Source organism: Streptomyces sp. NPDC057307 (genome assembly GCF_042667665.1).
In the GTDB taxonomy this organism is placed as follows: Bacteria; Actinomycetota; Actinomycetes; order Streptomycetales; family Streptomycetaceae; genus Streptomyces.
Genome location: NZ_JBHUZM010000040.1, coordinates 1 through 56,672 on the forward strand (window position 1 = coordinate 1; position 56,672 = coordinate 56,672).

A 56,672-nucleotide genomic window follows, 5' to 3' on the forward strand; every position below is an offset into this window, starting at 1 on the left:
CTCGGAGATGTGTATAAGAGACAGGGGGCGGGCCTTCCGCCGTAACTTCGCCGACCACGTCAGCCGCATCAGCCGCGCCGCGGCACGACCACCGTGCGGCGGTCAGCCGACCGCGGGAACAGGCACGTACACGGCGAGCGCCGCGGCCAGTTCCTCGTGGACCTGCGCCTTCAGTAGCGTGCCCTCCGGGGTGTGCTCCTCGGACAGCACCTCGCCCTCGGCGTGGACCCGCGAGACCAGACCGCCGTCGGTGTACGGCACCAGGGCCTCGACCGTGATCTCGGGCCTGGGCAGCTCCGTGTCGATGAGCGCCAGTAGCTCGGTCATACCGGCGCCGGTACGCGCCGACACGGCGATCGCGTGCCGCTCCATGTGCAACAGCCGCTGGAGGACCACCGGGTCCGCCGCGTCCGCCTTGTTGATCACCACGATCTCGCGGACGTCCACCGCGCCCACGTCGCGGATCACCTCACGCACGGCGGCCAGCTGCTCCTCCGGCGCGGGGTGCGAGCCGTCGACCACATGCAGGATCAGATCGGAGTCTCCGACCTCCTCCATGGTCGAGCGGAACGCCTCCACGAGGTGGTGCGGCAGATGCCGTACGAACCCGACGGTGTCGGCCAGCGTGTAGATCCGGCCGCTCGGTGTCTCGGCCCGGCGCACGGTCGGGTCCAGGGTGGCGAACAGGGAGTTCTCCACCAGGACGCCCGCGCCGGTGAGGCGGTTGAGCAGCGAGGACTTGCCCGCGTTCGTATACCCGGCGATCGCGACCGACGGAACCTTGTGGCGCCTGCGCTCCTGCCGCTTGATCTCACGGCCGGTCTTCATCTCCGCGATCTCCCGGCGCATCTTCGCCATCTTCTCGCGGATCCGGCGCCGGTCCGTCTCGATCTTGGTCTCACCGGGACCACGGGTGGCCATACCGCCACCGCCGCCGCCACCCATCTGCCGGGACAGCGACTGGCCCCAGCCGCGCAGCCTCGGCAGCATGTACTGCATCTGGGCCAGCGCGACCTGGGCCTTGCCCTCTCGGGACTTGGCGTGCTGGGCGAAGATGTCGAGAATCAGGGCCGTACGGTCCACGACCTTGACCTTGACGACGTCTTCGAGATGGATCAGCTGACCGGGGCTGAGTTCACCGTCGCAGACGACCGTGTCCGCTCCGGTCTCCAGCACCATGTCGTACAGCTCGCGTGCCTTGCCCGAGCCGATGTAGGTGGCCGGGTCTGGCTTGTCACGGCGCTGGATGACGCCGTCGAGCACCAGCGCGCCGGCCGTCTCGGCCAGCGCCGCCAGCTCCGCGAGCGAATTCTCGGCTTCCTGCACGGTCCCCGAGACCCAGACGCCGACGAGCACCACACGCTCCAGGCGCAGCTGCCGGTACTCGACCTCGGTGACGTCTTCGAGCTCGGTGGAGAGGCCGACCACGCGCCGTAGCGCCGCGCGGTCGGAGCGGTCGAACTGGTCGCCGTCCCGCTGTCCGTCGATCGCTTGGCTCCAGGCGACGTCCTCTTCCATCAGGGCATCGGCCCGAAGGCTGTCCGTGCGGGTGTCCGCGGAGATCTGCTCGTCCTGGGAAGGGGAAGAAGAGGAGGTCATTGGATCCTTACGTCGAAGAGAATGTTCGGGTGGTGGACAGAGACTGCCCACCCACATCGGTCACAACGCGTAACGATCCGGATTGATTCCCGGCGTCACGGGCCCGGCGCCCCCGTCCCGGAATCCCGGTCCCGGCGGCGCCGCCGACCCCTTGATGGTGGCACGTCACCGCCGGGACCGTCATATGGGTTTCCCGCTGGGTTTTCCCGCCCCGTCTCGCCGCCGCCTACTTCGCCGCCGCGCTCTTCCAGTCCGGGTGCCCCGGCATGGGCGGTGTCTTCTTCCCGTACAGCCAGCCCCGGAAGAAGTCCGACAGGTCGCGCCCGGCGATGTCCGACGCCAGCCGCGTGAAGTCGGCCGTACCGGCCGTACCGTCCCGGTGGTCGCGGACCCAGTCCCGCTCCAGCCGCCGGAACTCCCCCACGCCGATCTCCTGACGCAGCGCGTAGAGCACCAGCGCGCTGCCGTCGTAGACCACCGGCCGGAAGAGGCTGATCTGCTCGCCGGCCGCGGGCGGCTTCGGCGCGGCCGGCGGGCCGCCCGCCGCGCGCCAGCCGTCGGACAGCCGGTACGCCTCGCGCATCCGCTTCTCCATCGGCTTGTCCGCGTGCTCCTGCGCGTACAGGGCCTCGTACCAGCTGGCATGCCCCTCGTTGATCCACAGGTCGGACCACACGCGCGGCGAGACGCTGTCACCGAACCACTGGTGCGCCAGCTCGTGGACCATGACCGAGTCGACGTACCACTCGGGGTACTCGGGCCGGGTGAACAGCGAGCGCTCGAAGAGCGACAGCGTCTGTGTCTCCAGCTCGAAGCCGGTCTCGGCGCCGGCGATCAGGATGCCGTACGTCTCGAAGGGGTACCGCCCGACCTGCCGCTCCATCCACTCCAGCTGCGCCGGCGTCTTGGCCAGCCACGGCTCCAGCTTCGCGCGGTCGGCCGCCGGGACCACGTCGCGCAGGGGCAGTCCGCGCGGCCCCTCCCGGTGCAGCACGGCCGAGTCGCCGATGGACACCTGCGCCAGCTCGGTGGCCATGGGGTGACGGGTGCGGTAGGTCCAGGTGGTGGTGGCGCCGTGGCGGGTCTTCGCCACCGGCAGTCCGTTGGCCACCGCGGTCAGCTTGCTGGGGGCGGTGACCCGGAAGGTGAACACGGCCTTGTCGGCGGGGTGGTCGTTGCCGGGGAAGACACGGTGCGCGGCGTCGGCCTGGTTGGCCATCGCGAGACCGTCCGTGGTCCGCACCCAGCCGCCCTTGCCGCCCGTCGGGTCGCTGGTGTGGGTGACGGTGACGCGTACCGGCGAGCCCGCCTCGACGGCGTCGCGCGGCGTGACCACGAGGTCTTCGCCGGCGGTCGCGAAGTCGGCACGCGCCCCGTCGACCTCGACGGAGCGGACCACGCCGTGGGTGAAGTCGAGGTTGATCCGGTCCAGACGCCGGGTCGCGCGGGCCTCGATCTTGGTGACGGCGTCGAGCGGCTTGGTGTTGTCGCCGCGATAGGTGAAGCCGATGTCGTAGGCGAGGACGTCGTATCCGGGGTTGCCCAGGTGTGGGAAGAGCGGATCGCCGATACCGAGCGGTCCTGGGGCGGCGGCGGGGAGCGTCGCGGCGACGAGGGTGGCCGACGCGGTGGCCAGCAGGGCGGCGCGCAGCCGGCGGGAGGTGAGCAGCATGAACCACCGTTACCAGCGCCCGGCATAGGTATGAGGGCGGCGCGCTTCACACCCACCCGAAAGAGGAGGCGGGCAGCCGGGCGCGGATGCCGGTGCCGGCGGGGGTGACGAGTCCGTTCAGGAGGCGGGCTCGTGCTGCGCGCGCCGTACGTCGAAGACTCCCGGCACGTCCCGCATCGCGCGCATCAGTCCGGGAAGTCCTGCCGCGTCGGGCAGTTGAAGCGTGTACGTGTGCCGTACCCGCTGCTCGCTCGGCGGCTCCACGTTGGCCGACACGATCGCCGCGCCCGCCGTGGCGATGGCCTCGGTGAGGTCGGCGAGCAGCCGTGGCCGGCCGAAGGACTCCGCGTACAGCGTGACCCGGCACTCCGGCTCGTCGCCCCAGCTCACCGTGACCGGCGAGCGGCCGAGCGCGGTCATCCTGGCGACGGCGGGACACTCCTCGCGGTGCACCGTGACGGCGCCGCCGCGGACCGTGAAGCCGGTGACGGCGTCGGGCGGTACGGGCGTACAGCAGCCGGCGAGCCGTACGGTCGCCTCGGGCACGTCCACGACCACGTTGGCCACGCCACGCCGTCCGGCGGTGACGGCGCCGGGGGCACGGGGCGCCGCCGCGGGCACCTTCAGGCTCTCCGGATTCGCGGCGAGCCAGCCGGCGATCGCGATCCGCGCGGCAGGCGTACGTGCGTGGTCCAGCCACTCGGGAGAGGGCCCGGGGGCGGCGTCCTGCGTCTGAGTGCCGCGCCCTCCGCCCCGGGCGCCGTCGCGGCTGTCCCCGCTGCCACCGGTGGTGTCGCCGCCCCGGTCGTTCGCGGTCTCCGGGACGGGGCCGTGGGCCAGCAGCAGTTGCACCGTGTCGCCGTCCACCAGGACCGTACTCAGCGTCGCCAGACGGCCGTTGACGCGCGCCCCGATGCAACCGTGCGCGCCGTCGCCGTGCTGCGCGTACGCCGCGTCCACACACGTCGCGCCCGCGGGCAGCCCCAACATGCCCCCGTCGGCGAGGAAGACGCTGATCTCCCGGTCCTGGGCGAGATCGGCGCGCAGCGTCGTCCAGAAGGTGTCCGGGTCCGTGGCCGCCTCCTGCCACTCCAGGAGGCGGGACAGCCAGCCGGGCCTGGTGGGGTCGGCGCGTTCACCGTCCGCCGGTTCGGCCCCGTCGACGGGCGCGTAGGGATTGCCGAGCGCGACCACACCGGCCTCGGCGACCTTGTGCATCTGGTGCGTACGGATGAGGACTTCGACGACCGCCCCGTCGGGGCCGGCGACCGCCGTGTGCAGCGACTGGTACAGGTTGTACTTGGGGGCGGCGATGAAGTCCTTGAACTCGGAGATCACCGGGGTGAAGCAGGTGTGCAACTCGCCCAGCACGGCGTAGCAGTCGGCGTCCTCCCCGACCAGGACGAGCAGCCGGCCGAAGTCCGTGCCGCGCATCTCGCCGCGTTTCAGGCGGGCGCGGTGCACGGAGACGAAGTGCCGCGGCCTGATGACGACTTCGGCCGTGATGTCGGCCTCGCGGAGCGTCCGCCGCACCTCGACGGCGATGGTGTCCAGGCTCGGCCCCGTGGTGGCCCTGTCGGCGATGACGGTGCGGGTGCGCTCGTACTCCTCCGGCTGGAGGATCGCGAAGACCAGGTCCTCCAGCTCGGTCTTGAGGGCCTGGACGCCGAGGCGCTCGGCGAGCGGGATGAGGACGTCGTGGGTGACTTTGGCGATACGGGCCTGCTTCTCCGGCCGCATCACACCGAGGGTGCGCATGTTGTGCAGGCGGTCGGCGAGTTTGATCGACATCACCCGGACATCGTTGCCGGTGGCGACCAGCATCTTGCGGAAGGTCTCGGGCTCGGCGGCGGCGCCGTAGTCCACCTTCTCCAGCTTCGTCACGCCGTCGACCAGATAGCAGACCTCGTCACCGAACTCCGCGCGGACCTGATCGAGCGTCACGTCCGTGTCCTCGACGGTGTCGTGGAGGAGAGACGCCGTCAATGTCGTGGTCTCGGCGCCGAGTTCGGCGAGGATCAGGGTCACGGCGAGCGGATGTGTGATGTACGGCTCGCCGCTCTTGCGGAACTGTCCGCGGTGCGACATCTCCGCCAGCACATACGCCTTGCCCAGCACGAGCAGGTCGGCGTCGGGGTGGTGCGCGCGGTGGGCGTCGGCGACATGGCCGATCGCGTCCGGCAGCCGGTCCCTGGAAGCGGGCCCCAGCAGCGCGGCCCTGCCTAGTCTGCGGAGGTCGATACTGGTACGGCCGCGCCTGCGGCTCCGGGCACCAGGGCTGGTCGCCTCTGCGCTCATGGGGCACCTCCGGCAGCGTCGACCGGCGGTGGGAGGGACAGGAGCGCCCTCCCGGCCGGTGCTTGATGCTACCGACCCCACCACGTGCCTCGGTCCACCTCTCCCCCAGCGTGAAACGGATCACCCATTCGAGGGAACCTGCGGCCGGGTGCTGAGGACTTCGGAGCGTGTCGGGCCGTTCAGGGGCGTACGGGCCTCAGCGCGGGTCGAGCCGCTGCGCCCACTCCGTGTCGAGCAGTCCCTCGGCGACGATGACGGCCGGGCCGGTCATCTCGATCTCGCCGTCGGGGCGTTCGGTGATGACGAGTCGTCCGCCGGGCACGTCCACGGTGTACGTGACGGACTCGCCGGTCACCGCGGGGTCGATGCCGTCCCTGCGGGCCGCCGCGACGGCGACGGCGCACGCGCCCGTACCGCAGGACCGTGTCTCGCCGGAGCCACGTTCGTGGACGCGCATGGCGACGTGGCGCGGGCCGCGATCGACGACGAACTCGACGTTCACACCGTCCGGATAGACCGAGGGCGGGCTGACGGAGGGAGCGGTGAACAGATTTCCCGCGTGGTCGAGATCCGCCACGAAGGCGACGGCGTGGGGATTGCCCATGTTGACGTTGCGCGCGGACCAACCGCGGTCCCCCACAACGACGGTGACGTCGTCCTCGGTAAGGACGGCGCGTCCCATGTGGGTCGTGACCGGCCCCGGATCGGCCTCCCGGCTGTCGGCGCCGCCCTTGGTCTCGGCCTCGGAGTCCTTGGCGATGTGCACCCTCTTCACGCCGCCACGGGTGGCGACGGCGAGGTCGCCCGCCTCGACGAGACCGGCGCGCCGCAGATACCGCGCGAAGACCCGCACCCCGTTGCCGCACATCTCGGCGATGGATCCGTCGCCGTTGCGGTAGTCCATGAACCACTCGGCCCGGTCGGCCATGGACCGCGCCTCGGGGTGGGCGGCGGACCGCACGACGTGCAGCAGTCCGTCGCCACCGATACCGGCCCGGCGGTCGCAGAGCTTCGCGACGGCGGAGGCGGACAGGGCGAGGGCGTTGTCCGGGTCGGGAATGATCACGAAGTCGTTCTCTGTCCCGTGGCCCTTGAGGAAAGGGATCGGTGACGACTGCGCGGCGGGCCGGTAGGTACTCACGTGTCAATCGTACGAGGTGGGACCGACAAGCGAACACGGAAGGCGGCCGGCCGATCCGCCGGAACGACGCGCGGCCCGCCGGTCAGCGGAGGCGGGCGACCCGCCACACGGCGAGGGCGACGAGGGCGGCGCCCCCGGCCACGTACAGCCCGAGAACACGCCAGTCCGGGCGCTCGCCCGAGCCACGGGCCGGCAGACCCGGCCAGGCGTGGCCGACGCGGCGGGCGGCCATCATGCCCCAGCCCGCGGCGCAGCAGCTGATCAGCAGGCCGAGCATGGCGACGACGGCGCCGCCGTCGCCCGTGCCGAAGGCGAGGGGGAAGGCGAACATCAGCGAGCCGATGGCGGCGAGCATCACGATCGGGGCGAGCTGCCAGATCCGCAGGCGTCGCTGCGGACGCAGCTCGACCTCCACCTCGGGAGTCACCGCGTCTTCGTCGGGTCCGTCAGGACTCAGCCGTGGGGCTTCGTCCTGTGGATCCTGCGTTCCCTGATCCGTGTTGCGAGGGCCAGCTTCCATCGCCACGCGCCCTCCCAACTCGGACTCCACTGGTCGATCGATGCTCGATGATGGCACGGCCCCGGGCACCGGATTGACGGCCTGAGCGTCCCGATGCCATCACGTGATCAGGCTGTGACCGCTCGTTCGACCAACGTCAGCGCGAGGTGCGGGAGTTCCTCCCGGTCGACGGCCGCGCCGCTCAGCCAGTGCACCCGCGGGTCGCGGCGGAACCACGAGTCCTGGCGGCGCGCGAAGCGCTTCGTGGCGCGTACGGTCTCGGCGCGCGCCTGCTCCTCGGTGCAGTCCCCGGCGAGGGCCGAGAGCACCTGCTGATAGCCGAGAGCGCGCGAGGCCGTACGACCCTCGCGCAGCCCGCGCGCCTCCAACTCGCGCACCTCGTCGACGAGCCCGGCCTCCCACATGCGGTCCACGCGCAGCGCGATGCGCTCGTCGAGTTCGGGGCGTTCCACGTCGACGCCGATCTGCACGGTCTCGTACACGGCGTCGTGGCCGGGCAGATTGGCGGTGAACGGCTTCCCGGTGATCTCGAACACCTCGAGGGCCCGGACGATACGGCGCCCGTTGCTGGGGAGGATCGCGCGGCCCGCCGGCGGATCGGCGGCGGCCAGCCGGGCGTGCAGGGCCCCGGAACCGCGCAGCCTCAGCTCCTCCTCCAGCCTGGCGCGTACCTCGGGGTCGGTGCCGGGGAAGTCGAGGGCGTCGATGGCGCCCCGTACATAGAGGCCGGAGCCGCCGACGAGGACGGGGGTACGGCCTTCGGCGAGGAGCCGGTCGATCTCGATCCTGGCCAGCCGCTGGTACTCGGCGACGTTGGCGGCCTCGGTGACGTCCCAGATGTCGAGGAGGTGGTGCGGGACGCCGCGGCGCTCCTCGGTCGTCAGCTTGGCGGTACCGATGTCCATCCCTCGGTACAGCTGCATGGAGTCGGCGTTGACGACCTCACCGTCGAGTTGCCGGGCGAGATGGACGCCCAGGTCGGACTTGCCGGCCGCGGTGGGGCCGACGACGGCGATGACCCGGGGTGCTGGCGCTGCGGTTCTCACGGCCCCAGTCTCGCAAACCCGGTGGCCGGTTCCCGAACGAGTTACGTGACGGCCCCTGTCCGGGGTCGTTGGCCGTTGCGAGATTCCGACTGCCGGTTTTCGGGCCGGTGCGACCGGGCGGCGCAACGGGACGCTCCGGGCGACGCGGAATTTCGCCCACACGGGTACGATATGGAGCAGATATGGGTGTTTTTGCACGGTTTAGCCGGAAGTCCAAGCGGACGACCGTGGAGGACGGGTCGGCCTCGTCGGCGGCCGGAGCCACCGCGGTCGGCGCCCCGGAGACGGCGGAGGCCGCACCGGACCCGGGTGCGGATACGGTTGTCACGGGGAGCGAAAGCGCCACCGACGGCGGCGAGGACGCCGCGGAGAGCGTTGACATCCCGAAGCAGCAGACCGCCGACGAGGCGGCCGACAACGGAGCCGGCGAAGGCGCCCGCACATAACCGGCACAGAGCCGACAGCCCCCACCGGGGGCCCGAGGGAAGGTGACCCATGAGCTTCCTTGACTCACTGAAGGCCAAGCTGTCCCCTGCCAAGGACAAAGTCTCCGACCTCGCGCAGCAGCACGGGGGAAAGATCGGCGACGGTCTGGACAAGGCCGCGAAGACGGTCGACCAGAAGACCAAGGGCAAGTACAGCGACAAGATCGAGTCCGGGACCGGAAAGGCCAAGGACGCTCTGGAGCGCATGTCCCACAAGGACGGCGACACCGGCACCCCGCCTTCCTCCCCTCCGCCGCCCCCGGCCTCCTGAGGCACGGCCGAGCTGCGGCCGACGCCCGGCGGACGACGGCCGGGCGCGGGACGATTCGTACGAGTGACGGTGATGGCCGCGAGGCGCCGAAGGGCGCTTCGCGGCCATCGCCGTTCCGCTACGACCAGGCCGCCACGAAGTAGCCCACCCCGTACGGCGCGTCCTCGTAGAGCAGAGCGCCCTCCAGATTCGCCCCCTCGGCCGCGCCCGCGAGGATCTGCCAGCAGGAGCGGCCCGCCGCCTTCAGCTCGGCCGCCAGCGCCTCGTCCAGTGCCGCGAGCGCCCCGACATCCGCCGAGGACAGCGCCCGTGCGACCTCGGCGTCGAACGCGGCGGCGCGCTCGTCGAGATAGCCGGGAGCCTTGAGCGTGCGGCACGCGCTGGCGTCGCCCATCGCCAGCAGTGCCACCCGCTCGTCCTCCGCCGCGATGTCCCTACCGGTTTTGATACACCGCTCGGCGTCGAGTGGTTCCCACACGCCGAGACCGTGGATCGGCGAGGCGGACCAGCTGACCCGCGCGAGCAGCCAGGCGGCGACGGCCAGCGAGGTCGGCAGGGGCGGCGAGGGCGGCACGTCGTCCCCGGACAGTTCCTCGCGGTCCCCGCGCCCCGTCGGCGTTACGCCGAGCGTGACGTCGACATCCACCCCGTATCCCCGGAAGGAACCGTGCGCGCCCTGCGGGTACGGCTCCAGATCCCGCGGACCCGGAGCCGGTCCGACCACGATCAGCCGGTCCGGCCGGGAGGCGGCGAGCACGCCGAGGGCGTCGGCGCACGCGTCCCGCGCGGCGTCGAGTTCCGAAACGGCACCGGCGGCCAGCGCGGGGACGAGCAGGGGCGGGCAGGGGCACACGGCCGCGGATACGAGCATGCTGCGCAGACTAGATCACGGCCGCGCGGGAGGTCCGGGCGTAGGCGCCGTACCCGCACGTGGTGTGACCCATGGGTCACACCACCGAGCAGCCGCCCGTCGCCGCGGGCAGGGGCGGCGGGACACCGATCGACGGCAGGCCGAGCAGTACGCCGGCGGGCGCGGGCGGAGCCGCGTTGCGCCTCTCCCACGCGTCACCGGCGCGGGTGCGCCGTATCCGTGTCGTCGGTCCTTCCGCGAGCAGATGGTGCGGAGCCGCGTACGTGATGTCGACAGTCACCACGTCGCCGGGCCGCACCTCCTGGTCGGGCGCGGTGAAGTGCACCAGCCGACTGTCGGGCGCACGGCCGGAGAGCCGGCGGGTGGCGCCGTCCTTGCGGCCCTCGCCTTCGGCGACCATGACCTCAAGAGTGCGGCCGACCTGCGTCTTGTTCTCGTCCCAGGAGATCTCCTCCTGGACGGCGACGAGGCGCAGATAGCGCTCCTGCACGACCTCCTTGGGAATCTGCCCGTCCATGTCGGCGGCGGGCGTTCCGGGGCGCTTGGAGTATTGGAAGGTGAAGGCGTTCGCGAAGCGCGCCTCGCGCACCGTGTGCAGCGTCTGTTGGAAGTCCTCCTCGGTCTCGCCGGGGAAGCCCACGATGATGTCGGTCGAGATGGCGGCGTGCGGGATGGCCGCGCGCACCTTGTCGATGATCCCGAGGAAACGCTCCTGCCGGTACGAGCGGCGCATCGCCTTCAGGACGGTGTCCGAGCCGGACTGGAGCGGCATGTGCAGCTGCGGCATCACGTTGGGTGTCTCGGCCATGGCCGCGATGACGTCGTCCGTGAAGTCGCGCGGGTGCGGCGAGGTGAAGCGGACGCGCTCCAGGCCCTCGATGCGTCCGCAGGCCCGCAGGAGCTTGGAGAATGCCTCGCGGTCGCCGATGTCGGAGCCGTACGCGTTGACGTTCTGGCCGAGCAGCGTGATCTCCGAGACGCCTTCGGCGACGAGCGCCTCGACCTCGGCGAGGATGTCGCCGGGGCGGCGGTCCTTCTCCTTGCCGCGCAGGGCCGGGACGATGCAGAAGGTGCAGGTGTTGTTGCAGCCCACGGAGATGGAGACCCACGCGGCGTAGGCGGACTCGCGGCGCGTCGGCAGCGTGGAGGGGAACGCCTCCAGCGACTCGGCGATCTCGATCTGCGCCTCTTCCTGTACGCGGGCACGCTCCAGCAGTACGGGGAGCTTGCCGATGTTGTGCGTACCGAAGACGACGTCGACCCAGGGCGCCCTCTTGACGATGGTGTCGCGGTCCTTCTGGGCCAGGCAGCCGCCGACGGCGATCTGCATGCCGGGGCGCCGGGTCTTCATCGGGGCGAGCCGGCCGAGGTTGCCGTACAGCTTGTTGTCGGCGTTCTCGCGTACGGCGCAGGTGTTGAAGACGACGACGTCGGCGTCGCCGTCGGAGCCCTCGGGGGCGCGGACATAGCCCGCGCCCTCCAGTAGACCGGACAATCGCTCGGAATCGTGGACGTTCATCTGACACCCGTAGGTGCGTACCTCGTAGGTCCGGTCAACGCCCACTTCGTCCACTGCTCCGGCCCGGTCACTGCTAATGGTCACCCGCCAAGGGTAAGGGGGTGCCCGAGGTGGCCCCGCCGACGGAGTGCTGAGGCCGGCGGATCCCTCCCATGATTGACCCATCGATTCGGCCGCCGAATGCACCTGCCGGGCGGTCACCTGCGCCCCTAGATTCGTACTCATGAACACGACGACGAACCCGGCGACGAACCCCGCGAACCGCACCCACCAGCCGCTTCTCACCCGCGGCGGCGCCGCCGAGGCCCTGGCCGACGCCCCGGGCAGCGTGATCACGCTGTTCGCCGACTCGGACACGACGGGCGGCGCGCTGACCATCAACACCGCCCGCTTTGAGAAGGGGGCGGCAGGGGCGCCCGTGCACTTCCACACCCGCGCGACCGAGTTCTTCTTCGTCGTCGACGGCACGCTCCAGGTGCTGGTCGGTGACGAGGTGCTGACCCTGGAGAAGGGCGACTTCGTCGCCGTACCGCCGCACACGCCGCACGCCTTCGCGCCCGCCCCGGACGCGACCGCGGAGGTCCTGGTCGGCTTCACACCGGGCATGGACCGCTTCGACTACTACCGGTTGCTCGGCCGTGTGCACGACGGCGAGGCGACCGTGCAGGACATCAAGGACTCCTCGGAGACGTACGACAACCACTACGCGCGCAGCCAGGCGTGGGAGCGACGCGCCTGAGGTCCGCCGCCTGAGGCGGGCCCCCGCCCCGGTGCCCGGCCGGTTCAAGTCAGCCGGGTCCGGGGTGGTTTGACCGCCGAAGTCGCGGGTACGGGCTCTGGGCTGCGCCCGGCGCCGGGCCTGGGGAGGTCTGAGGCGCTGGTCAACCCGGTCCCCGGACCTGCGAAGGACGTGGGACCGGGGCGCAGTGCCCGCGTCGCGGGACCGACTGACAGCCGAGTGGTTGGCCCGGAACCGTCGTTCCGGGCCATTGGTGGCCGCCGCTGGCGAGGGTCACGTGGTAGCCGCCGCCGCGCTGCCTTTGCCGCAGACGTCGCCCAGGAACAGGCCCCAGCTGCCGGCGGCGAGCGGGAACAGGTCGTAGAGGCCGCCGCCGACCTGGTCGATGGAGGCGATGTGGTGGTGCGCGGCGACGTCGGGGCCGGGCACGGGGACGAGCGTCGGGGGCAGCAGGGTGGTGGCGAGCCGCCTCGTACGCATGGCGGTCGCGGGCGTCGACGAGGGTGGTGCGGATCAGCAGAGGCTCGCCGTGGGCGTCGGTCTTGACGGTGGAGGTGACGAGTACCGGCAGCCGGGTGCCATCGGCGGCGGTGAGGTCGAGCGCGGCACCTGTCGCCTCGCCCCGCGTCTTGAGCAGCGGTACGACATGGGTCTCGCGTTGACCTTGGCGATCCGGCCGTCGGGGAGGGTGGAGAGGTAGCCGCACGGCGCGTTCTCGTACAGATCCTCGGCGCTGTCCTCCAACAGGGCCGAGGGCAGTCGCTGTCCGGCAGGGCGTGGCTCTCCGGACTCCAGGCGTCCATGGGCGCGTCCTCCCACCATTCGCCCCGTTCACGGACACTCCCCGTTCACGGACGCCTCCCCGTTCAGGGACGCCGTCGCGCGCGGTGGTGTCCGCGCGGGAGGCACGCCCGACCGGTGCGGGACCAGGTCCGGAAAGGCAGGGCCTGGCCATTACGGCGAGTGGGCTGGCAGGATCACCGCATGTTCACCCTTCCGCCCCGTATGAGCCGTCGCACCGCCTTCGTAGGAGGCGTGGCCGCCCTGGTGGTGGCCGGGCTGCTGTCGTGGTGGCTGGTGCCGCTCGGGGAGAAGGCACCGAGCGGGTCCGTCAAGTTCAGTACGGGCGTGACGAGCGGGGTCTACGAACGCTACGGGGAGCTTCTCAAGGAGGATCTCGCCAAGGATCTGCCCAACGTGTCCATAGAGCTGCTGACCAGCGAGGGCTCGCAGGAGAACATCTCACGCGTGGCCACCGGCAAGGCGGACTTCACCATCGCCACGGCGGACGCCGTCGCGAAGTACCGGCGGGACAACGGGCCCGGCGCCGACCGGCTGCGGGGCGGCGCTCGGCTCTACGACGACTACGTACAGCTGATCGTGGCGAAGGACTCGGGCATCGAGTCGGTGAAGGACCTGCGTGACAAGCGCGTGGGCGTGGGTCAGGAGGGCTCGGGCGTGCGGCTGATCGCCGACCAGTTGCTGGCCGTGGCCGGACTCCATCCTCAGAAGGACGTCACGGCGGTCTCGGCGGGCATCGACACCATGCCCAGCCTTCTGGAGTCGGACGACCTCGACGCGTTCTTCTGGTCCGGCGGGCTGCCCACCGCCTCCGTGCAGGAGCTGTCCAAGCGCTTCGACATACGGCTGGTGCCCCTCGACGACGCTCTCGTCGACAAGCTGCACCACACGGCGCGGGAGGCCACCCGCTACTACCGCTCCGCGGTGATGCCGGCGGACGCGTACAAGAAGGCACAGGACGGTACGGCGGTGCCGACGGTGGCCGTGGCGAATCTGCTGGTCACCACGGACCGGATGGACGCCGAACTGACCGAGGGCTTCACCCGCACCGTGATCAACAGCCGCGACCGGATCGGCAAGAAGGTCCACCCGGCGCAGCTCGTGGATCTGCGGACGGCGATCTACACCGACCCGCTGCGCCTGCACGAGGGCGCGCTGCGCTACTACCGGTCGGTCAAGCCGTAGTAGAAGGCCGCGCTGCTCCCCGGGGTCGTCCTCAGCCTCAGGAAGAGGTCGGTGACGACCTCGGGACCGTGAGCGTCACCCGCAGCCCGCGCGGTTCACCGTGTTCGTACGCGATCGTCCCGCCGCCCGCCGCGAGCAGCGCCCGCGAGATGGACAGCCCCAGCCCCGACCCCTTGACGTTCTGATGGCGGTTGCTCCGCCAGAAGCGGTCGCCGATCCGGTCCAGCTCGTCGTCGGAGAGTCCCGGCCCGCCGTCGGTCACGGTGATGGTGGCGCGGTCGCTCGCCCCCCGGGCGACCCGTACATCCACCTCGCCGCCCTCCGGCGTGAACTTCAGGGCGTTGTCCACGACCGCGTCGAGCGCGCTGGAGAGCGCGACCGGGTCCGCCCAGCCGGTGACGGCGCCGGTGGTCCCGGTCAGCCGTACGCCCTTCTCGTCCGCGTACGCCCGCCACGCGGCGACGCGCTCGGACGCCAGCGCCCCGACATCCGTGAGCCGCAGATCCGCGGGGGCGTGTTCGGCCAGCGCCAGGTCCAGCAGGTCGTCGAGGACCTGCCCGAGCCGCTTGCCCTCCGTACGGACGGAGGCGATCTCCTCGTTCCCGGCGGGCAGCTCAAGGGCGAGCAGTTCGATCCGCAGCAGCAGGGCGGCGAGCGGGTTGCGCAGTTGGTGGGAGGCGTCGGCGACGAAGGCGCGCTGCTGTTCGAGCACGTCCTCGACGTTGTCGGCCATCTCGTTGAAGGAGTGGGCGAGCCGTCTGAGTTCCGGCGGACCTCCGGCGGCGGCGACGCGGGACTTCATCCGGCCGGTGGCGATGTCGTGCGTGGCCGCGTCCAGGACACGTACCGGACGCAGTACCCAGCCGGTGAGGCGGAACGCCGCCCCCACGGCCAGCAGCATCGCCGCGGCCTCGCCCGCGGCGATGTACAGCCAGCCTTCGAGGATCCGCGACCGCATCTGCCCGGTGGGCGAGTCGGTCACGACGACGGCGACGACGTCTCCGTCCCGCACGACCGGCGACGCGACGATCAGCCGGCCGTCCCCCTGCCAGGGCCACACCTGTTGAGGATCGTCGCTGCGTCGCCCCAGGAGGGCCTCCTGGAAGGCCAGGCGCCCCTCCCCCGTCCGGGGCACCGTCCAGCCCTCCGGGGCCCGCGCCATGGCCTCTCCGTCGCGGTAGAAGACCCCCGCCCGGATGCCGTACACGTCGAAGTAGCGGGTGAGCTCCTCCTCCAGCATGGATCCGCGTTCGTCGGACCCGGTGCCCGCGGCGGAGCCCCCGCTCCCCGCGTCGCCCTCGCTGACGAACTGCGCGAGCGCGGCGACGCGCGCGGTGTCGTCGATCCGGTCGACGACGACGTCCTGCTGCTGGGCCGAGGCGAGACTCACGGCCAGCGGGAAGCCGAGCGCGAGGAGCACGCCCGCCATGAGGACGATGAGCAGGGGGAGAAGTCGGGTACTCACCGGTTACTACGGTCCTTGATGAGCGGCGGGGGCGACGAGGCGGTAGCCGACGCCGCGCACCGTCTCGATCAGCGCCGGCATCCGGAGCTTGGAACGCAGGGACGCCACATGCACTTCGAGCGTGCGGCCGGTCCCCTCCCAACTGGTGCGCCACACCTCGCTGATGATCTGCTCCCGACGGAAGACGACCCCCGGACGCTGCGCGAGGAGAGCGAGCAGGTCGAACTCCTTGCGGGTCAGCTGGACCGGGGCGTCGCCCACGGTGACGCGGCGGGTGGACAGCTCGATGGTGACCGGTCCGAGGCGCAGCGAGTCCCCGCCGACCGCTCCGGCCTCCTCACCGCCGACGCTGCGCCGGCTGACGGCATGGATCCGGGCGAGCAGTTCCCCGGTGTCGTACGGCTTGGTGACGTAGTCGTCCGCGCCGAGGTTCAACCCGTGGATCCGGGACCGGACATCGGCACGCGCCGTCACCATGATCACCGGGGTCGCGCAGAGTTTGCGGATCTTGCCGCAGACCGCGTAGCCGTCCTGGTCCGGCAGCCCGAGGTCGAGGAGTACGACTCCGTAAGGAGACTTCGTCCCGTCGGTCACCGGCAGCAGCGCCTGCAGGGCCTCTTCGCCGCTGCGCGCGTGCGTGACATCGAAACCGTGCCTCGCCAGTACCGCGGCGAGGGCCGCTGCGACATGGTCGTCGTCCTCGACGAGCAGCAGCCTCATGCCCCTCCTCCGTGGTGTGTCCGTCACAGTACGTACCAGGGCATCCACGCCCATGGCTGCCTCACCAGTCAAGTCACTTCCTGTTAAGGGGCCGTTTCCGTTACCCACCCGGTACTCCGAACCTGCCCTCTTCACACGGTGTGTCCGGTTGCGGCCGGATCGTTATGCTCAATTTCCCCTCAGATGTAATGACGCTGGTCGCACTGCGTGATTAAGGTCCTCCCCAACCGAGGAGGACGGAGCAAGAAGCCGATGAGCGGAGTTTCAGTGACCAAGGAAACCGAGGGCGCCGGGCCGGCGTCGGGCGACCTGGTCGTGCTGAGCAACGTCAACAAGCACTTCGGCGCGCTGCATGTGCTCCAGGACATCGATCTGACCATCGCCCGTGGCGAGGTCGTCGTCGTGATCGGGCCCTCCGGGTCCGGCAAGTCCACACTGTGCCGCGCCATCAACCGTCTGGAGCCGATCGACTCCGGCAGCATTTCGCTCGACGGGAAGCCGCTGCCCGCCGAAGGCAAGGAGCTGGCCCGACTGCGCGCCGATGTGGGCATGGTCTTCCAGTCCTTCAACCTCTTCGCGCACAAGACCGTCCTGGAGAACGTCACTCTGGGACAGATCAAGGTCCGCAAGAAGGACAAGGGTGCCGCGGAGGAGTTCGCGCGTACCCTGCTCGACCGCGTCGGTGTGGCCAACCAGGCGGACAAGTATCCCGCACAGCTCTCCGGTGGCCAGCAGCAGCGCGTCGCGATCGCCCGCGCGCTGGCCATGGAGCCCAAGGTCATGCTCTTCGACGAGCCGACCTCGGCGCTCGACCCGGAGATGATCAACGAGGTGCTCGAAGTCATGCAGCAGCTCGCACGTGACGGCATGACCATGGTCGTAGTCACCCACGAGATGGGCTTCGCGCGGTCCGCCGCGAATCGGGTCGTCTTCATGGCGGACGGCCAGATCGTCGAAGAGGCGACGCCGGAGCAGTTCTTCACCAATCCTCGCAGCGACCGGGCCAAGGACTTCCTGTCGAAGATCCTGCACCACTGAGCTGCCCGTAACTTTCGAGACAACGAAGGATGTTGACCATGAATCTCCGTAAGGCAAGCGCTGCTGCCGCCGCCGTACTGGCCCTCTCCCTGACCGCGACCGCGTGTGGTTCCGACGACAGCGACTCGGCCGACGAGGGTGACGGTGGTGGCAAGAAGATCACCATCGGTATCAAGTTCGACCAGCCCGGTATCGGCCTGAAGACCCCTGACGGTTCCTTCACCGGCTTCGACGTCGACGTCGCCACGTACGTCGCCAAGGAGCTCGGCTACGAGGCGAAGGACATCGAGTGGAAGGAGACCCCGAGTGCCGACCGTGAGACCGCCCTTGAGCGCGGCGACGTGAAGTTCATCGCGGCCTCCTACTCGATCAACGACGAGCGCAAGCAGAAGGTCGACTTCGCCGGCCCGTACCTCCTCGCGCACCAGGACCTGCTGATCCGCGCCGACGACAACATCAGCAAGGGCGCGGACCTCAACGGCAAGAAGCTCTGCTCCGTGACGGGCTCCACGTCCGCGCAGAACGTGAAGGACGACTTCGCGCCGAAGGCCCAGCTCAAGCAGAACGCCACGTACTCGGAGTGCATCGACGGACTGGCCAGCGGCGCCGTCGACGCGCTGACCACGGACGACTCGATCCTGGCCGGTTACGCCTCGCAGGACCAGAACAAGGGCAAGTTCAAGCTCGCCGGCCTCAGCCTGAGCAACGAGAACTACGGCATCGGTGTCAAGAAGGGCGACACCAAGCTGGTCGACGACATCAACGCCGCCCTCGAGAAGATGGTCGCGGACAAGGCCTGGGACAAGGCCGTGACGGACAACTTCGGCCCGGCCGAATACAAGAACGAGCCCGCCCCGAAGATCGGCAACATCGTCAGCTGAATCAGCGGGCCGTCGGTTCGTTCGGCTCGTTCGGCGCAGATGTGGCGCGCCGCCCCGTGAGGGTGGCGCGCCACGCCATCAACAAACGCGAGAGCGCGGGAGATCGTGTTCGACTTTCTTGAAGGTTACGACCTGCTCGGGGCGTTCTGGGTAACGGTGCAGCTCGCCGTCTTCTCCGGTATCGGCTCCCTCATCCTGGGCACCATACTTGCCGCGATGCGGGTGAGTCCGGTTCCGCTGATGCGCGGCTTCGGCACGGTGTACGTCAACGTGGTCCGGAACATTCCCCTCACCGTCATCATCGTCTTCTCCTCCCTCGGTCTCGCCGACATCTTCGGTATCACTCTGGGCGCGGCCGACGACTTCGATGCCCTGAGTTTCCGGCTGGCCATTCTCGGACTGACCGTCTACACGGCCGCGTTCGTCTGTGAGGCCATCCGGTCCGGCATCAACACGGTGCCCGTCGGGCAGGCGGAGGCGGCGCGGGCCATCGGGCTGAACTTCACCCAGGTCCTGTCCCTCATAGTCCTTCCACAGGCGTTCCGCACCGTCATCGGGCCTCTCACCAACGTGCTGATCGCCCTCACGAAGAACACGACGGTGGCCGCGGCGATCGGCGTGGCCGAAGCGGCCCTCCTGATGAAGGAGATGATCGAGAACGAGTCGCAACTCATCCTTATCTCGGCGATCTTCGCCTTCGGGTTCGTGGTCCTGACACTGCCGACCGGCCTCATCCTCGGCTGGGTCGCCAAGCGAGTGGCGGTGAAGCGATGACTTCCGTTCTGTACGACGCGCCGGGTCCCGGCGCCAAGCGGCGCAACATCATCTACTCGGCGCTGTTCCTGGTCGTGCTGGCCCTGGGCGTGTGGTGGATCTACTCCGCCATGTCGGACAAGGGGCAGCTGGAGTGGGCGAAGTGGAGCCCCTTCACCGAGTCCCAGGCATGGACGACGTATCTGCTGCCGGGCCTCGTCAACACCCTCAAGGCCGCGGGTCTCGCGCTGGTCATCGCGCTGCCTCTCGGAGCCCTCTTCGGCATCGCGCGGCTCTCCGACCACCGGTGGGTCAGGATTCCGGCCGGTGTGGTCGTCGAGTTCTTCCGCGCGATCCCCGTCCTGATCCTGATGGTGTTCGCCAACCAGCTCTACGCCGAATACACCGACATCAGTACGGACATGCGTCCGCTGTACGCGGTCGTCACCGGCCTCGTGCTCTACAACTCGTCCGTACTGGCCGAGGTCGTCCGCGCGGGCATCCTGTCCCTGCCCAAGGGGCAGACGGAGGCCGCTAAGGCCATCGGTCTGCGCAAGGGCCAGACGATGCGCAGCATCCTGCTGCCGCAGTCGGTGACGGCGATGCTGCCCGCGCTGGTGAGCCAGCTCGTCGTGATCGTGAAGGACACCGCGCTCGGCGGCGCGCTGCTCAGCTTCACCGAACTGCTCAGCGCCCGTAAGACGCTGGCGGCGAACTACGGGAACGTCATCCCGAGCTTCATCGTCGTCGCGGTGATCTTCATCCTGCTGAATCTCCTGCTCACGACGTTCGCGTCCTGGCTGGAGAAGCGGCTGCGCCGTGCCAAGCGGAGCACGGGGGCCGTTCTGACGGGCGCGGCCATGGACGATCTGAGTGCCACGGGTACGCCGGCGGGCCTGGACCCGGTGAACAAGACGGACCGTGCCACCGGCCAGGACGGTGGCGGGGGCGGCTAGACCCGACGGTCCCGGAAACGGGGCCGGTGGACCCGACGGAGGCAGCGGCGCGCGGCGTCGCTGCCTCCGTCACTTGACGCAAGCACCCTCAGTAGGTTGCATACGTTCTGTGATCGCTCTGCGGCTTCCAACCGCCAATCGCCACATGACCGTACGGGCCGGAGGGGTCGCGCCGTGGACCCGGTGATCGTCGTCGGCGCGGGCCCCGTGGGGCTCGCGCTGTCCCTCTGCCTCGCCACCCAGGGCGTTCCCTCCGTCGTGCTGGACGAGGGGGCGGGCAACGACGACCCGCGCCCGGCCCGCACGGCGGTGCTGCGGCCCGACACCGCCGCTCTGATGGCGCGGCTGGGCTGCTCCACACTCCGTGACGAAGGAGCCCGGTGGGTCGGTTGGCGACAGTTGCGGCGCAAGCAGCAGATGCGGCAACTGCCGCTCGGTGATGCGGACGAGGCCGGTGGCGTGGGTGGGACCGCCGGTACTCATACCGGTGCGGGAGACGCCGCTGACGCGGAACGCGCCGACGCGGTGTACCCCTCGCCGTTACACCTCCCCCAGCACACCCTGACGCGCGGCCTCAGGGACGCCGCCGCGCGCCACGAGCTGGTGCGGCTGGTGCCGGGCAGCCGGCTCGACTCGCTGGAGCAGGACGCGCGGGGCGTCACGGTGCACACACGCGGCCCCGGGGCGACCTGGTGGCGCGGCAGCCATGTGGTGGGCTGCGACGGCGCCAGGTCCACCGTCCGCAAACTCCTGGGTGTCCGCTTCCCGGGCCGTACGGCGGTGGAACGGCACGCGGTCGCCGCGCTCCGCGTCGAACTCCCCTGGCCCGGTGAGGCCGTGCTGCACCGTCAACCGCCGTGGCGGGGCGGCGGCCAGGAGGTGTCCGCCAGGCCCCTCGCCGACGGCGTGTGGCGGCTGGACTGGCTGCTGCCGGCCCGGGGTGACCTGGTCACGCCGGAGGCGCTGGTGGCGCGGGTACGGGACACCCTGGCCGGCTGGTGCGGCGCTACGCCGCCGTACGACCTGCTCGACACCGGCGTGTACACGCTGCACCACCGGCTCGCGCGGCGCTGGCGCGTCGGCCGGGCGTACCTCGCCGGGGACGCCGCGCACCTGCTGGGCGCACTGGGTACGCAGGGCCTGGACGAGGGGCTGCGGGACGCCGAGAACCTGGGCTGGAAGCTGGCGCACGCCTGGCACCACGGGGCGTCGGAGACACTGCTGGACAGCTATCAGGCGGAACGCCGTACGGCCGTCGCCGCACGGCTGCGCGCGGCCGACCAGTCGCTGACGATACTTCGGGGCGGCGGAGGGCTGCGCACGTACCTTCCGGGCAGCGCGCGCGGCCATGACACCCTGCTCGCCGACGGGCACCTGGGGAACGGGCCGCTGGGCGCGGCCCCCGCGTACCCGCACTCCCCCCTCGCGCCTCCGTACACCGAGGCGCACACGACGGTCGACACCCGGACGGGGGCACCCGTCGACGACGTGCTCGTGACGGCGCCCGACGGCATGACCGTACGGCTCCGGGACCGGCTCGACAGGGGCAAGGTGCTCGTGGTGCTGGTCGCGCCGGGGACAGGGGTGTGGGACCGGCGGCACTGGCTGACCGCGGGCGTGATGCCGAGGCTCGCCGAGGCCGTGGCGGCGCTGCCGTCACCGGCCGAGCTGCTGGTCACCGAGAGCTATCCCGGGGCGTCCGCGCACTCGGTGCTGCTCGTACGGCCCGACGGGCACCTGGTCGCCGCCTTCGGCGGAGTACGTCCCGACGAGCTGTACGCGGCGGCCGACGCCGCACGTGGGGGCCCGCCCGAGGCGTCCACGGCGAAAGATCGCTCCGGCCGATCGGATCGAACCGCGAACATCAATTGACCGTCGTCGTGATCACATGGTGTACTCCGGAGCGTGACTGACACCGATGTACGCCTGTGGCGGAGGGTCCATATGGACCTGCTCCGCTATGCGGGCTGCGTGTGTCGTCCGTCCTGCTGAATTCGCCCCCTTCTCGTAGCGCTCGTCGTGTCGGCACATGACGGCGCGCCCCCGCGAACTTCCAGGACGGTCCTCATGTCTCCTTCTCTCGACACCCCCACGCCCGCCGTCTCGGCGTCAACTGCCCTCGCGTCCCAGGCTGTTGGCCCGGCGACTGTCGCCTCTCAGCCCGTCGCACCCGGCGAGGGCGCGGCGCCCGCGCCCTCCGCCGTTCCCACGCAGGCCGAGTTGCTCGCCTTCGTCCGTCGTACGGCGGCCGACACCGAGCTCGTCTCCACCCTCCCCCTCGACCCCGAGGGCCGTACCTGGATCCGTCTCGAAGGCCCCGCCGGCAGCGAGGCGTGGATCATCGGCTGGCCGCCCGGCACGGGGACCGGCTGGCACGACCACGGTGGCTCGTACGGCGCCTTCGCGACGGCGGGTGGCGCGCTCCAGGAGGACTCGCTGGCCGCTCGGCTGCCCACCGAGGGCTGGAAGACGCTGGAGCTGGCCGAAGGGGTCGACCGGGAGCGGAAGTTGACGAAGGGCGACGCCAGGGCGTTCGGCAGTCACCATGTGCACGAGGTGCGCAACGAGTCGGACTCGGAGCACGCCGTGTCGGTGCACGCCTACTACCCGCCGCTGCCGCTGATGCGCCGCTACAGCCGCACCGGCGCGGTGCTCCGCCTCGAGCAGGTCGAGCGTCCGCAGGAGTGGCAGTGAGCGGCGGACCGGGCGAACAGGCGGGGCGGACCCGCCCGGCGGGCCCCGAGACGCCCGTGGGGATAGATGAACTGCTCGACCGGGTCCGCGAGGGCCTCGACCGGATCGAACCTCGTGAGGCTTTCGCCGCGGCCGAGGACGGTGCGCTGCTGGTCGACATCCGGTACGCGGAACTGCGGGACCGCGACGGGCTGATCCCCGGTGCGCTGGTCGTCGAGCGCAACGAACTGGAGTGGCGCCTCGATCCGCAGGGCAGCCATCGGGCCGCGGAGGCCACGGGCCACGATCTGCGCGTCGTGGTGATCTGCAACGAGGGGTACGCGTCGAGTCTCGCGGCTGTCTCGCTGCGCCAGTTGGGGCTGCACCGCGCGACGGACCTCGTCGGCGGCTTCCAGGCGTGGAAGGCGGAAGGACTGCCGGTCTCGCACTGAGCCGGCCGGTCACGTCGTCCCGGGCCCGGCCGCCCCCGCGCGGGCCGGGTTCCGTTCATCGTTCTCTCGTCCGCCGTGTGCTCCCGGCTTCCCGGTTCTCCGGCTTCCCGGTTTCCGGACCTCATTCCCGGACCTCAGTAGATGTTCTCGTCGAGTCCCTCCGTGTCCTCGCCCTCCGCCTCCAGGGCCTGCTTGACCACCCTCAGGGCCACGCCCTGCGGATATCCCTTGCGTGCCAGCATCCCCGCGAGTCTGCGCACCCGTCTGTCCCGCTCCATACCGCGTGTGGAGCGGAGTTTGCGGGCGACCAACTCCCGTGCGGTCGCCTCTTCCTGTTCGGAGTCGAGCTGTCCGACCGCCTCGTCGATCAGCTCGGAGTCCACGCCCTTGGTGCGCAGTTCACGCGCCAGGGCGCGGCGGGCCAGGCCCCGTCCGTGGTGCCGGGACTCCACCCAGGCGTCGGCGAACGCCGCGTCGTTGATCAGTCCCACGTCTTCGAAGCGGGAGAGGACTTCCGCCGCGACATCCTCGGGGATGTCGCGCTTCTCCAGCGCGTCCGCCAGTTGCTTCCGGGTGCGAGGGTTCCCGGTGAGCAGGCGCAGACAGATCGCCCGCGCCCGCTCCGCCGGGTCCTGGGGCGGCAGCTCCTTCTCGGCCCTCGACGAGTCGGGGCTGCCGCCCTGCCGCTCAGTTCGCCGCCTCTTCGCGTAAGGCACGGCGCCGAACTAGCTCTTTGCCGCCGCCGCCTTGGCCGACTTGGCCTTGGTGGCAGGAGCGGGCACCGTCTTGGCCGTGTCGTCGGCCGGGGCACCGGTCGCGACAGCTCCACCGGCCGTGTCCACCGCGGTTTCGGCGGCGGGCTCCTCCGGCTTCACGCCGATACCCAGCTTCACCAGGATCTTCTTCTCGATCTCGTCGGCGAGATCGGGATTGTCCTTGAGGAAGTTGCGGGCGTTCTCCTTGCCCTGGCCGAGCTGGTCGCCCTCGTACGTGTACCAGGCGCCGGCCTTGCGGACGAAGCCCTCCTCCACGCCCATGTCGATCAGACCGCCCTCGCGGCTGATCCCGTGGCCGTAGAGGATGTCGAACTCGGCCTGCTTGAAGGGCGGCGCGACCTTGTTCTTGACGACCTTGACGCGGGTGCGGTTGCCGACGGCGTCGGTGCCGTCCTTCAGCGTCTCGATACGACGGATGTCGAGCCGCACCGAGGCGTAGAACTTGAGCGCCCGGCCACCGGTCGTGGTCTCCGGCGAGCCGAACATCACGCCGATCTTCTCGCGGAGCTGGTTGATGAAGATGGCCGTGGTCTTGGACTGGTTGAGCGCACTGGTGATCTTCCGGAGCGCCTGGCTCATCAGCCGCGCCTGAAGACCCACGTGCGAGTCGCCCATCTCGCCCTCGATCTCCGCGCGCGGCACCAGGGCCGCGACGGAGTCGATGACGATGAGGTCGAGCGCCCCGGAGCGGACCAGCATGTCCACGATCTCCAGGGCCTGCTCGCCGTTGTCCGGCTGGGACAGCAGCAGATTGTCGATGTCGACGCCGAGCTTCTGCGCGTACTCCGGGTCGAGCGCGTGCTCGGCGTCCACGAAGGCCACCGTGCCGCCCGCCTTCTGGGCGTTCGCCACCGCGTGCAGCGTCAGCGTCGTCTTGCCGGAGGACTCCGGTCCGTACACCTCCACCACACGGCCGCGCGGGAGACCACCGACGCCGAGCGCGACGTCGAGCGCGGTCGATCCGGTGTGGATGACCTCGATGGGCTCGTTCGGCCGCTCGCCGAGGCGCATCACCGCGCCCTTGCCGAATTGCCGTTCAATTTGGGCGAGAGCGGCGTCCAGCGCCTTCTCGCGGTCGGATCCTGCCATGGGTTCCACCCGATTTGCTTGTGTCGATCGCTTCACATCGAAGACGCTATCCCCTGCCACTGACAATGGGCCTCGACGTCCTCCCGGCCTGTGGAAAACTCCGGCTCCCGGGACCCCGGCCAACCGGCCCGGAGTCCATGAGAATGCTTGTTCGATTTTGGTGTCAAGCGCATCCCGCCGGTGTGTCGCGTACGGGAGTTACGTCGGGCGGTAGCGCGGCAGCACGACGCCGGAGGTGAACGGCACGCTCTGGACCAGCCGCAGTCTCGGCACCTCGGACGCGTCGGCGAGCAGCCGCCGGCCGTGCCCGAGGACCCCGGATACGCGAACAGCCGGTATTCGTCGACCAGTCCGGCCGCGACGAGTTCCCGGGTCAGCGTCACGCTGCCCGTCGTCACGATGTCTCCGCCCGGCCCGGCCTTCAACTCCCGCACCTCGTCACGGACCTCGCCCCGCAGCACCGTGGTGTGCTGCCAGCCGGGGTCGCCCGGCGTGCGGGAGACCACGTACTTCGACACCGAGTCGAGGTACGCGCCGACGCGTCGATGACGCCGTCGACGGTGATGTTCTCGGTGACGATCAAGTCACGCATGCCCGGACCTCCGCGGTCGGTAGTCGTCGTCCACCACTGACGACTCCCGCGCCCGGCGGAACTCATCTCGTCCGGCATCGCGGCGTCGCGGCACCACGACGAAGAGGGGCTTCGAGGCCGTCAGGCGCCGCCCTCCGGGCGGGGCGGCCTCACGCGCGCGGTGACGCGTCGCAGTGTCCGGCGCAGCCGCGCCAGCGTGCGCCCGCTGCCCCGGCGCCGGTGCCCGTGCACGCGCGGGTCGTCCGTCACGTCGTAGCGCTTCACGTACGCCCCGAGGAACGCCTGCAGCGTCGCCACCGCGGGGATGGCGATCAGCGCGCCGACGGCCCCGAGCAGCGCCGTACCGGCGATGACCGAGCCGAAGGCCACGGCGGGATGGATGTCGACGGTCCTGGCGGTGAGTTTGGGCTGGAGGACGTAGTTCTCGAACTGCTGGTAGATCACGACGAATCCGAGGACCCACACCGCGTACCAGGGGTCCACCGTGAAGGCGATCAGCATCGGCAGGGCGCCGGCCAGATAGGTGCCGATGGTCGGCAGGAACTGCGAGACGAGGCCCACCCACACCGCCAGCACCGGCGCGTACGGGATCCCGAGGATCTCCAGCAGGATGTAGTGCGCGATGCCGGAGATCAGCGCCATCAGTCCGCGCGAGTAGATGTAGCCGCCGGTCTTGTCGACCGCGATCTCCCAGGCGCGCAGTACCTCGGCCTGCTTGGCCGGGGGCAGGACGGAGCACACGGTGCGCCGCAGTCGCGGCCCGTCGGCGGCGAAGTAGAACGAGAACAGGAAGATCGTCAGGAGCCGGAAGAGACCGCCGAGCACCGTGGTCGAGATGTCGAGCACGCCGCTCGCGCTGTTCTGGACGTATCTCTGGAGCCAGTCGGAGTGGAGCAGGCTGTCCTGGACGGCCACCCGTGACAGCTCGGTACGGAAGTTCTGGTTGATCCAGTTGATCAGGGAGTCGAGGTACTTCGGGAAGTCCTCGACGATCTCGATGATCTGCCCCGCGAGCATCGAACCGAGCAGCACGACGAAGCCGACGCTCGCGATCAGCACCGCGATGAAGACCAGGAAGGTGGCCATTCCGCGCCGTACACCGCGCGAGGCCATCCGGCTGACGGCCGGCTCCACCGCCAGCGCCAGGAAGAAGGCGATCAGGATGTTGATCAACAGCCCGATGAGCTGGTGGAACGCCCAACTGCCCAGCTGGAAGCAGGCGACGAGCGTCAGCGCGAGCACCATGGCCCGCGGCAGCCACCGGGGCATGCGGGCGGACTCACCGCCGGTCCCGGCCGCGGCGGGCGGCGGCGGTGGGGTGGACGGCTGAGGTTCCTGGGCTGTTTCGTCGGTCAGTGCCACGGAGCCAGTCTCGCGTACGCGGACGTCACCGTTTGTCGGCGGGCACACCCATGGCGGCGCAGACCGCCCTCCAGACGTCCTTGGCGTCCCAGCCGGCGGCGAGGGCCTCGTGCACCGTACGGCCGCCCAGCTCCGCCATCACATGGTCGCGCGCGAAGGAGTCCGCGTACGCGGGGCCGAAGTGGTCCGCCATCCGTTCCCAGAAAATCGTCAACCGCATGACGCCAGTATCCCGCTCCTGAGAGTGCAGCCGCGGCCGTCCGCCCCGCGCGGGACGCCTCGCGTCCTACGGTCGGTGAATGGCCGCGACCAGAGCATCCCAGCCGACTCCCCTCGTCCGCGCGGAACGCTTCGTGTGGCAGACGGCGCGGGTCCTCGAACAGCGACGGTTCGCCCATCACTTCACGGGCGGCGGGGCGGAGGCCGTCGAGACCGCGCTCGCCGCGTACCGCAACGAGGACGGTGGTTACGGTCACGGCCTGGAGCCCGGTCTGCGCGGCCCCGTGAGCCGCCCGACGCACACGGCGCACGCGCTGTACGTGCTGGACTCCGTCGGGCGCTGCGGCGGGCCCCGGGTGGAGCGGGTGTGCCGGTATCTCACGCTGGTGTCGGCGGCGGACGGGGCGCTGCCCCCGGCGAACCCGCCGGCGGGGACCGACGACGCGCGCGGCCGAGGGGAGCTGCTCGCCACCGGTCCCGTGGTGGGACTGCTGCACCGCAATCAGGTGTGGCACGCCTGGCTGTTCCGGGCCACCGACTTCTGCTGGGCCGCCGTCGGCGCGCTGGAGAAGCCGCATCCTTATGAGGTCGTCGCGGCGGTCGCTTTTCTGGACGGTGTGCCGGACCGGGCACGCGCGGCCGGCGCCGCCGACCGGCTCGGACGGCTTGTACGGGAGCGGCTGATGGCGGTTCTGGATCCGGGCCGCCCCGACGCGTATCCGGGCGCGGCCGTGCACGCCGCCGGAGATCTGCCCGGCGGCGAACGCCTCTTCCCGCACGACTACGCGCGCGTGCCCGAGTCGGTGGCCCGGCGTTGGTTCACCGACGAGGAGATGGACGGCTCGCTCAGCTTTCTCGCGCGGGCGCAGCGCGAGGACGGGGGCTGGCCGCCCGGCCGCCCTCCGGGGGAGCCCGTCGCGGGCCTGGAGCGGCGTCCCCTCGCGACGATCGAGGCCCTGCGGACGCTGCGCGCGTACGGCCGGGACCTCGGCTGAACCCCTGCGGGGCGGCGGGGCGCGGCGTCAGCCGCCGAGGGCTCGTACTCCTGCGGTCACCGCGACGGCCACGGCGATGACGACCAGGAACGGGGCGCGCAGCACCAGCGCGAGCCCCGCCGCGGCGAGCCCCGCCGCCCTGGCGTCGACGACCAGCGCGCCGTCGGCGCCGCTGAATGCCTGCTGCGCCGTGAGAGCGGCGAGCAGCGCCACGGGCAGCAGTGCGGACAGCCGCTGGACGAGGGGGCGCTCCAGCGCGCCCGCCGGTACGAGCAGCCCGAGCAGCTTGACGAGGTAGCAGCCGACCGCGGTCAGTCCGATGGCGATCCAGATACTCAACGGTCCGTCCCCTTCCGGTCGGTGGTCCCACGGCCGGTGCCTCGGCCGGTTCCGCGGCCCTCGTACCAGAGCACGGTGGGGGCGGCGAGCGCGGCGACCAGCACCGGCACACCGGCGGGCAGCACCGGCAGGAAGCCGAGCCCGAGAGCGACGGCGATGGCGGCGACCGCGCGCTCCGTCGTCGTCCGCAGCATGGGGGCGAGCAGGGCCAGGAAGACGGCGGGGCCGGCCGCGTCGAGCCCCCAGGCGTCGGTGTCGCCGATGGCGTCGGCGCCGAGCGCCCCGAGCAGCGTGGTGAGGTTCCACAGCACGTAGAGGGTGAGCCCGGTGACCGTGAACCCGAGGCGTACGCCGCGCCGTGTGGGCTGCGCGAGCGCGACGGCCGTCGTCTCGTCGATGACCCACTGGGCGGCGAAGGGGCGTACGAAGCGTGGCAGCGCCAGGAGTTGGGACAGGCGCAGGCCGTAGAAGGTGTTCCGTACGCCGAGGAAGAAGGCGCCGGCGGCGGCGGTCAGCGGGTTGCCGCCCGCCGCCAGCGCACCGACGAGGGCGAACTGCGAGGCGCCGGTGAAGACCAGCAGGCTGAGCGCGCAGCTCTGCAGGAGGGTGAGGCCCGCACCGGCGGATGTCACGCCGAAGGCGAAGCCGGAGAGGCCCACGGCGATGCCGACGCCGAGCGCGTCGCGTATGACGGCCGAGTCCGGCTTCCCCTCCGGCTCACCGCTCGCCGCGTCGTCGGGCCCACTGCCGGGCGCGGCTCCCGGCCCTGTGCGGGCGCTCGCGCCCGGTGCGGCCGTCCCCGCCTCGTCCCTGGTCTCCGGGGCCGGCCGGGCGGGTATCCCCGCCGTGTCGGGTCTGTCTGCTGATGCTGTCTGTTCTGCCACGTCGGAGACGCTACGGGGCGGGCTCGGGCCCCGTCTTGTACGTTCTTGCGCGCCCCGTGCGACGTGTGGGCAGCCAGCCTTCCGCGCGGGCGAGCCGCCGCGCCGTGTCGACGAGCCCGGCCACCGCCGCCGGGGGGTCACGTGGCCAGGCCAGTTGGAGGTCGACGGTGGGCAGGTCGTCGAGCAGGGGGACGGCGACCATGCTCGCGGGCAGATGCGCGCGCAGCGGACTCGGCAGGATCATGAAGTCCCGTCCGCTCAGGGCAGACGCCAGATTGCGCAGACCGGGCAGCCGGTTCTCCCATACGTCCAGGGTCTCCCCCGACGTACGGAGGGCGGCCAGGACGCCGTCGTAGTAGCGCGGCGCCACGGCGCGTGGAAAGAACCGGAGCGTCTCGCCCCGTAACTCCCGGAGCGCCACCGCGGCGCGCCCCGCGAGCGGATGCCCGGCATCGAGCACGGCGGTCAGCGGATCGCGTCGGATCGTCGCCGTGCGGTGGCCGGACGGTATCCGCACCAGCCGGCCGAGGAGCACGTCGATCTCGCGGTCGCGCAGGGCGGCGGTCAGCTCGGTGTCCCAGGCTTCTCTGGCTTCGACCCGGATCCCCGGGTGGTGCTCACGCATCGCGGCGAAGAGCTTGGGCATCTCGTCGAACGCCGTCGTCACCGTGTAGCCGATCCGGACGGTGCCCTTGCCCACGCCACCGACCAGCCGTACCCGCTCGACGGCCTGCTCCGCCTCCCGCACGATCCGGCGGCACGACTCGATGAAGACGAGGCCCGCATCGGTCGGCCTGGTGGGCCGCCGGTGGAACAGCTGGACGCCCAACTCCCGCTCAAGGGCGGCGATCTGGCGGCTCAGCGGTGGCTGCGTCATGTGCAGCGCCTCGGCCGCGCCCTCGAAGCCCCCCGCGTCGGCGATCGCGATCACGTACCGCATGAGCCGCAGATCGACGGACATACCCGGAGGGTATCCGAGCATTCCCGACGGGTGGGCACAGTCCGTCGACATCCCCGAGGCCCGGCTGTCAGGGTGTGATCAAGGGCCTCGGGCCGGTCCCGAACCATCCACGGCTCATTCGCCCCGCACCCCATGAACGGACGTACGCGTCGGTGCCGCACGCGCCGACGCGCACATCGGCGCACCCCGAAACTCCTTGAACCGGACCAAAACGGTCCGGACCGAGCCGACCTCAGGACCGCATCCGTAAAGAAGCGCGGCCGACGACGCACGCGCCGCGAAGGACGGAGTTCCTCATGGACCACCAGCACACACCCACCTCGTCGGCGCCGAGCCGCCGCACCGTCGTCGCGGGAGCCGCGGGCGCCGTGGCCGGCGCGGCCGGGCTCCTGTCGGCGACCGGGCTTTCGGCCGACGCCGCCGCGCACGGACGGAGCGGGGGCGGGGTCACGTCGAACGGGGCGCCCGCCGGCGCCCCTCTCGGTACGTCGCCCGACGGCCTCGTCCTCAAGACGGTGCCCCGCACCGGGGAGCGGCTGCCGTCGATCGGGCTGGGCTCGTTCATGACGTTCGACGCCCACACACCGCGCGCGTCCCGCAGGGTGCGTGAGGTCGTCCGCGGACACTGGGAGGGCGGCGGCCGGGTCTTCGACTGCTCGCCCCTCTACGGCATGGCCGAGTCGACGCTCGGCGCCGCCACGGAGTCGCTCGGTGTCGGTGAGCGGATGTTCGTCACGGACAAGGTGTGGACGACGGGCGAGTACCTGTGGGAGACGAGGCAGGCCGAGGACATCCTCAAGCGCTCGCGGAAGCGTCTGCGCCGCGACCGGCCGATCGACGTCCTCCAGTGCCACAGCCTCGTCAACATCGATGTGGTGCTGCCGCTCCTGCACGCGCTGAAGGCGGAGGGCGAGATCCGTCATCTCGGTGTCTCGCACCACGACCCCGCCTACTACGACCTCATGACGGGCTGGGTGGAGCGCGGCGATCTGGACTTCGTCCAGGTGCACTATTCGATCCACACCAGGGCCGCCGAGGAGACCGTGCTGCGGGCCGCCGCCGAGCACGGCGTGGCCGTCCTGGTGAACATGCCTCTGGAGAAGGCGCGGCTGCACCACGCCGTGCGGGGGCACGAACTGCCCGCGTTCGCCGGGAAGTTCGGAATCGAGACGTGGTCGGCCTTCTTCCTGAAGTGGGTCGTCTCACACCCCGCCGTGACCGTGGCGCTCCCGGCCACGTCCGACCCCGACCATGTCCGGGAGAATCTCGCCGCCATGCGTGGCCCGCTGCCCGACCCGGACACGCGCGAGCGCATGGTGCGCCACATGGAGACGATCCCGGCCTTCGGGCGACTGGCCACCGTGCCGTGGTATCCCGGCAAGAGCTACCCGGGCGTCATGGGCACGGCCCAGCGCGTGCTGCGCGAACGCAGCCCCTGGTGGCCCTCATGACCCCACCGGGCGGCCCCACCTCGTAGCCCCACCGACCGGCACTCCGGACCGGCACCACCGCGCGGAATCGCCGACCGGCACCACCGACCGGCACCACCTTGCGTTCAGGCGCCGCCCTGCGTCCGCTCCCTGCGGTACGCGCCCGGCGGCACCCCAACGATCCGGCTGAAGTGCCGGTTGAGGTGCGGCTGGTCGGTGAAACCGACGAGGCCGGCCACTTCGGCGGGGGCCGTCCCCGCGTCCAGCAGATGCCGTGCCCGCCGCACCCGCGCGTCGGTGAGCCAGGTGTGCGGCGGCATGCCGTACTCGGCCCGGAAGGCCCGCAGCAGGGCGAACGGACTGGTGCCCAGCTCGGCGGCGAGCCGCTCCAGCGACGGCGGGTCGGCCATCCGCCGCTCCAGCACGGCACGCGCGCGTGCCGCCGTCCTGGCGCCCGCGCCGCGCGCCGTACGGTGCGGCAGCGTCCCCCCGTTCAGCCGCAGGAGGCGGGTGACGGCGACCCGCAGCAGCGTGTCGGCGGCGAGGGCGTTCCCCTCGTCGGCGGCGCGCAGCACCTGGTGGACGAGGCGGACGGCGTACGGGTCGTCGACGACCGGGGCGACGAAGCCAGGCGTACCGCGGACGGAGGTCGTCTCGGCGGCGATCTCCGCGACGAGGTCGGGCGACGGGTAGACGGCCCCGTACTGCCAGCCCTCGGGCCCCTGCGCGTGTCCGGTGTGCGGGGTGTCGGGGTTGACGAGCGCGAGGGAGCCGGGGCCCGCGTACTGGTCACCGCCGCCGTGGTGGAACACCTCCACGCCGTCGGTGATCGCGGCGATGACGAACGTCTCGTGGGTGTGCCTGACGAAGGTCTTGTCGATGTACTTGGCGCGCAGGAGGTCGACGCCGGGCAGCTCCGGGTAGCGCCAGTGCCGTGCCTGCTCCCGAGCCGCCATGCTCCCAGTCTGCACCGGCCGCGCCCCGTCCCACCTCCCGGTTTCGCCCGGCCCCGCGCATCGCGCCCCCGCGCCTCGACCGCCCGGAACCCACCCTCCGCGCCGCGGCCGCCCATCCGTTTCCGCAGGTCCGGGCGATTGTCAGTGGTCGGGTGCACGATGGTGTGATGGCCGGTTCCGCACTCGACTCGTTCTCCCCCGCGACCCGCGGCTGGTTCTCGGGGGCCTTCTCCGCGCCCACCCCCGCGCAGGAGGGGGCCTGGCGTGCCATCGCCGAGGGCTCGGACGTGCTGGTCGTGGCCCCGACCGGCTCCGGCAAGACCCTGGCCGCCTTCCTCGCCGCCCTCGACCGGCTGGCCTCGGTCCCCCCGCCCGCCGAGGCGCGGAAGCGCTGTCGGGTGCTGTACGTGTCCCCGCTCAAGGCCCTCGCGGTGGATGTGGAGCGCAATCTGCGCAGCCCCCTCACCGGCATCCGGCAGGAGTCCGTCCGCCTCGGCCGGCCCGAGCCGGAGATCCGTGTCGGTATCCGTTCCGGCGACACCCCGGCCGCCGAGCGCCGCTCGATGTCCACCAAGCCGCCGGACATCCTGATCACGACCCCCGAGTCGCTCTTCCTGATGCTCACCTCATCGGCGCGCGACGCGCTGGCGGGTGTCGAGACGGTGATCCTCGACGAGGTCCACGCCGTGGCGGGGACGAAGCGCGGCGCTCATCTCGCGGTCTCCCTGGAACGGCTCGACGAGTTGCTGCCGCGCCCGGCCCGCCGTATCGGCCTGTCGGCCACGGTGCGCCCGGTGGACGAGGTCGCCCGCTATCTCTCCCCGCAGCGCCGGGTCGAGATCGTGCAGCCTCCTTCCGGGAAGGAGTTCGATCTGTCGGTGGTCGTCCCCGTCGAGGATCTGGGCGAGCTGGGCGGCTCCCCGGCGGCCGACAGCGGGAGCGGCGGCGGTACCGGCGACGGCGACAAGCCGTCGATCTGGCCGCACGTCGAGGAGCGGATCGCCGATCTCGTCCAGGCCCACCGTTCGACGATCGTCTTCGCCAACTCGCGTCGCCTCGCGGAGCGCCTGTGCAACAGGCTCAACGAGATCGCGTACGAACGGGCCACGGGCGAGGCCATGCCCGAGGCCCACTCCCCCGCCGAGATCATGGCCGAGTCGGGCGCCGCCAAGGGCGCCCCGCCCCTGATGGCCCGGGCCCACCACGGCTCCGTCTCCAAGGAGCAGCGCGCCCGGGTCGAGGAGGACCTCAAGGCGGGCCGCCTACCCGCCGTCGTGGCCACGTCCAGCCTGGAGCTGGGGATCGACATGGGAGCGGTGGACCTGGTCATCCAGGTCGAGTCACCACCGTCCGTGGCCTCCGGCCTCCAGCGCGTGGGCCGGGCCGGCCACCAGGTGGGCGCGGTCTCCACGGGCGTCGTCTTCCCCAAGTACCGCGGCGATCTGGTGCAGGCCGCCGTCGTCACCGAGCGGATGCGCACCGGCTCCATCGAGGCCCTGCGGATCCCCACCAATCCGCTGGACGTACTGGCCCAGCAACTCGTCGCGACCGTCGCGCTCGACACCTGGCAGGCCGACGACCTGCTCGCTCTCGCCCGCCGCGCCGCGCCGTTCGCCTCGCTCCCCGAGTCGGCCTTCACCGCCGTCCTCGACATGCTCGCGGGCCGCTATCCGTCCGACGCGTTCGCCGAGCTGCGCCCCCGTGTGGTGTGGGACCGCGTGACGGGTACGGTCACGGGCCGCCCCGGTGCGCAGCGTCTCGCCGTCACCTCGGGCGGCACGATCCCGGACCGGGGCCTGTTCGGTGTGTTCCTCGCCGGGGCCTCCGGTGCCGGTTCCGGCGACGGCAAGGGCCGCAAGGGCGGCGGCCGGGTGGGCGAGCTGGACGAGGAGATGGTGTACGAGTCGCGGGTCGGTGACGTCTTCACGCTCGGCACGACCTCGTGGCGTATCGAGGACATCACCCGCGACCAGGTGCTGGTCTCCCCCGCCCCCGGGGTGCCCGGCCGGCTGCCTTTCTGGAAGGGCGACCAGCTGGGCCGACCGCTGGAACTGGGGCGCGCGGTAGGGGCGTTCCTGCGCGAGGTGGGGGCGCTGTCCCCGGAGGACGGCCGGCTTCGGCTGGTGGCCGCCGGCCTCGACGCCTGGGCGGCGAACAACGTCCTGGCGTATCTGGACGAGCAACGCCGCGCCTGCGGCCATGTCCCCGACGACCGGACGATCCTCGTGGAGCGGTTCCGCGACGATCTGGGCGACTGGCGGGTCGTCATCCACTCCCCGTTCGGTGCCCAGGTGCACGCCCCGTGGGCGCTGGCGCTCGGCGCCCGGCTCGCCGAGCGGTACGGGATGGACGCCCAGGTCATGCACGCCGACGACGGCATCGTGCTGCGGCTGCCCGACGCCGATCTGATGAGTCTGGACCTCCTCGACCAGGACCCGATGTCGCCCGACGCGACGTACGACAACGAGCAGGCGCCGGTCGGCGCCGGTGATGTCGCCTTCGAGCGGGGCGAGATCGGGCAGATCGTCACCGACCAGGTGGGCGGCTCCGCGCTGTTCGCCGCCCGTTTCCGTGAGTGCGCGGCGCGCGCCCTGCTGCTGCCGCGCCGCAGTCCCGGCAAGCGCACACCGCTGTGGCAGCAGCGCCAGCGGGCGTCCCAACTGCTGCAGGTGGCGAGCGAGTTCGGTTCGTTCCCCATCGTCCTGGAAGCCGTCCGGGAATGTCTCCAGGACGTCTTCGACGTGCCCGGTCTCACCGAGCTGATGGGCGACATCGAATCCCGCCGGGTCCGGTTGGTCGAGGTCACGACCACCGAGCCTTCCCCGTTCGCCCGTTCGCTCCTCTTCGGATATGTGGCGCAGTTTCTGTACGAGGGTGACTCCCCCCTCGCGGAGCGGCGCGCCGCCGCGCTGTCCCTCGACTCGCGGCTGCTGGCCGAACTGCTCGGACAGGCGGAGCTGCGCGAGCTGCTGGACGCCGACGTCCTGGCGGAGCTGGAGCGCGAGCTGCAGTGGCTCACCGACGACCGCCGCATCAAGGACGTGGAGGGTGTCGCCGACCTGCTGCGGGTCCTCGGCCCCCTCACCGACGACGAGTTGGCGCGGCGCGGATCCGAGCCGCGATGGCCGGCGGATCTCGCCGCGTCCCGCCGCGCCATCCGGGTCCGGATCGCCGGCGCCGAGTACTGGGCGGCGATCGAGGACGCCGGCCGGCTGCGTGACGCGCTCGGCACCGCCCTGCCCGTCGGCGTCCCCGAGGCGTTCACCGAGCCGGTGAAGGACCCCCTGGGCGATCTCCTGGCCCGTTACGCCCGCACCCACGGCCCGTTCACCTCCTCGGCGGCCGCCGAGCGTTTCGGGCTCGGCCCCGCCGTCACCGAAGGCGCGCTGCAACGGCTCGCCGCCGGCGGCCGTGTCGTGCAGGGCGAGTTCCACCCGTCCGGGATCGGCCAGGAGTGGTGCGACGCCACGGTCCTGCGCCGACTGCGCCGCAGGTCGCTCGCCGCGCTGCGGCACGAGCTGGAGCCGGTGCCGCCCGCCGCGCTCGCCACGTTCCTGCCGCAGTGGCAGCATCTGGGCAGCCACAGTCTGCGCGGCATCGACGGACTGGCCCGCGCGATCGAGCAGTTGCAGGGCGCGCCCATCCCGGCGTCCGCGCTGGAGAAGCTGGCGCTCCCCTCCCGGGTCACGGGATACGCCCCGACGCTCCTGGACGAGCTGACCACCACGGGCGAGGTCGTCTGGGCCGGAGCCGGGGCGCTCCCCGGCAAGGACGGCTGGATCTCCCTCTATCTCGCGGACTCCGCACCGCTGTTGCTCCCGCCGCCGCACCCCCTTGAGCTGACGGCGCTGCACGAATCGGTCCTCACCACGCTGTCCGGCGGCTACGGCCTGTTCTTCCGTCAGATCACCGACCAGGTGCGCGCCACCACCCACCCCGACGCCACCGACCCCCAACTGGCCGACGCCGTCTGGGACCTGGCCTGGTCGGGGCGGCTGACGAACGACACCCTGGCGCCGCTGCGCTCGCTCCTCGGCTCCGGGCGTACGGCGGGCTCGACGGCCCACCGCGCCAAACGGACCGTCCCACGCGGCCGTTACGGCACCCTCACCGCCGGGGCCCGGCCCGCCTCCCGTACGGGGCCACCGACCGTGAGCGGACGCTGGTCGCTGCTCCCGGCCGCCGATCCGGACACCACACGCCGTGCCCACGCCCTGGCCCGCACACTCCTCGACCGGCACGGCGTGGTGACCCGGGGAGCCGTCGCCTCCGAAGGCATCGAGGGCGGCTTCTCGGCCGTGTACCGGGTGCTGTCCGTCTTCGAGGACAGCGGGCAGGCCCGCCGCGGCTATGTCGTCGAGGGCCTCGGCGCGGCCCAGTTCGCCATGGACGGCGCGGTGGACCGTCTCCGCGCGGCCTCCACGGCCCGGGACCGCGCCGCCTCCGACCCGTCGCCCCGCGCCGTGGTCCTGGCCGCCGCCGACCCCGCGAACGCGTACGGAGCGGCGCTGCCCTGGCCGGATCCGCCGGCGGGCGCCGGCCACAAGCCGGGCCGCAAGGCGGGCTCCCTGGTCGTCCTCGTCGACGGCGTGCTGACGCTGTACATGGAGCGTGGCGGCAAAACCCTCCTCGCCTGGCCGGGCGAGGAGGCCACCGGGTCCGACCCGGCGCGTCCGGACGCCGACGACGACCCGGCGCTGCGTTCGGCGGCCGAGGCCCTGGCGGCCGCCGCCCGCGCCGGCGCGCTCGGTACGGTCACGGTGGAGCGGGCCAACGGGGAGCAGGCGCTGACCTCACCCGTGGGCCGCGTCCTGGAGTCGGCGGGCTTCCACGCCACCCCGAGGGGCCTTCGGCTGCGGGCCTGACACCGTTCCGGAATCCTTCCGCCCGGCCGGGCCCGTCTCCGTACATCTCCGCACGCCACACCCCGTACGCCGCCCGTCACGAGGACCATCTCGCGCATGATGGAAACATGCCCGAAGGTGACACCGTCCTGCAGACCGCGCAGCGCCTGCACACCGCCCTCGCCGGGCGGGTCCTGACCCGGTCCGACCTCCGCGTCCCCCGGTTCGCGACCTCCGACCTCACCGGCCGGACGGTCCTGGACGTCACCCCGCGCGGCAAGCATCTCCTGACCCGCGTCGACGGCGGCCTCACCCTCCACTCACATCTGCGGATGGACGGAGCGTGGCGGGTGTACGGCCCCGACGAGCGCTGGCGCGGCGGCCCCGGCCACCAGATCCGGGCGATCCTCGGCAACGCCGAACGTGTCGCCGTCGGCTACCGGCTGCCAGTACTGGAACTCCTGCGCACGGCGGACGAGGAGAGTGTGGTGGGCCACCTGGGCCCGGACCTCCTCGGGCCGGACTGGGACCCGGACACCGCCCTGCGCAACCTGCTCACCGACCCGGCGCGCACCATCGGGGAAGCGCTGCTGGACCAGCGCAATCTCGCGGGTGTCGGCAACGTCTTCCGGTGCGAGATCTGTTTCCTCGCCCGCACCACCCCCTGGCTGCCCATCGGGGACCTGCCGGCCCCCGAGCGGCTGGTGACGGCCGCGAAGAAGCTCCTGGAGGCCAACAGGGAGCGGTCACGCCGCCATCTGTACGTATACGGCCGCGGCGGCCTCCCCTGCCGCCGCTGCGGCACCCCCATCAGCAGGACGACCGACGACGAGCGCCCCGTCTACTGGTGTCCCCGCTGCCAGTTGGGCCCCGTTCCCTGAGAACCGGCCGCGCCGTCCCCCTCCACCGCCGTGACGGCGCCCTTCACGGACCTCACCGACGTACGCGCCGCCGCGTGCACCGGCAGCAGGCTCAGCCCCCAGCCGCCCGCGGCCACCGCCCCCTCGATGACCCCGGCGTGCTCGGGCGCCAGCGCGAGCCGCAGTACGGCCCACCACCAGAGCCCGCCCAGAGCGATAGCGGGCAGAAGGATCCGTCGCCGTGCCATGGCCGCCTCCTCAGACCGACGCTAGACCGGCCCGCGTATCCGGCGAAAGGGCGCATCGGAGCAGTGCACCGCGCACGTCCCACCCTCGCGGCGGCACACCGTACGAAGCACCCGCACCTGTCCCCGCACCCAGCTCACGCGCCTCACGCGCCCTAGGCGCTCTCCGCCTGGAACATCCACGCGTGCTTCTCAAGATCGGCCGTCAGTCCGATCAGGATGTCCTGGGTGATCGGGTCGGGCTCGTCGGTCACGCTGATCCGCTCACGCATGCGAACGATCACCGCGCTGAGGGCGTCCACCAGCGTCCGTACGGCGTCCGTGTCCTTGATCCAGCCGCTGGGGACGGTGCCGATGGCGCTCTGCGCCGCGACCGTCGCCGCCCGGCCGTCCGGGGTCACGCCGATCGCCGAGGCCCGTTCCGCCACGGTGTCGGAGTGCTGCCGGGCCGTGGTGACGACCTCGTCGAGCTGGAGGTGTACGGAGCGGAAGCGGGGCCCGACGATGTTCCAGTGCACCTGCTTGGCCACCAGTGAGAGATCGAGCAGATCCACGAGCGCGCCCTGCAGGGCCTCGCCGACCAGCTTCAGATCCGCCTCGGGCAGTGAACTCTTGACGACAGACATGGGGCGTCCTCCAGTTCATTCACACGTATGCCCACCATGGCACAAGACCCCAAAAGGATCATTTCGGGGAAATCGGTGAAATTCAGAACGCGACCGTCGCCCCGTCGGCAGCATGGCCGGGCTCAGGCGGGCTCAGGCGGGAGCGGGCGGGGTCAGGCAAAGCAGAAGCCCCGGCCGGTCACTGGGACCGTCCGGGGCTCAGGCCTCGGTCACGCCGTACGGATCAAGCGGCGACGACATCCACCGCTTCCGCAGGCGCCTTGATGGTCACCCGCTCCGTCGGCACACCTGCCACCGACGTCACGGAGACGGAATTGAGCATCGGACGTACCGCCGCGGGCACCGGCTGAGTGGCCGCTGCGGACGCGGCCAGCTCGGCCAACGACAGTTCGTCGCTCACTTCGCGCATGAGCTCGGACATCCGTACGTCAAGCGCGTCGCAGATAGCGGAGAGCAGCTCGGAAGAAGCCTCCTTCTGCCCCCGCTCCACCTCGGAGAGATAGCCGAGCGAGACTCGGGCGGACGAGGAGACTTCGCGCAGAGTACGGCCCTGGCGCTGGCGCTGCCGACGCAGTACGTCACCAAGCAGGCGACGGAGCAGAATCATCGGTGGCTCCCTCCTCGGACCGCGTAGCCGCATCCTTCTCGCCCCACCGTACCGCCTCGCGCCGCGGCCGTGCGGGGAGCGATGTCGTGTTCACTCAGGGCTGCAAACATCAAGTCCCCCCGTTCCGTTCCGTATCCTGTGTCCGCCCGTTCCCGGTCAGTTCGCCGGAGAGCAGTTCCAGCACGCTCCGTACACTCTCTCTACGGATTTCCGCCCGGTCACCGTTCAACCGCAGTGCGGCCACTTTCTCGGCACCGTCCGGACCGCTCGCCGCCACGTAGACGGTGCCCACGGACTGTCCGTCCTGTGGTTCGGGACCCGCGACGCCGGTGGTCGAGATGCCCCAGCCGGCGGTCAGTACGTCCCGTACGCCGACGGCCATCTGCCGTGCGACCTCGGGATCCACCGCGCCCCGCTCGGCCAGAAGTGTTCCGTCCACGCCGAGGACGTCGCGCTTGACGTCCGTCGCGTAGGCCGTGATTCCCCCGCGGAGCACCTTCGAGGCGCCGGGGACGGAGGTCAGTTCCGCGGCCACGAGACCGCCGGTCAGCGATTCCGCCACCGCCAGCGTCGCTCCTCGCCGTACGAGCAGATCGAGTACCCGGGCGGCGACCTCCCTCAGTGGAACGTCGTCGGCGGCCGCATCCTTCCCGGCGGCCGGTACGGCCCCCGCACCACCCTGCGTCCCGGACCTTCCCGCAGTCGCAGACGTCCCGGCCCTCCCCAAGGTCACGAAGCGCTCTCCGCCCGGTCGGTCTCGGCCGCCAGGCCCGACCTCCGTAGGACGATCGCCTGACGCACATAGTCCAGGCCGGTCAGCACGGTCAGCACGACCGCGAGCGCCATCACCCAGAACCGCAGCGTGGCCAGCGGCCCCGTCAGCGCCAGCACGTACATGCCGACGGCCACTCCCTGCGCCAGCGTCTTCATCTTGCCGCCGCGGCTGGCCGGAATGACCCCGAGCCGGATCACCCAGAACCGCATCAGCGTGATCCCGAGCTCGCGGAAGAGAATGACGCCGGTCACCCACCACGGCAGATCCCCCAGCACGGAGAGACTGACCAGCCCCGCCGCCATGATCGCCTTGTCTGCGATCGGGTCGGCGATCTTCCCGAAGTCGGTGACCAGGTTGTACGTACGGGCCAGATGCCCGTCGAAGATGTCGGTGATCATGGCCACGGCGAACGCGGCCCAGGCCCAGGCGCGCCAGGCGGGATCGTATCCGCCGTCCTGGAACAGCAGCGCCACGAAGGCCGGTACAAGCACCAGCCGCATCATGGTGAGGATGTTGGCGATGTTCCACACGCTGGCCTGATTGACGGCCGCAGCCCCCAGCTTGCCGCCGGGCACCGGCCTACCCTGGCCGCCCTCGGCCGATGCCGGGACTCCGGTCATCTGGCTGCCTCCTCGCCGGCGCTCCGGGGCTCGTCCCCGGTGAAGCCGCAGTACTCGGCCACCAGGTCCACGCCCTCGGTGCCGACCACCTTTGCCTCGACCATACGACCGGGACGCAGGCCCTCGCCCGACGTGAAGATCACCTGGCCGTCGGTCTCGGGCGCCTGGTGGGCGGCCCGGCCCACGGCGGGCTCCTCGGCGTCGTCCGAGGAGTCGGAGACGGACTCCACGAGCACCGTCAGGGTCTCCCCCAGGCGCTCCTCGGCCCGCTGCAAGGTCAGCTCGTCGGCCAGCCGCGACAGATGCGCCAGCCGTTCGGCCACGACGTCCTCGTCGAGCTTGTGCTCGTACGTCGCCGCCTCGGTGCCGTCCTCGTCCGAGTAACCGAACACACCGATGGCGTCGAGCCGCGCGCCGGTGAGGAACCGTTCCAGCTCCGCGAAGTCCGCCTCGGTCTCGCCCGGGAAGCCCACGATGAAGTTGGAGCGCACGCCCGCCTGCGGGGCCTTGCCCCGGATCGTCTCCAGCAGTTCCAGGAAGCGGTCGGTGTCGCCGAAGCGACGCATCGCGCGTAGCACGGAGGGCGCGGAGTGCTGGAAGGACAGGTCGAAGTACGGGGCGACGCCGGGCGTCGACGTCAGGACGTCGATGAGTCCGGGGCGCATCTCGGCGGGCTGGAGGTAGCTGACCCGTACGCGCTCGATCCCGTCGACCGCCGCGAGTTCGGGCAGCAGCGTCTCCAGGAGGCGGATGTCGCCGAGGTCTTTTCCGTAGGAGGTGTTGTTCTCGGAGACGAGCATGACCTCCTTGACGCCCTGCTCGGCCAGCCAGCGCGTCTCACCCAGCACGTCGGAGGGACGGCGCGAGATGAAGGAGCCGCGGAAGGAGGGGATGGCGCAGAAGGTGCAGCGCCGGTCGCACCCGGAGGCCAGCTTCACGGAGGCGACGGGGCTGTTGTCGAGACGCCGGCGCAGCGGGGCGCGCGGACCGGAGGCGGGTGCGAGTCCCTGCGGCAGGTCCGCGGGAGCGGGGATGACCGCCTCGGTAGGAGGAGGCGTCGCCTCGGCACCGTGTCCGGGCAGGGCCACACCGGTGGCGCCCTGGCGGTCGGCCGGGCTCAGCGGGAGCAGCTTGCGCCGGTCGCGGGGCGTGTGCGAGGCGTGGATACCGCCGTTGAGGATGGTCTGGAGGCGGTCCGAGATGTCGGCGTAGTCGTCGAATCCGAGCACGCCGTCCGCTTCGGGGAGCGATTCCGCGAGTTCCTTGCCGTAGCGCTCGGCCATGCAGCCGACGGCGACGACGGCCTGGGTTCTGCCGTGATCCTTCAGATCGTTGGCTTCCAGCAGGGCGTCGACGGAGTCCTTCTTGGCGGCTTCGACGAAGCCGCAGGTGTTGACGACGGCGACGTCCGCGTCGGCGGCTTCCTCGACGAGCTCCCAGCCGTCCGCTGCCAAGCGGCCTGCAAGCTCCTCCGAGTCCACCTCGTTACGGGCGCAGCCAAGCGTGACAAGGGCGACGGTACGGCGTTCGGGCATGGGCTCAAGACTACTTTGTCCTGGCCGCCCTCCTGCCGTGCAGGGTTGCCCGGCCCGTCCGGGGACCGCGCGCCGCTCCCCGACGGCCTCCGCGCGTCTCCCGACGACCACTCACCCGATGCCCGCCGACGCCTTCGGATCCCGCCCGGCGCCGGCCGCGGCATCAGCCCGCCTCGGGGTCGCCCTTCGTGTACGACGGCCGCTCGACCTGGCCGGGCTTGAAGTCCTCGTCGACCTGCTTGCCGTTGACGAAGATGTCGATGACCCCGGCGTTGCCGAGGATGAAGTCGATCTGCTCGTCGTCCTGGAAGGTCTTGGACTCACCCTTGAGAAGCAGTCCGTCGAAGATCAGTTCACCGTTGGGGGACTTGGCGGAGATCCAGCTCTTGTCCTCGACCGCGGAGAGCTTGACGGTCACCTTGTCGGCCGGGGCCGCGGCGATGGCGCTGTCCGACGGGTCGGGCTTCGGGTCGGCGGGCTTCGTGGTGCTCGGCTCGGAGGTCGTCTTCTCGGGCGCGGGGCCTTCGGCGATCTGCTTGCCCTGGCCCTCCTCGTCGGTGCCGTTGAACATGGTGAAGCCGACGAAGCCGATCACCGCGACGATCGCGGCGACCATGGCCGCCGTCCAGTTGGGACGGCGCCGCTCCGGACGGATGCGCTCGGCCTCGAACAGCGGGGCCGCGGGCGTCGGCGCGGGGCGCCCGCCGTGCTCGGAGTCGTACTGCCCGACAAGAGGTTCGGGGTCGATCCCGACGGAGCGCGCGAGCGTGCGGATGTGGCCTCGCGCGTAGACGTCGCCGCCGCAGCGCGAGAAGTCGTCCTGCTCGATCGCTTGCACGATGGGAACGCGCACCCGGGTGGAGGCGCTGACCTCTTCGATGGTCAGACCTGCGGCGGTGCGTGCTTGCTGGAGGACGTGACCGACCGAAGGCTTGTCCTCTTCGGTCGCGGGCCGCTCGTCCTCAGCGGGGTCGACGGCGGAAGGCTGGTCGTCTTCGGGGGAGTTGCCGATGGACACGGGAGTGCCTTTCGAGCGTGTAGCCACCTGCTGGAAGTTCAGTCTATGGGTGGTACGAAAGGGTGGGGCAACCGGGCGGACGCACTTTGTACGCCATCTGAATGGCCGGACGGCGTGTCGGCGGGACACCGAGGTGTCTCTCTCTCCACGTTGACGTCCGACCGGGGGAAAGGGTTGCTCCAGATATCCCTCGGATCGCTTCGGGCTCCGTCAATTTCCGTCAGCTCCTTCGGGAGCGGGCTCGCCGCGGATGACGGCGAGGACTCCGTCCAGCTCGTCTGCCTTCACCAGCACATCACGCGCCTTGGAACCCTCGCTGGGACCGACGATGTTCCGCGATTCCATCAGATCCATGAGCCTGCCCGCTTTGGCGAAACCCACGCGCAACTTGCGCTGAAGCATGGATGTCGAACCGAATTGTGTGGAGACCACCAACTCGGCCGCCTGGCACAGCAGATCGAGATCGTCGCCGATGTCCTCGTCGATCTGCTTCTTCTTGGCCGTGCCGACGACGACGTCCTCCCGGAAGACCGGCGCCATCTGATCCTTGCAGTGCTGGACGACGGCCGCGACCTCCTCCTCCGTGACGAAGGCGCCCTGCATACGGGTCGGCTTGCTGGCGCCCATGGGGAGGAACAGCCCGTCGCCCTTGCCGATCAGCTTCTCGGCGCCGGGCTGGTCGAGGATGACCCGGCTGTCGGCGAGCGAGGAGGTCGCGAAGGCGAGCCGGGAGGGCACATTCGCCTTGATCAGACCGGTGACGACGTCGACCGAGGGGCGCTGGGTGGCGAGCACCAGATGGATACCGGCGGCGCGGGCCAACTGGGTGATGCGGACGATCGCGTCCTCGACGTCGCGCGGCGCGACCATCATCAGGTCGGCCAGCTCGTCCACGATCACCAGCAGATACGGATAGGGCGTCAGCTCGCGCTCGCTGCCCTCGGGGGCCTTGACCTTGCCCTTGCGTACGGCCTGGTTGAAGTCGTCGATGTGGCGGTAGCCGTACGCCGCGAGGTCGTCGTACCGCAGGTCCATCTCCCGCACGACCCACTGGAGCGCCTCGGCGGCCCGCTTGGGGTTGGTGATGATGGGCGTGATCAGGTGCGGGATGCCCTCGTACGCCGTGAGCTCGACCCGCTTGGGGTCGACGAGGACCATCCGGACGTCCTCCGGGGTCGCCCTCGCCATCACCGAGGTGATCAGGCAGTTGATGCAGGAGGACTTGCCGGATCCGGTGGCGCCGGCGACCAGCAGGTGCGGCATCTTGGAGAGGTTGGCCATCTCGTAGCCGCCCTCGACGTTCTTGCCGAGCGCGACCAGCATCGGGTGGTCGTCCTCGGCGGCGTCGGCGAGCCGCAGGACGTCGCCGAGGTTGACCATCTCCCGGTCGGAGTTGGGGATCTCGATGCCGACGGCGGACTTGCCGGGGATGGGGCTGATGATCCGGACGTCGGGGCTGGCCACGGCGTAGGCGATGTTCTTGGTGAGGGCGGTGATGCGCTCGACCTTCACGGCCGGGCCGAGCTGGACCTCGTAGCGCGTGACGGTCGGTCCCCGGGTGAAGCCGGTGACGGTCGCGTCGACCTTGAACTCCATGAAGACGTTGGTCAGCGAGTCGACGACCGCGTCGTTGGCGGCGCTGCGGGTCTTGCCGGGGCCGCCCCGTTCCAGCAGGTCCAGGGACGGCAGGGAGTAGGTGATGTCGCCGGCGAGCTGAAGCTGCTCCGCGCGCGGGGGCAGCGGCCGGTCCTGCGCGGGTGGCGGCTTGGTCAGGTCGGCCACGGCGCCGGGCAGCGACCGCGCCGCGGCGTCACGTGGCTCCGGCTCGCGCGCCGTGGGTACGGAGCGCTCCCCCGGCCGGGCCGCCGATTCCGTGCCCGATCTGCCGCCGGCCCCGCGCGTACGCTCCCCCGGCCGTGCCTTCGCCGCGTCCCGCGTGCGGTCGGCCGAGACGCCCTGGGTGAGGTCGGCGACGATCGGCGAGGGCGGCATCCCGTTGAGTACGGCTCCGTCCAGCGCGGCGGCGGCGGCCGCGGCCACGTCGACGGCGTCCATGGGCCGGTCGTGGCCGGGCTGCACGGACTGCCTGCGCGGGCGCCGGCGGCGTACCAGCGCCTCGGCCTCGGCCCGGTCGGGGTCGTACTCCTCGGGTGCCTCGCCGCGCCGCGCCGCCGAGCGGCGGCCACGTGCGGGCAGGGCCTCACGCCACTGGTCGTCGTACCGCTCGTCGTCGCCGTCGTACTCCCGCTCGTGCTCCTCGTCGTAGCGGTCGGCGGGGGCGGGATCGAGGATGCCGAGCCGGACACAGAGCTGGCGCAGCCGCTGCGGGATGGCGTTGACGGGTGTCGCCGTGACGACGAGCAGCCCGAAAACGGTGAGCAGGACCAGCATCGGTACGGCGAGCACCTCGCCCATGGCGAAGATCAGTGGCATGGATGCGGCCCAGCCGATGAGCCCGCCGGCGTCCTGCATCGCCTCCGTACCCGCGTCGCGGCCCGGGGAGCCGCAGGCGATGTGCACGAGCCCGAGGACGCCGATCACCAGCGCGGAGAGGCCGATGACGATGCGTCCGTTGGCCTCGGGCCGCTGCGGATAGAGGATCAGCCGGACGGCGACGGCGCCCAGCAGTATCGGGACGAGCAGGTCGAGCCGGCCGAAGGCACCGGTGATCAGCATCTCGACGAGATCGCCGACCGGGCCTCGCAGGTTCGACCACGTACCGGCGGCGACGATCAGGGCCAGCGCGAGCAGCAGCAGCGCGATGCCGTCCTTGCGGTGTGCCGGGTCGAGCCCCTTCGCGCCCCGTCCTATGCCGCGGAACATCGCGCCGACCGTGTGCGCGAGACCCAGCCAGAGGGCGCGTACGAGACGGTAGACGCCGTTCGTCGGGGACGGTGCGGGCTTCGGTGCCGGTTTGGCCGCGGACTTCTTCGCGGGAGCCTTCTTGGCCGGTGCCTTCTTCGTGGGTGCTGTCTTCTTCGCCACGGCCTTGGCGGCGGGGGCCGCCTTCTTCGCGGCACCGCTCGGACGGCCGGCACGCGGTTTCGCGGTGCCCGCCGTGCCCTGGGAACCCTTGCCGGACGTACGTGAGGCCATGGGGGTGAGGTTACCGGTGTGAACGGCGACGGACACGTGTGCCTACCGCTTCACCCGTTCGTGTCGCCCACCGTCGGCCCGAAACTGACGCCGTTTCAGGCGGTCGGGCCGGGGCCTCGGGCCGGCCTTCGGCGGGATCTCGGCCGGCCCTCGGGACAGACCGAAACGGGCCGCCCACGGGCCCGTTGGAGCCCGGGACGTACCCGTCAGTTCGGTGAGGGAAGCGGGGAGCCGCCTCCGCTGCCCGGCTCCAGGGCGTCCAGCGCCCGGCGGAGCCCGGTCAGTTTCCGCTCCAGATGCGCGGCGGTGGCGACGGCCACCGCGTCGGCCGACTCGTCGTCCAGCTGCTTGGAGAGCGCCTCGGCCTGCTCCTCAACTGCGGCGAGCCTGGCGGACAGTTCGGCGAGAAGACCCGTCGGTTCCTTGACCTCGCCCGCTCCCGCCAGTTGCAGCCTGAGCAGTTCGGCCTGCTCCTTCAACTGGCAGTTCTTCATGTACAGCTCGACGAAGACCGAGACCTTCGCGCGCAGCACCCACGGGTCGAACGGCTTGGAGATGTAGTCCACCGCACCGGCGGCGTAGCCCCGGAAGGTGTGGTGCGGACCGTGGTTGATGGCCGTGAGGAAGATGATCGGGATGTCCCGTGTCCGCTCACGCCTCTTGATGTGCGCGGCGGTCTCGAAACCGTCCATCCCGGGCATCTGGACGTCCAGCAGAATGACCGCGAAGTCGTCCGTCAGCAGCGCCTTGAGCGCTTCCTCCCCTGACGATGCCCGCACCAGCGTCTGATCGAGCGCGGAGAGAATGGCCTCCAGCGCCAGCAGATTCTCCGGCCGGTCATCGACCAGGAGGATCTTGGCCTTCTGCACCATGGCCCGCCCTCCTCGCCCCGGCTGTGCACCGGGCGCCGCCCCAGGGGACGACTCCCTTACGCCGTCCGTCCTTGTGCCGGTCATGGTAGCCGCACCCCGCCTGTCGCCACACCCTGTCACCGCGATGTCACTGTGCACGTAGCAAAAACGTCACAGGAGCTCGGAAAGTTCCCCGATTACCTGCGGCCCACACGTGATCGGCCACAAGAACTCACCTTCTCCCACAGGTTCGCACAGCCGCCGGTCACTTCTGAAGCCGCTCCCGGCATCACTTCCGTGTCACTTCTGCTGCATCCACTGCTCCATCACCGACAGAAGATGATCGGGATCGACCGGCTTTGTCACATAGTCAGATGCGCCGGAGTCGATCGCCTTCTCCCGGTCGCCCTTCATCGCCTTCGCGGTGAGCGCGATGATCGGCAGCCCCGCGAACTGCGGCATCCTGCGGATCGCCGTCGTCGTCGCGTATCCGTCCATCTCCGGCATCATGATGTCCATCAGCACCAGCGTCACGTCGTCGTGCTGCTCCAACACCTCGATGCCCTCACGGCCGTTCTCGGCGTACAGCACCGACAGACCGTGCTGTTCGAGGACGCTGGTGAGCGCGAAGACGTTGCGGATGTCGTCGTCCACGATCAGCACCTTCTCGCCGCCGAAGGAGAACGTACGCCGCTCCTCCGGAGCGTCCTGCGCGTCGGCCGCCCAGGACTCGTCCGCCCCCGAACCACCCGACGGCCGCGAGCCGTTGGCCGTGCCCGCGGAGCCGTTCCCGGCGGCCGGCAACCCGGACGGACCTCCTGGGCGCCCGGACAGCGAGTTCAGCTGCTCGGGACCGCCCAGGGCCTTGCGCCGGCGCCGGAACAGCGCCGCGGGCCCCGTACGGGCCTCCGAGGGGGCCGCGGGCCGGTCCAGCCGCGCCTGCTCCGGCGACAGGGCCGCGGAGTCGCTGTTGCCGCGCTGCGGGTCGATGCCCGGAGTCAGCTGCGGGTAGCCCTGCGGGGGCAGTTCGCTGGCGTGCAGCGGCAGGTACAGCGTGAACGTCGAGCCGCGGCCCGGCTCGCTCGCCGCGTGGATCTCGCCGCCGAGCAGCCGGGCGATCTCCCGGCTGATGGACAGGCCCAGACCCGTACCTCCGTACTTACGGCTCGTCGTACCGTCCGCCTGCTTGAACGCCTCGAAGATCACCCGCATCTTGCTCGCCGCGATCCCGATTCCGGTGTCGGTGACCGAGAAGGCGATCAGATCGGCGTCCGCGTCACGCAGCGAACCGGCCTCCAGCAGTTGCTCCCTGATCGCGTTGGGCACATCCGCCCCGGCGGGCCGGATCACCAGCTCCACGGCGCCCGTGTCGGTGAACTTCACCGCGTTGGACAGCAGGTTGCGCAGCACCTGGAGCAGCCGCTGCTCGTCGGTGTGCAGCGTCGCGGGCAGCTCCGGCGAGACCCGTACGGAGAAATCGAGCCCCTTCTCCGCCGTCAGCGGCCGGAACGTCGCCTCGACGTAGTCGACGAGTTGCACGAGCGCGATCCGCGTCGGGCTGACGTCCATCTTGCCCGCCTCGACCTTCGACAGATCGAGGATGTCGTTGATGAGCTGGAGCAGGTCGGAGCCCGCGCCGTGGATCGTCTCGGCGAACTCCACCTGCTTCGGTGAGAGATTCATCTCCGCGTTGTCCGCGAGCAGCTTCGCCAGGATCAGCAGCGAGTTCAGCGGCGTACGCAACTCGTGCGACATGTTCGCCAGGAACTCGGACTTGTAGCGCATCGACACCGCGAGCTGCTCGGCGCGCTCCTCCAGCACCTGCCGCGCCTCTTCGATCTCGGTGTTCTTCACCTCGATGTCGCGGTTCTGACGGGCCAGCAGCTCCGCCTTCTCCTCCAGCTCCGCGTTGGAGGACTGGAGGGCCTTCTGCCGGTTCTCCAGCTCCGCCGAGCGCTCCCGCAGCTGCTCCGTCAGCTCCTGCGACTGCTTGAGCAGCACCTCGGTCTTGGTGTTGACGCTGATGGTGTTGACGCTCGTCGCGATCATCTCGGCGATCTGGTTGAGGAAGTCGCGCTGGATCTGGGTGAAGGGCTGGAACGACGCCAGCTCGATCACACCGAGGACCTTGCCCTCGAACAGCACCGGCAGCACGATCACATACGCCGGTGACGCCTCGCCGAGCCCCGAGGAGATCTTGAGATAGCCCGGCGGCACATTGACCTGGATCGTGCGCTTCTCCTCGGCGGCCGTACCGATGAGGGTCTCGCCGGGCCGGAAGGAGGTCGGCATCGAACCGGCCGAGTAGCCGTAACTGCCGCGCATGCACAGCTCGTACGAGCCGTCGCGCCCGCCGCCCGTCCCCAGCTCGGACGCGGTGCCGGTCGGCATGGCGAGGAAGAACGCGCCGTGCTGCGCCGCGACCACCGGCGTCAGCTCGCTCATGATCAGCGAGGCCACGTCGTCCAGGTCGCGGCGGCCCTGCATCAGACCGGAGATACGGGCCAGGTTGCCCTTGAGCCAGTCCTGCTCCTCGTTGGCGAGGGTGGTGTCGCGCAGGTTGGCGATCATGGTGTTGATGTTGTCCTGGAGGACCTGGATCTCGCCCGCCGCGTCGACGTCGATCTTCAGATTCAGATCACCGCGGGTCACCGCGGTGGCGACGGCGGCGATGGCCCGCACCTGACGGGTCAGGTTGCCGGCCATCTCGTTCACCGACTCGGTGAGGTCGCGCCAGGTGCCGTCGACGTCCCTGACCCGGGCCTGGCCGCCCAACTGCCCGTCCGTGCCCACCTCGCGGGCCACACGGGTGACCTGATCGGCGAACGAGGAGAGCTGGTCGACCATCGTGTTGATGGTGTTCTTCAGCTCCAGAATCTCACCGCGGGCGTCGATGTCGATCTTCTTGGTGAGATCGCCCTTCGCGATGGCGGTGGTGACCGTGGCGATCTGGCGCACCTGACCCGTCAGGTTGGACGCCATCGAGTTCACCGACTCGGTGAGGTCCTTCCACGTCCCGGAGACGCCCGGGACGCGCGCCTGGCCGCCCAACTCGCCCTCGGTGCCCACCTCGCGGGCGACCCGGGTCACCTCGTCGGCGAACGACGACAACGTCGTCACCATGATGTTGACGGTGTCGGCCAGCTCGGCGACCTCACCGCGCGCCTCGACGGTGACCTTCTTCGTCAGGTCACCGTTGGCGACGGCCGAGGAGACCCGCGAGATGTTCCGCACCTGACTGGTGAGGTTGTTGGCCATCGTGTTGACGTTGTCGCTGAGGTCCTTCCAGATGCCGGTGACGCCCCGCACCCGCGCCTGGCCGCCGAGGATGCCCTCCGTGCCCACCTCGCGGGCCACGCGGGTCACCTCGTCGGCGAAGTTCGACAACTGGTCGACCATCGTGTTGACGGTGGTGACGAGGTCGAGGATCTCGCCCTTGGCGTCGACGGTGATCTTCTTCGACAGGTCGCCCTTGGCGACGGCCGTCGTGACCTGGGCGATCTGCCGCACCTGGTCCGTCAGATTGCCCGCCATGAAGTTGACGGACTGGGTGAGGTCCTTCCAGGTGCCCGAGACACCCTGCACCTCGGCCTGACCGCCGAGCATGCCCTCCGTACCGACCTCGCGGGCGACCCGGGTCACCTGCTCCGCGAAGTTCGACAACTGGTCGACCATCGTGTTGAGGGTGTTCTTCAGCTCCAGGATCTCGCCGCGCGCGTCCACGTCGATCTTCTGCGACAGATCACCGCGCGCCACCGCCGTGGCGACCTGCGCGATGTTGCGGACCTGGGAGGTCAGGTTCCCCGCCATGCCGTTCACGGAGTCCGTCAGATCGCGCCAGACACCGGCGACGCCCGGCACCTGGGCCTGACCGCCCAGCCTGCCGTCCGTACCCACCTCACGGGCGACCCGGGTCACCTGCTCGGCGAAGGCCGAGAGCTGGTCGACCATCGTGTTGATGGTGTTCTTCAGCTCCAGGATCTCGCCCCGGGCGTCCACGTCGATCTTCTGCGACAGATCACCGCGCGCCACCGCCGTGGTCACCTGGGCGATCTGCCGCACCTGGTCCGTCAGATTGCCGGCCATGAAGTTGACGGAGTCGGTCAGCTCCTTCCACGTACCGGAGACGCCGTCCACGCGCGCCTGGCCGCCCAGCCTGCCCTCCGTACCCACGTCACGCGCCATCCGCGTCACCTGGTCGGCGAACGACGACAGCTGCGCCACCATCGTGTTGACCGTGTTCTTCAGTTCGAGCATCTCGCCCGCGACGTCGACGGTCACCTTCTGGGAAAGATCGCCGTTCGCCACCGCCGTCGTCACCTGCGCGATGTCCCGCACCTGACCGGTGAGGTTACGGAACGCGGTGTTGACCGAGTCGGTGAGGTCCTTCCACGTACCCGCCGCGCCCGGCACCTCGGCCTGGCCGCCCAGTTGGCCCTCGACGCCGACCTCGCGGGCGACCCGCGTCACCTCGGAACCGAACGAATTGAGCTGCCGCACCATCGTGTTGACGGTGTTCTTCAGTTCGAGCATCTCGCCGGCCACGTCGACGGTGACCTTCTGGGAAAGGTCACCGTTCGCGACCGCCGTCGTCACCTGTGCGATGTCCCGCACCTGGGTGGTCAGATTGCGGAAGACGGTGTTGACCGAGTCCGTCAGGTCCTTCCAGGTGCCCGCGGCGCCCGGCACCTGCGCCTGGCCGCCCAGCACACCGGAGCCACCGACCTCGCTCGCCACCCGGGTGACCTCGTCGGCGAACGTACGCAGCGTCTCGGTCATCTGGTTGATCGTCTCGGCGAGCTGCGCGACCTCGCCGCGCGCGCTGACCGTGACCTTCTGGGAAAGATCGCCGTTCGCGACGGCGGTGGTGACCTCGGCGATGCCACGCACCTGACTGGTCAGGTTGCCGGCCATCGTGTTCACCGAATCGGTGAGGTCCTTCCACACACCGGCCACGCCGGGCACGGTGGCCTGGCCACCGAGTTCGCCCTCCGTGCCGACCTCGCGGGCCACCCGTGTCACCTCGGACGAGAACGACGACAGCTGGTCCACCATCGTGTTCACGGTGTTCTTCAGCTGAAGCATCTCGCCGGCCACGTGCACGGTGACCTTGCGCGACAGATCACCCTTGGCGACGGCCGTCGTAACGAGAGCAATGTCACGTACCTGAGCCGTGAGCCGGTACGCCATCGTGTTGACGGAATCCGTGAGGTCCTTCCACGAACCCGACATACCGCGCACCTTGGCCTGGCCGCCGAGCTTGCCCTCGGTACCTACCTCCAGCGCCACGCGCGTCACCTCGTCGGTGAACGCGGACAGCTGATCGACCAGGTTGTTGACGGTCCTGGCCACCTTCAGGAACTCGCCGCGCAGCGGGCGCTCCGTCCCCGCCGAACCCTCGGCGAAGTGCGAACGCAGCTCCATCCGCTGCTCCAGGTCACCCTCGGCGACCGCCGACAGCACCCGCCCGACCTCGGACACGGGGCGCGCCAGGTCGTCCACCAGCGCGTTCGACGCGTCGATGGCGGTGGCCCAGGAACCTTCGCAGGCGCCCGTCTCCAGCCGCTCCGTGAGCTTCCCCTCACGGCCGACCATGCGCCGTACACGGGCCAGCTCACCCGTGAGGTGCAGATTCCGGTCCGCCACCTCGTTGAACACGGCGGAGATCTCCGCCATCACATCGTCACCGGAGACGGTCAGGCGTTTACGGAAGTTACCGTCCCGCATCGCCACCAGGGCCGTCAGCAGTCTGTTCAGAGCCGCCGCATCGACCTCGATGGCCCCGTTGTTCCGGGACCGTCCGCCTTTTGCGCGCGTGCTGTTGCCACGCGCCGCCACGCCAGACTCCACCGTGTCCCTCCCGCGGGGGTTGACCGTACTGACTGCTCAGACCTGTTTACTCGAACCGTCTCTGGAATCCTGCCCAGTGTTTCACCATGGCTGAACCTGGCGATAACAGATCGGCAGCTTCGCATAGCGTCCCCACCCCCGGTGGGTGGAAACAGTGGCGACCGGCATCCACCCTCGCAGCGAAGGTAAGTAACCTGGCATCCGGCTGTCCAACCGTCCCGGTCTGCCCGGCGGGGGCGGTGTGGCGAACGTACTACCACCGGGCATCTGGAGGGCGGGGCCGCATCATGGCAGAGCCGGGCGTCGAGACGCGTACGAGGAGTTTTGTGATCACCGCGCGGGCGGCTGCCAGCTTCGACCCTGTCGGGCGGTCCGTCGCGACCGCCCGCGCCTTTGTCCGTGACACGCTCCAGGGGTGGGGATACTCCGACGTCGTCGACGACGCCGTCGTTCTCACCAGCGAACTCGTCACCAACGCCGTCATCCACGCCGGCACCTCCGCGGACGTGCTCTGCCTCCGTACGGAGGACGGCGTCCGCGTCGAGGTCTCGGACCGCTATCCCGACCGTGAAGTCCCCATGCAGGGCACGGGGCTGTCACTGGGCAGCCCCGACCGGGAGAACGGCCGCGGACTGCTCCTCTGCGCGGCCCTGGCCTCCTCCTGGGGCGTCGACTACACCCCGACGCACAAACAGGTCTGGTTCCAGCTCGACCTGCCCGACCGCCCCGTGGGTGCCCGGTCCGCCGGCCCCGTCATTCCCAACGCGCTCCTCCCCGTCACCGACGAACGGGTCAGGGTCGCCGTCGTCCAGATCGACAGAACCGGCGCCGTCTCGACCTGGAACGAGGACGCCGAGCACCTCTTCGGCTACCCCGCCGACCAGGTCATCGGCAAGCCCCTCACCGACTTCGCCGCCTGGCCGCACACACCGGGCATCGGCACCGGCATCGCCGAGGCGCTGCTGCTGTCGCGCTGGGAGGGCAGTTACGGGATCCGGGGCAGCGACGGCCGAGTCATCCCCGTGTACGCCTCCCACCTCCGGGTCCGCGACACCGAGGGTGAGCCGTCCACCGTCTGCCTCCTCGTACGCGACGACGAACGCGCCGTCATCCAGACCCCGCAGCGCGCCCCCGCCACCGAGGCGGGCGCCGAGAGCCGCACCGTGGACCCCTTCGAGGTCTTCATCGGCTCACCGGCCCCCGAGGACCTCGACGGCCTGCTCCAGCGCACCGTGGAGCGCGCCCGCGACATGCTCGAAGGCGACTCCGCGTTCCTCCTGCTCGCCACCGACGACGAGACGGAGCTGGAGGTACGCGCCACCACCGGCCTCCCCTCGGCCCGGCAGCGCTTCGCCCGTGTCCCGGTGGAGGCCGGCACGGGACGGTACGGCTCCGCCCGGATGCCCGCCGTCCACGAGGACCTCGCGATCGTTCCCGGCGCCGTCCCGCTGCTCAACGGCACCGGCATGCGCTCCGTCGTCACCGTGCCGCTCAAGGTCGAGGGCCGGCTCACCGGCTCGCTCGGCGTCGCCGCCGAATCAGCGGGCCGGTACTCCAACGAGGAGGCGCTGCGCCTCCAGTTCGCCGCCGACCGCATCGCCCTGGCCGTCGAGTCGGCCCGGCTCGGCGAGCTCGAACGCCTCCGGCGCGGTTCGCTCTCCTTCCTCGTCGAAGCCTCCGACCTGCTGGCCGGCACGCTCGACCGGGACCAGACGCTCGCGCTGATGGCCCAGATGACGGTGCCGACCCTCGCGACCTGGTGCGCCGTCTACACCATCGCCGACCAGGCGTCGGACCCGTACCTCTCCTACGTGCTGCACGAGGACGAGGAGCGCATCGACGGCCTGAAGGCCCTGCTCTCCAAGATCGATCCGCCCGAGCCGGTCCCGACTCCGGGCGCCCGCGTCTGGACCGGCCCGGCCGACGCCGCGCACCAGGCGGCGCTCCGTACGTCCATGAGGGAGCTGGGAGGGGCCTCCACGCCCGTCTCCTCCGGAATCGGAACCACGCTCGCCACGGCCGCCGCGGTGGGCGGAGAGACCGTCGTACTGCCTCTGGTCGCCCGTAACCGCGTGATCGGGATGCTCACCCTCGGCAAGCCGTCCGACGACCACTTCCGCCAGGAGATCCTGGAGCTGGCCGAGGACCTGTCCCGCCGAGCGGCGCTCGCGCTCGACAACGCGCGCCTCTACTCGGAGCGCATGGCGATCAGTCAGTCCCTCCAACGCAGCCTGCTGCCGCCGGAGTTGCCCCAGGTGCCCAATGTCGAGGTGGAGGTCATCTACCGCGCGGCGGGCGAAGGCAACGAGGTGGGCGGCGACTTCTACGACCTCTTCCCCATCCGCGACGGTGCGTACGGCTTCGCCATCGGCGACGTCTGCGGTACGGGCCCGGAGGCCGCGGCGGTGACGGGCCTCGCCCGACACGCGCTCCGGCTCCTCGCCCGTGAGGGCTTCAGCGGCCCGGCGGTGCTGGAGCGCCTGAACGCGGCGATCCTCGACGAGGGCGCGCGGAGCCGCTTCCTGACGCTGCTGTACGGGGAGTTGTGGCCCCAGGAGGACGGCAGCGCGGTCCTGAAGGTCGTCTGTGCCGGCCACCCGCTGCCGCTGCGTCTGCGCCAGGACGGCACGGTGGAGGCGGCGGCGGACCCGCAGCCGCTGCTCGGGGTCATGGACGACCTGGAGCTGTACGAGCAAATGGTCACCCTCGATCCGGGCGACGTCCTCCTCTGTGTCACCGACGGCGTCACCGAACGCCGCGAAGGGACGCGGATGCTGGGTGACGACGGCCTCATCGACGTACTGACGGGCTGTACGGGCCTCACGGCCGGCGCCGTCGCGTCACGCGTGCTGCGAGCGGTGGAGAGGTTCGCGGCGGAGCCGGCTTCGGACGACATGGCGATCCTGGCGATGCGCGTACCGGAGCCGCAGAAGAACTGACGGATCGACGGACGTCGGGGGACGGACAGTCAGACATCGGACAAAGAAGAAGGGCCCCGCCATCAGGCGGGGCCCTTCTTCTTCGCTGGAGCCCCAATACGGAATCGAACCGTAGACC

The 56,672-nt window shown here is 70.8% G+C and carries 46 protein-coding genes and 1 pseudogene; 17 read left to right on the forward strand and 30 right to left on the reverse strand.

Annotated features, from left to right (window positions below; all coding sequences use genetic code 11):
- Positions 1-102 precede the first annotated feature (102 nt).
- The 6 genes from hflX to miaA all read right to left on the reverse strand — a co-directional run bounded on the left by hflX (position 103) and on the right by miaA (position 8,276).
- Positions 103-1,599, reverse strand: a complete 1,497-nt coding sequence (gene hflX / locus ACFUN8_RS16840; protein ID WP_383637338.1) for a GTPase HflX — start codon at positions 1,597-1,599, stop codon at positions 103-105.
- 226 nt (positions 1,600-1,825) lie between these two features.
- Complete coding sequence (locus ACFUN8_RS16845; protein WP_383637340.1) at positions 1,826-3,271, reverse strand: M1 family metallopeptidase; 1,446 nt, start codon at positions 3,269-3,271, stop codon at positions 1,826-1,828.
- A 117-nt stretch (positions 3,272-3,388) separates the two neighbouring features.
- The gene (locus ACFUN8_RS16850) at positions 3,389-5,569 is read right to left on the reverse strand and encodes a RelA/SpoT family protein (protein ID WP_383637343.1); all 2,181 of its coding nucleotides are present in this window, start codon (positions 5,567-5,569) and stop codon (positions 3,389-3,391) included.
- Between the two features lie 196 nt (positions 5,570-5,765).
- Positions 5,766-6,710: a diaminopimelate epimerase gene (gene dapF, locus ACFUN8_RS16855; RefSeq protein ID WP_383637346.1), complete on the reverse strand. Its 945-nt coding sequence runs from the start codon at positions 6,708-6,710 to the stop codon at positions 5,766-5,768.
- Positions 6,711-6,792: 82 nt separating this feature from the next.
- Positions 6,793-7,230, reverse strand: a complete 438-nt coding sequence (locus ACFUN8_RS16860; protein ID WP_382572678.1) for a hypothetical protein — start codon at positions 7,228-7,230, stop codon at positions 6,793-6,795.
- A gap of 107 nt (positions 7,231-7,337) precedes the next feature.
- The gene (gene miaA, locus ACFUN8_RS16865) at positions 7,338-8,276 is read right to left on the reverse strand and encodes a tRNA (adenosine(37)-N6)-dimethylallyltransferase MiaA (RefSeq protein ID WP_383637350.1); all 939 of its coding nucleotides are present in this window, start codon (positions 8,274-8,276) and stop codon (positions 7,338-7,340) included.
- 182 nt (positions 8,277-8,458) lie between these two features.
- Here miaA and ACFUN8_RS16870 point away from each other — a divergent pair, with 182 nt between their 5' ends.
- Both ACFUN8_RS16870 and ACFUN8_RS16875 read left to right on the forward strand, forming a co-directional pair.
- Positions 8,459-8,722 carry a hypothetical protein gene (locus ACFUN8_RS16870; RefSeq protein WP_383637353.1) on the forward strand — a complete coding sequence of 88 codons (264 nt, stop codon included), beginning with the start codon at positions 8,459-8,461 and terminating at the stop codon, positions 8,720-8,722.
- Between the two features lie 49 nt (positions 8,723-8,771).
- A complete protein-coding gene (locus ACFUN8_RS16875) occupies positions 8,772-9,032 on the forward strand; it encodes an antitoxin (RefSeq protein WP_364534471.1) in 261 nt (86 codons plus the stop codon).
- Positions 9,033-9,150: 118 nt separating this feature from the next.
- On the opposite strand, the gene ACFUN8_RS16880 is transcribed toward ACFUN8_RS16875, so the two are convergent.
- Positions 9,151-9,903: a class III extradiol dioxygenase subunit B-like domain-containing protein gene (locus ACFUN8_RS16880; RefSeq protein WP_383637356.1), complete on the reverse strand. Its 753-nt coding sequence runs from the start codon at positions 9,901-9,903 to the stop codon at positions 9,151-9,153.
- Positions 9,904-9,979: 76 nt separating this feature from the next.
- Entirely contained in the window at positions 9,980-11,506 is a 1,527-nt protein-coding gene (miaB, locus tag ACFUN8_RS16885; RefSeq protein ID WP_383637359.1) for a tRNA (N6-isopentenyl adenosine(37)-C2)-methylthiotransferase MiaB, read from the reverse strand.
- Between the two features lie 139 nt (positions 11,507-11,645).
- Between miaB and ACFUN8_RS16890 the strand changes: the two genes are divergently transcribed.
- Positions 11,646-12,161: a cupin domain-containing protein gene (locus ACFUN8_RS16890; protein ID WP_383637362.1), complete on the forward strand. Its 516-nt coding sequence runs from the start codon at positions 11,646-11,648 to the stop codon at positions 12,159-12,161.
- A 276-nt stretch (positions 12,162-12,437) separates the two neighbouring features.
- Here ACFUN8_RS16890 and ACFUN8_RS16895 read toward each other — a convergent pair.
- Positions 12,438-12,983, reverse strand: a pseudogene (locus tag ACFUN8_RS16895) (histidine kinase); the annotation flags it as partial.
- A gap of 162 nt (positions 12,984-13,145) precedes the next feature.
- Between ACFUN8_RS16895 and ACFUN8_RS16900 the strand changes: the two are divergent.
- The gene (locus ACFUN8_RS16900) at positions 13,146-14,147 is read left to right on the forward strand and encodes a TAXI family TRAP transporter solute-binding subunit (protein ID WP_383637364.1); all 1,002 of its coding nucleotides are present in this window, start codon (positions 13,146-13,148) and stop codon (positions 14,145-14,147) included.
- 37 nt (positions 14,148-14,184) lie between these two features.
- On the opposite strand, the gene ACFUN8_RS16905 is transcribed toward ACFUN8_RS16900, so the two are convergent.
- Both ACFUN8_RS16905 and ACFUN8_RS16910 read right to left on the reverse strand, forming a co-directional pair.
- Complete coding sequence (locus ACFUN8_RS16905) at positions 14,185-15,612, reverse strand: ATP-binding protein (RefSeq protein ID WP_383637367.1); 1,428 nt, start codon at positions 15,610-15,612, stop codon at positions 14,185-14,187.
- A 6-nt stretch (positions 15,613-15,618) separates the two neighbouring features.
- On the reverse strand, positions 15,619-16,332 hold the full coding sequence (locus tag ACFUN8_RS16910) for a response regulator transcription factor (protein ID WP_383637370.1): 714 nt from the start codon (positions 16,330-16,332) through the stop codon (positions 15,619-15,621).
- A 252-nt stretch (positions 16,333-16,584) separates the two neighbouring features.
- Between ACFUN8_RS16910 and ACFUN8_RS16915 the strand changes: the two genes are divergently transcribed.
- The 8 genes from ACFUN8_RS16915 (at position 16,585) to ACFUN8_RS16950 (ending at position 23,085) form a co-directional block, all read left to right on the forward strand.
- On the forward strand, positions 16,585-17,370 hold the full coding sequence (locus ACFUN8_RS16915) for an amino acid ABC transporter ATP-binding protein (protein ID WP_383637373.1): 786 nt from the start codon (positions 16,585-16,587) through the stop codon (positions 17,368-17,370).
- Positions 17,371-17,408: 38 nt separating this feature from the next.
- Positions 17,409-18,251, forward strand: a complete 843-nt coding sequence (locus ACFUN8_RS16920; RefSeq protein WP_383637376.1) for a glutamate ABC transporter substrate-binding protein — start codon at positions 17,409-17,411, stop codon at positions 18,249-18,251.
- A gap of 105 nt (positions 18,252-18,356) precedes the next feature.
- Positions 18,357-19,025, forward strand: a complete 669-nt coding sequence (locus ACFUN8_RS16925) for an amino acid ABC transporter permease (protein ID WP_383637379.1) — start codon at positions 18,357-18,359, stop codon at positions 19,023-19,025.
- Positions 19,022-19,960 carry an amino acid ABC transporter permease gene (locus tag ACFUN8_RS16930; RefSeq protein WP_383637382.1) on the forward strand — a complete coding sequence of 313 codons (939 nt, stop codon included), beginning with the start codon at positions 19,022-19,024 and terminating at the stop codon, positions 19,958-19,960. The genes ACFUN8_RS16925 and ACFUN8_RS16930 overlap by 4 nt, the downstream gene beginning before the upstream one ends.
- A 174-nt stretch (positions 19,961-20,134) precedes the next feature.
- Complete coding sequence (locus tag ACFUN8_RS16935; protein WP_383637385.1) at positions 20,135-21,832, forward strand: FAD-dependent monooxygenase; 1,698 nt, start codon at positions 20,135-20,137, stop codon at positions 21,830-21,832.
- Positions 21,833-21,865: 33 nt separating this feature from the next.
- On the forward strand, positions 21,866-21,952 hold the full coding sequence (locus ACFUN8_RS16940; protein WP_311307652.1) for a putative leader peptide: 87 nt from the start codon (positions 21,866-21,868) through the stop codon (positions 21,950-21,952).
- A gap of 75 nt (positions 21,953-22,027) precedes the next feature.
- Positions 22,028-22,654, forward strand: coding sequence for a cysteine dioxygenase (locus ACFUN8_RS16945; RefSeq protein WP_383637388.1), 627 nt, complete (start codon positions 22,028-22,030; stop codon positions 22,652-22,654).
- Positions 22,651-23,085, forward strand: a complete 435-nt coding sequence (locus ACFUN8_RS16950; protein WP_383637391.1) for a rhodanese-like domain-containing protein — start codon at positions 22,651-22,653, stop codon at positions 23,083-23,085. Before ACFUN8_RS16945 ends, ACFUN8_RS16950 begins: the two co-directional genes overlap by 4 nt.
- 134 nt (positions 23,086-23,219) lie before the next feature.
- On the opposite strand, the gene recX is transcribed toward ACFUN8_RS16950, so the two are convergent.
- From recX to ACFUN8_RS16975, 5 genes are all read right to left on the reverse strand, one after another.
- On the reverse strand, positions 23,220-23,801 hold the full coding sequence (gene recX / locus ACFUN8_RS16955; protein WP_383637394.1) for a recombination regulator RecX: 582 nt from the start codon (positions 23,799-23,801) through the stop codon (positions 23,220-23,222).
- A gap of 9 nt (positions 23,802-23,810) precedes the next feature.
- Positions 23,811-24,950: a recombinase RecA gene (gene recA / locus ACFUN8_RS16960; protein WP_383637397.1), complete on the reverse strand. Its 1,140-nt coding sequence runs from the start codon at positions 24,948-24,950 to the stop codon at positions 23,811-23,813.
- Positions 24,951-24,982: 32 nt separating this feature from the next.
- Complete coding sequence (locus ACFUN8_RS16965) at positions 24,983-25,468, reverse strand: dihydrofolate reductase family protein (RefSeq protein WP_383637400.1); 486 nt, start codon at positions 25,466-25,468, stop codon at positions 24,983-24,985.
- Between the two features lie 194 nt (positions 25,469-25,662).
- Positions 25,663-26,904 carry an AI-2E family transporter gene (locus ACFUN8_RS16970; protein WP_383637403.1) on the reverse strand — a complete coding sequence of 414 codons (1,242 nt, stop codon included), beginning with the start codon at positions 26,902-26,904 and terminating at the stop codon, positions 25,663-25,665.
- 25 nt (positions 26,905-26,929) lie between these two features.
- Positions 26,930-27,124: a DUF3046 domain-containing protein gene (locus ACFUN8_RS16975; RefSeq protein ID WP_383637406.1), complete on the reverse strand. Its 195-nt coding sequence runs from the start codon at positions 27,122-27,124 to the stop codon at positions 26,930-26,932.
- Between the two features lie 79 nt (positions 27,125-27,203).
- Here ACFUN8_RS16975 and ACFUN8_RS16980 point away from each other — a divergent pair, with 79 nt between their 5' ends.
- A complete protein-coding gene (locus ACFUN8_RS16980; protein WP_383637409.1) occupies positions 27,204-28,118 on the forward strand; it encodes a hypothetical protein in 915 nt (304 codons plus the stop codon).
- Between the two features lie 27 nt (positions 28,119-28,145).
- Here ACFUN8_RS16980 and ACFUN8_RS16985 read toward each other — a convergent pair whose 3' ends face one another.
- The 3 genes from ACFUN8_RS16985 to ACFUN8_RS16995 form a co-directional block, all read right to left on the reverse strand.
- Positions 28,146-28,457: an AzlD domain-containing protein gene (locus ACFUN8_RS16985; RefSeq protein WP_383637412.1), complete on the reverse strand. Its 312-nt coding sequence runs from the start codon at positions 28,455-28,457 to the stop codon at positions 28,146-28,148.
- Positions 28,454-29,146 carry an AzlC family ABC transporter permease gene (locus ACFUN8_RS16990; protein WP_383637460.1) on the reverse strand — a complete coding sequence of 231 codons (693 nt, stop codon included), beginning with the start codon at positions 29,144-29,146 and terminating at the stop codon, positions 28,454-28,456. The genes ACFUN8_RS16985 and ACFUN8_RS16990 overlap by 4 nt, the downstream gene beginning before the upstream one ends.
- A gap of 205 nt (positions 29,147-29,351) precedes the next feature.
- On the reverse strand, positions 29,352-30,302 hold the full coding sequence (locus ACFUN8_RS16995; RefSeq protein WP_383637415.1) for a LysR family transcriptional regulator: 951 nt from the start codon (positions 30,300-30,302) through the stop codon (positions 29,352-29,354).
- A gap of 296 nt (positions 30,303-30,598) precedes the next feature.
- On the opposite strand from ACFUN8_RS16995, the gene ACFUN8_RS17000 reads away from it, so the two are divergent.
- Positions 30,599-31,753 carry an aldo/keto reductase gene (locus ACFUN8_RS17000; protein ID WP_383637417.1) on the forward strand — a complete coding sequence of 385 codons (1,155 nt, stop codon included), beginning with the start codon at positions 30,599-30,601 and terminating at the stop codon, positions 31,751-31,753.
- Between the two features lie 104 nt (positions 31,754-31,857).
- Here ACFUN8_RS17000 and ACFUN8_RS17005 read toward each other — a convergent pair whose 3' ends face one another.
- Entirely contained in the window at positions 31,858-32,688 is an 831-nt protein-coding gene (locus ACFUN8_RS17005) for an AraC family transcriptional regulator (protein ID WP_383637421.1), read from the reverse strand.
- A 167-nt stretch (positions 32,689-32,855) separates the two neighbouring features.
- Here ACFUN8_RS17005 and ACFUN8_RS17010 point away from each other — a divergent pair, with 167 nt between their 5' ends.
- Complete coding sequence (locus tag ACFUN8_RS17010) at positions 32,856-37,553, forward strand: ATP-dependent helicase (RefSeq protein WP_383637424.1); 4,698 nt, start codon at positions 32,856-32,858, stop codon at positions 37,551-37,553.
- Between the two features lie 107 nt (positions 37,554-37,660).
- A complete protein-coding gene (locus tag ACFUN8_RS17015; RefSeq protein WP_383637427.1) occupies positions 37,661-38,413 on the forward strand; it encodes a DNA-formamidopyrimidine glycosylase family protein in 753 nt (250 codons plus the stop codon).
- On the opposite strand, the gene ACFUN8_RS17020 is transcribed toward ACFUN8_RS17015, so the two are convergent.
- The 10 genes from ACFUN8_RS17020 to ACFUN8_RS17065 all read right to left on the reverse strand — a co-directional run bounded on the left by ACFUN8_RS17020 (position 38,374) and on the right by ACFUN8_RS17065 (position 53,615).
- The gene (locus ACFUN8_RS17020) at positions 38,374-38,640 is read right to left on the reverse strand and encodes a hypothetical protein (RefSeq protein WP_383637430.1); all 267 of its coding nucleotides are present in this window, start codon (positions 38,638-38,640) and stop codon (positions 38,374-38,376) included. The two genes, ACFUN8_RS17015 and ACFUN8_RS17020, sit on opposite strands and share 40 nt — an antisense overlap.
- Positions 38,641-38,792: 152 nt before the next feature.
- Entirely contained in the window at positions 38,793-39,263 is a 471-nt protein-coding gene (locus tag ACFUN8_RS17025; protein ID WP_383637433.1) for a Dps family protein, read from the reverse strand.
- A gap of 223 nt (positions 39,264-39,486) precedes the next feature.
- Positions 39,487-39,870: a helix-turn-helix domain-containing protein gene (locus ACFUN8_RS17030; protein ID WP_383637436.1), complete on the reverse strand. Its 384-nt coding sequence runs from the start codon at positions 39,868-39,870 to the stop codon at positions 39,487-39,489.
- 109 nt (positions 39,871-39,979) lie between these two features.
- The gene (locus ACFUN8_RS17035) at positions 39,980-40,492 is read right to left on the reverse strand and encodes a CinA family protein (RefSeq protein ID WP_383637463.1); all 513 of its coding nucleotides are present in this window, start codon (positions 40,490-40,492) and stop codon (positions 39,980-39,982) included.
- Between the two features lie 107 nt (positions 40,493-40,599).
- On the reverse strand, positions 40,600-41,265 hold the full coding sequence (gene pgsA / locus ACFUN8_RS17040; RefSeq protein WP_383637439.1) for a CDP-diacylglycerol--glycerol-3-phosphate 3-phosphatidyltransferase: 666 nt from the start codon (positions 41,263-41,265) through the stop codon (positions 40,600-40,602).
- Positions 41,262-42,800, reverse strand: a complete 1,539-nt coding sequence (gene rimO, locus ACFUN8_RS17045) for a 30S ribosomal protein S12 methylthiotransferase RimO (RefSeq protein ID WP_383637443.1) — start codon at positions 42,798-42,800, stop codon at positions 41,262-41,264. Before rimO ends, pgsA begins: the two co-directional genes overlap by 4 nt.
- 163 nt (positions 42,801-42,963) lie before the next feature.
- On the reverse strand, positions 42,964-43,818 hold the full coding sequence (locus ACFUN8_RS17050; RefSeq protein WP_383637446.1) for a helix-turn-helix domain-containing protein: 855 nt from the start codon (positions 43,816-43,818) through the stop codon (positions 42,964-42,966).
- 210 nt (positions 43,819-44,028) lie between these two features.
- Positions 44,029-46,914 carry a DNA translocase FtsK gene (locus ACFUN8_RS17055; RefSeq protein WP_383637449.1) on the reverse strand — a complete coding sequence of 962 codons (2,886 nt, stop codon included), beginning with the start codon at positions 46,912-46,914 and terminating at the stop codon, positions 44,029-44,031.
- A 206-nt stretch (positions 46,915-47,120) separates the two neighbouring features.
- Positions 47,121-47,786: a response regulator gene (locus ACFUN8_RS17060; protein WP_354607352.1), complete on the reverse strand. Its 666-nt coding sequence runs from the start codon at positions 47,784-47,786 to the stop codon at positions 47,121-47,123.
- Between the two features lie 279 nt (positions 47,787-48,065).
- Positions 48,066-53,615 (reverse strand): HAMP domain-containing protein, encoded by a 5,550-nt coding sequence (locus ACFUN8_RS17065; protein ID WP_383637453.1) that lies wholly within the window; start codon positions 53,613-53,615, stop codon positions 48,066-48,068.
- Positions 53,616-53,902: 287 nt separating this feature from the next.
- Here ACFUN8_RS17065 and ACFUN8_RS17070 point away from each other — a divergent pair, with 287 nt between their 5' ends.
- Positions 53,903-56,554: a SpoIIE family protein phosphatase gene (locus tag ACFUN8_RS17070; RefSeq protein WP_383637456.1), complete on the forward strand. Its 2,652-nt coding sequence runs from the start codon at positions 53,903-53,905 to the stop codon at positions 56,552-56,554.
- Positions 56,555-56,672 lie beyond the last annotated feature (118 nt).

Excerpts from the sequence above, each read along its gene's own strand:
- hflX (WP_383637338.1), bottom strand. The coding sequence starts at position 1,599 with ATGACCTCCTCTTCTTCCCCTTCCCAGGACGAGCAGATCTCCGCGGAC.
- ACFUN8_RS16845 (WP_383637340.1), bottom strand. The coding sequence starts at position 3,271 with ATGCTGCTCACCTCCCGCCGGCTGCGCGCCGCCCTGCTGGCCACCGCG.
- ACFUN8_RS16850 (WP_383637343.1), bottom strand. The coding sequence starts at position 5,569 with ATGAGCGCAGAGGCGACCAGCCCTGGTGCCCGGAGCCGCAGGCGCGGC.
- ACFUN8_RS16860 (WP_382572678.1), bottom strand. The coding sequence starts at position 7,230 with ATGGAAGCTGGCCCTCGCAACACGGATCAGGGAACGCAGGATCCACAG.
- ACFUN8_RS16870 (WP_383637353.1), top strand. The coding sequence starts at position 8,459 with ATGGGTGTTTTTGCACGGTTTAGCCGGAAGTCCAAGCGGACGACCGTG.
- ACFUN8_RS16875 (WP_364534471.1), top strand. The coding sequence starts at position 8,772 with ATGAGCTTCCTTGACTCACTGAAGGCCAAGCTGTCCCCTGCCAAGGAC.
- ACFUN8_RS16880 (WP_383637356.1), bottom strand. The coding sequence starts at position 9,903 with ATGCTCGTATCCGCGGCCGTGTGCCCCTGCCCGCCCCTGCTCGTCCCC.
- ACFUN8_RS16890 (WP_383637362.1), top strand. The coding sequence starts at position 11,646 with ATGAACACGACGACGAACCCGGCGACGAACCCCGCGAACCGCACCCAC.
- ACFUN8_RS16900 (WP_383637364.1), top strand. The coding sequence starts at position 13,146 with ATGTTCACCCTTCCGCCCCGTATGAGCCGTCGCACCGCCTTCGTAGGA.
- ACFUN8_RS16910 (WP_383637370.1), bottom strand. The coding sequence starts at position 16,332 with ATGAGGCTGCTGCTCGTCGAGGACGACGACCATGTCGCAGCGGCCCTC.
- ACFUN8_RS16915 (WP_383637373.1), top strand. The coding sequence starts at position 16,585 with ATGAGCGGAGTTTCAGTGACCAAGGAAACCGAGGGCGCCGGGCCGGCG.
- ACFUN8_RS16920 (WP_383637376.1), top strand. The coding sequence starts at position 17,409 with ATGAATCTCCGTAAGGCAAGCGCTGCTGCCGCCGCCGTACTGGCCCTC.
- ACFUN8_RS16930 (WP_383637382.1), top strand. The coding sequence starts at position 19,022 with ATGACTTCCGTTCTGTACGACGCGCCGGGTCCCGGCGCCAAGCGGCGC.
- ACFUN8_RS16945 (WP_383637388.1), top strand. The coding sequence starts at position 22,028 with ATGTCTCCTTCTCTCGACACCCCCACGCCCGCCGTCTCGGCGTCAACT.
- recA (WP_383637397.1), bottom strand. The coding sequence starts at position 24,950 with ATGGCAGGATCCGACCGCGAGAAGGCGCTGGACGCCGCTCTCGCCCAA.
- ACFUN8_RS16975 (WP_383637406.1), bottom strand. The coding sequence starts at position 27,124 with ATGCGGTTGACGATTTTCTGGGAACGGATGGCGGACCACTTCGGCCCC.
- ACFUN8_RS16980 (WP_383637409.1), top strand. The coding sequence starts at position 27,204 with ATGGCCGCGACCAGAGCATCCCAGCCGACTCCCCTCGTCCGCGCGGAA.
- ACFUN8_RS16995 (WP_383637415.1), bottom strand. The coding sequence starts at position 30,302 with ATGTCCGTCGATCTGCGGCTCATGCGGTACGTGATCGCGATCGCCGAC.
- ACFUN8_RS17000 (WP_383637417.1), top strand. The coding sequence starts at position 30,599 with ATGGACCACCAGCACACACCCACCTCGTCGGCGCCGAGCCGCCGCACC.
- ACFUN8_RS17005 (WP_383637421.1), bottom strand. The coding sequence starts at position 32,688 with ATGGCGGCTCGGGAGCAGGCACGGCACTGGCGCTACCCGGAGCTGCCC.
- ACFUN8_RS17010 (WP_383637424.1), top strand. The coding sequence starts at position 32,856 with ATGGCCGGTTCCGCACTCGACTCGTTCTCCCCCGCGACCCGCGGCTGG.
- ACFUN8_RS17015 (WP_383637427.1), top strand. The coding sequence starts at position 37,661 with ATGCCCGAAGGTGACACCGTCCTGCAGACCGCGCAGCGCCTGCACACC.
- ACFUN8_RS17020 (WP_383637430.1), bottom strand. The coding sequence starts at position 38,640 with ATGGCACGGCGACGGATCCTTCTGCCCGCTATCGCTCTGGGCGGGCTC.
- ACFUN8_RS17025 (WP_383637433.1), bottom strand. The coding sequence starts at position 39,263 with ATGTCTGTCGTCAAGAGTTCACTGCCCGAGGCGGATCTGAAGCTGGTC.
- ACFUN8_RS17030 (WP_383637436.1), bottom strand. The coding sequence starts at position 39,870 with ATGATTCTGCTCCGTCGCCTGCTTGGTGACGTACTGCGTCGGCAGCGC.
- pgsA (WP_383637439.1), bottom strand. The coding sequence starts at position 41,265 with ATGACCGGAGTCCCGGCATCGGCCGAGGGCGGCCAGGGTAGGCCGGTG.
- rimO (WP_383637443.1), bottom strand. The coding sequence starts at position 42,800 with ATGCCCGAACGCCGTACCGTCGCCCTTGTCACGCTTGGCTGCGCCCGT.
- ACFUN8_RS17055 (WP_383637449.1), bottom strand. The coding sequence starts at position 46,914 with ATGGCCTCACGTACGTCCGGCAAGGGTTCCCAGGGCACGGCGGGCACC.
- ACFUN8_RS17060 (WP_354607352.1), bottom strand. The coding sequence starts at position 47,786 with ATGGTGCAGAAGGCCAAGATCCTCCTGGTCGATGACCGGCCGGAGAAT.
- ACFUN8_RS17070 (WP_383637456.1), top strand. The coding sequence starts at position 53,903 with ATGGCAGAGCCGGGCGTCGAGACGCGTACGAGGAGTTTTGTGATCACC.